At 76.0% G+C, this 44,684-nt stretch carries 42 protein-coding genes, 1 tRNA gene, 2 rRNA genes and 2 pseudogenes; 11 read left to right on the top strand and 36 right to left on the bottom strand.

Translation table 11 applies throughout. From position 1 onward, the window contains the following. The first annotated feature begins 103 nt into the window (after positions 1 to 103). Positions 104 to 1,336, top strand: a complete 1,233-nt coding sequence (locus BLW63_RS23840) for an IS110 family RNA-guided transposase (protein ID WP_091161966.1) — start codon at positions 104 to 106, stop codon at positions 1,334 to 1,336. Positions 1,337 to 1,679: 343 nt separating this feature from the next. Here the strand turns inward: BLW63_RS23840 and BLW63_RS23845 are convergent, their stop codons facing one another. Further along, entirely contained in the window at positions 1,680 to 2,039 is a 360-nt protein-coding gene (locus BLW63_RS23845) for a DUF5615 family PIN-like protein (RefSeq protein WP_091161889.1), read from the bottom strand. Next, complete coding sequence (locus BLW63_RS23850; protein WP_091161968.1) at positions 2,036 to 2,272, bottom strand: DUF433 domain-containing protein; 237 nt, start codon at positions 2,270 to 2,272, stop codon at positions 2,036 to 2,038. Before BLW63_RS23850 ends, BLW63_RS23845 begins: the two co-directional genes overlap by 4 nt. 372 nt (positions 2,273 to 2,644) lie before the next feature. Here BLW63_RS23850 and BLW63_RS29115 point away from each other — a divergent pair, with 372 nt between their 5' ends. From BLW63_RS29115 to BLW63_RS27540, 3 genes are all read left to right on the top strand, one after another. Then, the gene (locus BLW63_RS29115; RefSeq protein WP_091161891.1) at positions 2,645 to 2,953 is read left to right on the top strand and encodes a helix-turn-helix domain-containing protein; all 309 of its coding nucleotides are present in this window, start codon (positions 2,645 to 2,647) and stop codon (positions 2,951 to 2,953) included. A 201-nt stretch (positions 2,954 to 3,154) separates the two neighbouring features. Beyond that, a complete protein-coding gene (locus BLW63_RS27535) occupies positions 3,155 to 3,574 on the top strand; it encodes a hypothetical protein (protein ID WP_211517273.1) in 420 nt (139 codons plus the stop codon). Between the two features lie 5 nt (positions 3,575 to 3,579). After that, positions 3,580 to 4,200: a site-specific integrase gene (locus tag BLW63_RS27540; RefSeq protein ID WP_211517274.1), complete on the top strand. Its 621-nt coding sequence runs from the start codon at positions 3,580 to 3,582 to the stop codon at positions 4,198 to 4,200. A gap of 105 nt (positions 4,201 to 4,305) precedes the next feature. Here the strand turns inward: BLW63_RS27540 and BLW63_RS23865 are convergent. From BLW63_RS23865 to xylA, 7 genes and pseudogenes are all read right to left on the bottom strand, one after another. Next, positions 4,306 to 4,379 (bottom strand) — tRNA-Pro (locus tag BLW63_RS23865). Positions 4,380 to 4,456: 77 nt separating this feature from the next. Continuing rightward, entirely contained in the window at positions 4,457 to 5,380 is a 924-nt protein-coding gene (locus BLW63_RS23870) for an alpha/beta fold hydrolase (protein WP_244522773.1), read from the bottom strand. Positions 5,381 to 5,383: 3 nt separating this feature from the next. Then, positions 5,384 to 6,739, bottom strand: a pseudogene (gene der / locus BLW63_RS23875) (ribosome biogenesis GTPase Der); the annotation flags it as partial. Positions 6,740 to 6,800: 61 nt separating this feature from the next. Then, a complete protein-coding gene (gene cmk, locus BLW63_RS23880) occupies positions 6,801 to 7,490 on the bottom strand; it encodes a (d)CMP kinase (RefSeq protein ID WP_091161895.1) in 690 nt (229 codons plus the stop codon). Next, positions 7,487 to 7,849 (bottom strand): chorismate mutase, encoded by a 363-nt coding sequence (gene aroH, locus BLW63_RS23885; protein WP_091161897.1) that lies wholly within the window; start codon positions 7,847 to 7,849, stop codon positions 7,487 to 7,489. Before aroH ends, cmk begins: the two co-directional genes overlap by 4 nt. A gap of 117 nt (positions 7,850 to 7,966) precedes the next feature. Continuing rightward, on the bottom strand, positions 7,967 to 9,382 hold the full coding sequence (locus tag BLW63_RS23890) for a xylulokinase (protein WP_091161900.1): 1,416 nt from the start codon (positions 9,380 to 9,382) through the stop codon (positions 7,967 to 7,969). Beyond that, a complete protein-coding gene (gene xylA / locus BLW63_RS23895; protein WP_091161901.1) occupies positions 9,382 to 10,572 on the bottom strand; it encodes a xylose isomerase in 1,191 nt (396 codons plus the stop codon). Before xylA ends, BLW63_RS23890 begins: the two co-directional genes overlap by 1 nt. Positions 10,573 to 10,639: 67 nt before the next feature. Between xylA and BLW63_RS23900 the strand changes: the two genes are divergently transcribed. Together BLW63_RS23900 and BLW63_RS23905 are read left to right on the top strand one after the other, a co-directional pair. Beyond that, entirely contained in the window at positions 10,640 to 11,812 is a 1,173-nt protein-coding gene (locus tag BLW63_RS23900; protein WP_091161904.1) for an ROK family protein, read from the top strand. Between the two features lie 113 nt (positions 11,813 to 11,925). Next, a pseudogene (locus BLW63_RS23905) lies at positions 11,926 to 12,835 on the top strand (IS5 family transposase). On the opposite strand, the gene BLW63_RS23910 reads toward BLW63_RS23905, so the two are convergent. From BLW63_RS23910 to BLW63_RS23945, 8 genes are all read right to left on the bottom strand, one after another. Next, complete coding sequence (locus BLW63_RS23910; RefSeq protein WP_170856950.1) at positions 12,832 to 13,674, bottom strand: pseudouridine synthase; 843 nt, start codon at positions 13,672 to 13,674, stop codon at positions 12,832 to 12,834. The pseudogene BLW63_RS23905 and the gene BLW63_RS23910 sit on opposite strands and share 4 nt — an antisense overlap. A 271-nt stretch (positions 13,675 to 13,945) precedes the next feature. Further along, positions 13,946 to 14,761, bottom strand: coding sequence for an SMC-Scp complex subunit ScpB (gene scpB, locus BLW63_RS23915; RefSeq protein ID WP_091161906.1), 816 nt, complete (start codon positions 14,759 to 14,761; stop codon positions 13,946 to 13,948). Between the two features lie 73 nt (positions 14,762 to 14,834). Then, on the bottom strand, positions 14,835 to 15,641 hold the full coding sequence (locus tag BLW63_RS23920; RefSeq protein ID WP_091161909.1) for a segregation and condensation protein A: 807 nt from the start codon (positions 15,639 to 15,641) through the stop codon (positions 14,835 to 14,837). Between the two features lie 126 nt (positions 15,642 to 15,767). Then, on the bottom strand, positions 15,768 to 16,259 hold the full coding sequence (locus tag BLW63_RS23925) for a hypothetical protein (protein ID WP_091161911.1): 492 nt from the start codon (positions 16,257 to 16,259) through the stop codon (positions 15,768 to 15,770). Between the two features lie 73 nt (positions 16,260 to 16,332). Continuing rightward, positions 16,333 to 17,241: a ParA family protein gene (locus tag BLW63_RS23930; RefSeq protein ID WP_091161914.1), complete on the bottom strand. Its 909-nt coding sequence runs from the start codon at positions 17,239 to 17,241 to the stop codon at positions 16,333 to 16,335. 212 nt (positions 17,242 to 17,453) lie between these two features. Further along, positions 17,454 to 18,368: a site-specific tyrosine recombinase XerD gene (locus BLW63_RS23935; protein ID WP_091161916.1), complete on the bottom strand. Its 915-nt coding sequence runs from the start codon at positions 18,366 to 18,368 to the stop codon at positions 17,454 to 17,456. A 29-nt stretch (positions 18,369 to 18,397) separates the two neighbouring features. Further along, positions 18,398 to 19,513, bottom strand: a complete 1,116-nt coding sequence (gene ald / locus BLW63_RS23940) for an alanine dehydrogenase (protein WP_091161919.1) — start codon at positions 19,511 to 19,513, stop codon at positions 18,398 to 18,400. Between the two features lie 180 nt (positions 19,514 to 19,693). Continuing rightward, the gene (locus BLW63_RS23945; RefSeq protein ID WP_091161922.1) at positions 19,694 to 20,113 is read right to left on the bottom strand and encodes a GlcG/HbpS family heme-binding protein; all 420 of its coding nucleotides are present in this window, start codon (positions 20,111 to 20,113) and stop codon (positions 19,694 to 19,696) included. 95 nt (positions 20,114 to 20,208) lie between these two features. Here BLW63_RS23945 and BLW63_RS23950 point away from each other — a divergent pair, with 95 nt between their 5' ends. Both BLW63_RS23950 and BLW63_RS23955 read left to right on the top strand, forming a co-directional pair. Further along, positions 20,209 to 20,841, top strand: a complete 633-nt coding sequence (locus BLW63_RS23950; RefSeq protein ID WP_091161924.1) for a hypothetical protein — start codon at positions 20,209 to 20,211, stop codon at positions 20,839 to 20,841. A 5-nt stretch (positions 20,842 to 20,846) separates the two neighbouring features. Further along, positions 20,847 to 21,536: a hypothetical protein gene (locus BLW63_RS23955; protein ID WP_139263775.1), complete on the top strand. Its 690-nt coding sequence runs from the start codon at positions 20,847 to 20,849 to the stop codon at positions 21,534 to 21,536. 64 nt (positions 21,537 to 21,600) lie between these two features. On the opposite strand, the gene BLW63_RS23960 is transcribed toward BLW63_RS23955, so the two are convergent. The 8 genes from BLW63_RS23960 to steA form a co-directional block, all read right to left on the bottom strand. After that, positions 21,601 to 22,194, bottom strand: a complete 594-nt coding sequence (locus tag BLW63_RS23960; RefSeq protein WP_091161930.1) for an NUDIX domain-containing protein — start codon at positions 22,192 to 22,194, stop codon at positions 21,601 to 21,603. 79 nt (positions 22,195 to 22,273) lie between these two features. After that, the gene (locus BLW63_RS23965) at positions 22,274 to 24,013 is read right to left on the bottom strand and encodes a CTP synthase (protein ID WP_091161932.1); all 1,740 of its coding nucleotides are present in this window, start codon (positions 24,011 to 24,013) and stop codon (positions 22,274 to 22,276) included. Beyond that, positions 23,988 to 26,408, bottom strand: a complete 2,421-nt coding sequence (locus BLW63_RS23970) for a hypothetical protein (RefSeq protein WP_091161934.1) — start codon at positions 26,406 to 26,408, stop codon at positions 23,988 to 23,990. The genes BLW63_RS23965 and BLW63_RS23970 overlap by 26 nt, the downstream gene beginning before the upstream one ends. After that, positions 26,405 to 27,538 (bottom strand): glycosyltransferase family 4 protein, encoded by a 1,134-nt coding sequence (locus tag BLW63_RS23975; RefSeq protein ID WP_091161936.1) that lies wholly within the window; start codon positions 27,536 to 27,538, stop codon positions 26,405 to 26,407. The genes BLW63_RS23970 and BLW63_RS23975 overlap by 4 nt, the downstream gene beginning before the upstream one ends. Beyond that, a complete protein-coding gene (murJ, locus tag BLW63_RS23980; protein WP_091161939.1) occupies positions 27,531 to 29,156 on the bottom strand; it encodes a murein biosynthesis integral membrane protein MurJ in 1,626 nt (541 codons plus the stop codon). The genes BLW63_RS23975 and murJ overlap by 8 nt, the downstream gene beginning before the upstream one ends. 73 nt (positions 29,157 to 29,229) lie before the next feature. After that, entirely contained in the window at positions 29,230 to 30,234 is a 1,005-nt protein-coding gene (locus tag BLW63_RS23985; protein WP_244522774.1) for a hypothetical protein, read from the bottom strand. Then, positions 30,231 to 31,184 (bottom strand): copper transporter, encoded by a 954-nt coding sequence (locus BLW63_RS23990; RefSeq protein ID WP_091161942.1) that lies wholly within the window; start codon positions 31,182 to 31,184, stop codon positions 30,231 to 30,233. Before BLW63_RS23990 ends, BLW63_RS23985 begins: the two co-directional genes overlap by 4 nt. After that, positions 31,181 to 32,368 (bottom strand): putative cytokinetic ring protein SteA, encoded by a 1,188-nt coding sequence (gene steA, locus BLW63_RS23995; protein WP_091161975.1) that lies wholly within the window; start codon positions 32,366 to 32,368, stop codon positions 31,181 to 31,183. Before steA ends, BLW63_RS23990 begins: the two co-directional genes overlap by 4 nt. 164 nt (positions 32,369 to 32,532) lie before the next feature. Here steA and BLW63_RS24000 point away from each other — a divergent pair, with 164 nt between their 5' ends. Further along, positions 32,533 to 33,366 carry a TetR/AcrR family transcriptional regulator gene (locus tag BLW63_RS24000; RefSeq protein WP_091161944.1) on the top strand — a complete coding sequence of 278 codons (834 nt, stop codon included), beginning with the start codon at positions 32,533 to 32,535 and terminating at the stop codon, positions 33,364 to 33,366. Between the two features lie 177 nt (positions 33,367 to 33,543). Here the strand turns inward: BLW63_RS24000 and BLW63_RS24005 are convergent, their stop codons facing one another. From BLW63_RS24005 to BLW63_RS27545, 5 genes are all read right to left on the bottom strand, one after another. Next, entirely contained in the window at positions 33,544 to 34,260 is a 717-nt protein-coding gene (locus BLW63_RS24005; protein WP_091161946.1) for a class I SAM-dependent methyltransferase, read from the bottom strand. 119 nt (positions 34,261 to 34,379) lie between these two features. Continuing rightward, complete coding sequence (recN, locus tag BLW63_RS24010; RefSeq protein ID WP_211517275.1) at positions 34,380 to 36,215, bottom strand: DNA repair protein RecN; 1,836 nt, start codon at positions 36,213 to 36,215, stop codon at positions 34,380 to 34,382. Next, positions 36,190 to 37,236 carry an NAD kinase gene (locus BLW63_RS24015; RefSeq protein WP_091161948.1) on the bottom strand — a complete coding sequence of 349 codons (1,047 nt, stop codon included), beginning with the start codon at positions 37,234 to 37,236 and terminating at the stop codon, positions 36,190 to 36,192. The genes recN and BLW63_RS24015 overlap by 26 nt, the downstream gene beginning before the upstream one ends. A 70-nt stretch (positions 37,237 to 37,306) precedes the next feature. Next, positions 37,307 to 38,167 (bottom strand): TlyA family RNA methyltransferase, encoded by an 861-nt coding sequence (locus BLW63_RS24020; protein WP_244522775.1) that lies wholly within the window; start codon positions 38,165 to 38,167, stop codon positions 37,307 to 37,309. After that, positions 38,167 to 38,322 (bottom strand): hypothetical protein, encoded by a 156-nt coding sequence (locus BLW63_RS27545; RefSeq protein ID WP_211517276.1) that lies wholly within the window; start codon positions 38,320 to 38,322, stop codon positions 38,167 to 38,169. Before BLW63_RS27545 ends, BLW63_RS24020 begins: the two co-directional genes overlap by 1 nt. A gap of 287 nt (positions 38,323 to 38,609) precedes the next feature. Here BLW63_RS27545 and BLW63_RS24030 point away from each other — a divergent pair, with 287 nt between their 5' ends. Then, a complete protein-coding gene (locus BLW63_RS24030; RefSeq protein WP_244522777.1) occupies positions 38,610 to 38,939 on the top strand; it encodes an alkyl sulfatase C-terminal domain-containing protein in 330 nt (109 codons plus the stop codon). Positions 38,940 to 39,172: 233 nt separating this feature from the next. Here the strand turns inward: BLW63_RS24030 and BLW63_RS24035 are convergent, their stop codons facing one another. Then, complete coding sequence (locus tag BLW63_RS24035) at positions 39,173 to 40,249, bottom strand: HAD-IIA family hydrolase (RefSeq protein WP_091161954.1); 1,077 nt, start codon at positions 40,247 to 40,249, stop codon at positions 39,173 to 39,175. Further along, on the bottom strand, positions 40,246 to 40,641 hold the full coding sequence (locus tag BLW63_RS24040; RefSeq protein WP_091161980.1) for a tetratricopeptide repeat protein: 396 nt from the start codon (positions 40,639 to 40,641) through the stop codon (positions 40,246 to 40,248). The genes BLW63_RS24035 and BLW63_RS24040 overlap by 4 nt, the downstream gene beginning before the upstream one ends. 108 nt (positions 40,642 to 40,749) lie before the next feature. Here BLW63_RS24040 and BLW63_RS24045 point away from each other — a divergent pair, with 108 nt between their 5' ends. After that, entirely contained in the window at positions 40,750 to 42,033 is a 1,284-nt protein-coding gene (locus BLW63_RS24045) for a DUF1015 domain-containing protein (RefSeq protein WP_091161957.1), read from the top strand. Between the two features lie 7 nt (positions 42,034 to 42,040). Here BLW63_RS24045 and BLW63_RS24050 read toward each other — a convergent pair whose 3' ends face one another. The 4 genes from BLW63_RS24050 to BLW63_RS24070 all read right to left on the bottom strand — a co-directional run. After that, complete coding sequence (locus BLW63_RS24050; RefSeq protein WP_091161959.1) at positions 42,041 to 42,400, bottom strand: single-stranded DNA-binding protein; 360 nt, start codon at positions 42,398 to 42,400, stop codon at positions 42,041 to 42,043. Between the two features lie 99 nt (positions 42,401 to 42,499). Further along, entirely contained in the window at positions 42,500 to 43,282 is a 783-nt protein-coding gene (locus tag BLW63_RS24055; protein WP_091161961.1) for a tetratricopeptide repeat protein, read from the bottom strand. Positions 43,283 to 44,348: 1,066 nt separating this feature from the next. After that, positions 44,349 to 44,465, bottom strand: a 5S ribosomal RNA gene (gene rrf / locus BLW63_RS24065). A 126-nt stretch (positions 44,466 to 44,591) separates the two neighbouring features. Then, a 23S ribosomal RNA gene (locus tag BLW63_RS24070) occupies positions 44,592 to 44,684 on the bottom strand; the annotation flags it as partial.

Raw genomic sequence — 44,684 nt, forward strand, 5'->3', positions numbered from 1 at the left:
CTCGGGTGCCTCTGATTGCTGCTGCGAGCGCGTGGGTCTGTGTCCTGGCAGAGGACCCTCCGGACGGCGTCCACCGACCGTCGTCAGGGAGGAAGTGGTCGCGGTGGAGGTGCTGTTCGAGCGGGTCGCCGGGCTGGACATTGGCAAGGAGTCGCTGACCGTCTGCATGCGGATCCCGGGCCCCGGCGGTCGCCGGGTGAGTGAGACCCGGACGGTCAAGACCACCACCCGCGCGCTGGGGGTGATGCGGAACTGGCTGGATGAGCACGGGGTGACGATCGCGGCGATGGAGTCGACCTCGACCTACTGGAAGGCGCCGTTCTACTGCCTGGAAGAGGTCATGGAGGTCTGGCTGCTCAACGCCGCGCACATGAAGGCCGTCCCCGGGCGCAAGACCGACGTCAAGGACGCCGAGTGGATCGCCCAGCTGCTCGAGCACGGCCTGCTGCGCCCGTCGTTCGTGCCGCCGCCGGGGATCCGCCGGCTGCGGATGCTCACCCGCTATCGGGAGCAGCTGATGGGCGACCGCACCCGGGAGGCGACCCGGCTGGAGCTGATGCTGGAGGACGCGTCGATCAAGTTGTCCTCGGTGGCCTCCAGCCTGACCACGGTCTCCGCCCGGGCGATGCTGGCCGCTCTGATCGAGGGAGAGCGCGATCCGCGGGCGTTGGCGCAGCTGGCCAAGGGCCGGATGCGGGTCAAGATCCCCGAGCTGACCGAGGCGCTGACCGGGCACTTCGATGCCAACCACGCCCGGCTGGCCCGCGCCATCCTGGACCGACTGGACCGGGTGGAGGCCGCGCTGGCCGAGCTCGATGCGGTACTGGAGGACGCGTTCGCCCCCTGGGACCGGCAGCTGCAGCTGCTGCAGACCATCCCCGGCGTGGGGCCCCGGGTCGCCCAGGTGATCATCGCCGAGACCGGCGCCGACATGTCCCGCTTCCCCTCGGCGGCGCACCTGGCCGCCTGGGCCGGGGTGGCGCCGGGGGTCTATGAGTCGGCCGGTAAGCGCAGCCCGGCCGGCGCCCGGCACGGCAACAAGTGGCTCAACCACATGCTGGTCGAGGCCGCCGGCTCGGTAGCCCGGATGAAGGGCACCAACTACCTCTCCGCCCAGCACGCCCGGCTCACCGCCCGGCGCGGGATGGGCCGCGCCCAGGTCGCGGTCGCCCACTCCATCCTGGTCTCGGCCTACTACATGCTCCGCGACGACGAGCCCTACCGAGAACTGGGAGCGGACTGGCTGGCCCGGCGCAACGACGAGGCGCACACCCGCCGGCTGGTCGCCCAGCTCGAACGCCTCGGCCACACCGTGGTCCTCGACCCCGTCGCCTGACCAACTGCAGAAGAACTGGAGGACGGGCTGCGCCCGCCCCGCGCTGACGCGCGCCTGCAACTCACCTATTCACGGGTCTGTGTCGGCTCGTGATCTTGTCCAGTTGGGTAGCGGAACCGGGGCCGTGAGCGAGGATCGACTACGCAGCCGAGGGTCGACGGTGCGGCGCTGCGGAGACCCGTGGCAGGTTTCAAGTTGCACTGCTGCGGAGGCGACTTGCCGAGGAGTGTCATGACGCCCTGAACGAGGACATGTCCGAAATGCCCCACCGGCTCACGACTCCACGGGGCTCGTGGACGCCGCACCCCGTCCGCGTAGCCCCGAAACGTGCGCAGGTCTGCCGCTATTGGAGATGGCGGATACGCAACAGGCCGCGCTGCGCGACGGTGACCGTGCCGGCGAGCGTGGTCAGGTCGTGACCGGCGACCACCTCCGCGAGCGCAGCGGCCACGGTCGGCGGCGACTGGTCAGACGGGCGCAGCACCAGGATGCCGGCGTGGCTACCCGACGGGTACGCCCGGATGTCGCCCAGTCCGCGATCGAGGGTCATCAACAGTCGTCCGTCAGCGGCTGCAGCGGTCACGACCTGCGGATCCGACGCACCGCCGAGGCCCTCGTCGACGACGGTGTCGACATCGTGTCCGGCGGCGATGAGCACCTGGCGAGCTGAACGAGGGACGTTCTCGTCGAGCTTGACCCTCACTCGGGGCCCAGCGGGACCAGTTCCTCACGGGCCAGCAGCGCCCCGTAGGCGGCAGCGGCCTGCACGCCTTCGGAGGTCAGGGTCGGGCACTCCTCGACGATCTGTTCGGTGCTCATGCCGGCGGCAAGGCAGTCGAGCACCACGCTGACCGGCACGCGGGTGCCGGCGATCACTGCCTGGCCGCTCAGCACGGCCGGATCGGTGGCGATCAACCCCAGCCGGTCGGAACTCACGCGCCTACTGTGCCCGTGCTCGCCAACCCCAGCCCAGCACGCCGAGTCCTCGACCGTGCGGACCTCGTCGAGCCGGACCCTCCATGCCTGCGCTGCGACCGGTGACCGCCCGATCACCTGCGCTCGCATGACACCGCCCGAGCCCCTCGACGTACCGGAGGAAAACCGGAGACACACCAGAGCCCGCCGGGAGGACGAGGGACTCGAAGGACGCCGCCCCTCGGTGATCGAGGACCCGGACTGCAGGAGAACCGGAGAAAAACAGGAACTTCGCCGTGCAGTGTCACCAACCGGCCGGAAATGGCGCCTTCTCCAGGTGGGCTGCCGCGCCGAACGCCGGCGCACGAGGCCGGCCGACGAGGAGGGCGACACATGGGCGACACTCATCGACCTCGGGAGCCGGTGTCCAGCGACTCGTTGCTGCTGACGCCCGAGGAGGCCGCCACAGTGCTCCGCGTCGGCCGCACCACGGTCTATGCCCTCATGAAGGCCGGCGACCTACGCCCGGTGCACATCGGCCGCAGCTGTCGGATCTCCCGCGCCGAGCTCGAGCGCTACGTGCAGCACCTTCAGGCTCCCCCACCGCCTCAACCGACCCGGACGCGCTCCCAACGCAGAGGAACCAGCACGGATCAGGGCAGGCTCTTCGACGTCGTCCACAGCCGGCTGAATCGGCCCTGACCTGTGGATCCACGACGGCCTGCGTCGGCCCGACCCCTGACACTCGTCACTTGGTGACGGCGAGAGGGGCCGGTGGTGAGTCCACGGACGCCGCGGAGCGGGTCCTCGGCGAAGCGTCGCGGCAACAGGGAAGGATCCACGCCGCGACGCCGACCGGACGGGCGCTGGCAGATCAACCTCCGAGTCACCGACGAACTTGGAGTGGCCACCCGTCACACCGTCTACGGCGAAACCCCGCAGGAGGCGCGTGACAAGGCGGCCGCGATCCGGCGGAGGGTGGCGGACGGGCAGCCCGCCCGGGACCGCAGACAGACGGTCGCGGCCTTTGCCCAGCACTGGATCGACACGACGCTGCAGGCCTCCGAGTGCAAGCAGACGACCAAGGTCATGTACGCCGGCGTCGCCCGGACGCACATCCTTCCCAGCCCCATCGGGCGGCTGACCCTGGACAAGGTCCGGCCGTCCCACGTCGAGGGGTGGGTGGTGGAGCTCCGGCACAAGGGGTTGGCCGAGTCGACTGTCCGTTCGGCGTACACGATCTCCGCGCCGTGCTGGACACCGCCGTCCGCGACGGTGCGCTGGCGTCCAATCCGGCAGCAGTCATCCGGCGGCCGAAGGTAACCAGCGTGGAGGCCGCCCACCTGACACCTGCCCAGGTCGCCGACCTCCTGCGTGCGGCTGAGGACACCCGCTACGCCCCACTCTTCGCGCTGCTGGTGCACACCGGCCTGCGCCGGGGTGAGGCGCTGGCTCTCAGGTGGGCGGACGTCGACCTGACGAAGCGCCTGCTCCGGGTGCGGGGCACGCTCGCCCGCGTCCAGGGACGCCTGGTGGTCACCGAGCCGAAGACGGCGAGGTCGAAGCGCTCCGTCCCGCTGTCCGCACCGGCCGAGCGACTGCTCCGCGACGTCCGCGCCACCCAGGACGACGAGCGGCAGCAGGCCGGCTCGGTCTGGCAGGAGACCGGCTTCGTCTTCACCACCGTGACCGGCGAGCCCTCCGACCCCCGAAACGCCCTTCGCGCACTCAAGGTCGCCGCCACGAGGGCCGGTCTCCCCCACGCCGGGCTGCACACCCTCCGGCACTCGGCGGCCAGCGTGCTGCTCACCTCCGGCGTCCCGCTCAAGGTCGTCTCGGAGATCCTCGGCCACTCGTCGATCGCCATCACCGGCGACGTCTACGGGCACGTCGCGCCCGACGTCTCACGCGGCGCGATGGACGTCCTCGGCGCCGCCTTCGGCGAGTAAGAGTGGCCTAACGGTGGTCAAAACGGTGGTCATGCGCCGCAAGACGCAGTCAGGGGCCGTTCCGGATCTCTCCGGACACGGCCCCTGAGCTGCAGTTTCCCACTGTCGGGCTGACAGGATTTGAACCTGCGACCCCTTGACCCCCAGTCAAGTGCGCTACCAAGCTGCGCTACAGCCCGAGCGCCGGGTGGCTCGCACCGCCCGGACGCCTGCGTAGAGCAGGTTACCGCACCGGCCGAGGCAGTCGGACCGGTGGTCAGCCGCCCTGGGTCACCGTGTCCCGGTCGCCGGCCAGCACATCGCGCAGCCGCCCGGCCACCGCGTCGACGTCCGGCGGCGGGCCGTAGCCGGAGTCGAGGAAGCTCCCGTGGTCGCCGGGGAACTCCACGGCCGTCGTCCCGAGCCGGTCGGCGAGGGCGAGACCACCGCGGTGGGCCAGCTGCCCGGCCGAGCCGACACCGACGGCCGCCACGACCCGCGTCGGGACCCGGCGCAGCGCGTCGACGTCGTGCTCGTACGACGTGGAGGTCAGCAGGTTCTGCCCGAGCAGCACGTCGTCCCGAGAGCCGTCGTCCTCGGCCGGCAGACCGAAGGCGGCGGGGTCGGCCGACGGCTGCTCGGTGAACCCGTCGGTCGGCCCCGAGTGCATGACCAGCCGGATGAACTCCGCCATCCCCGCGCCGTGGCCGGCACGCCGGTAGGTCTCGGCCACGTGCCGGCAGGCGGCCAACGCCGGCTCACGGTCGGGCAGCAACTGCACCGCGGGCGGCTCGTGCGCCACCAGGGTGCGCACCTGCTCGGGGTGCCGGGCGACCAAGACCAGCGCGTTGACCGCTCCCCCGCTGCTGGCGAACACGTCCACCGGCCCGGCGCCCAGCGCGTCGACCAGCCGGGACAGGTCGTCGGCGTGCTCCTCCGGCGTGGACTCGGCCGCGCCGTCGGTGCGCCGGCTGCGGTCGGCCCCGCGCGGGTCGTAGGTGACGACGGTGCGCTCGGGGAAGCGCTCGGCCAGCGAGGCGAAGCCCGACGCGCCCATGGGCGAGCCGATGAGCAGCAGCGGCGGCTCCGAGGCCTGCGTGCCGGGCCGGACGTCGTAGGTCAGCACGGCGCCCCGGGTCTCCAGGGTGTGCGTCTGCGGTGCGGTCATGCCGGGGAGACCGGCGTCGGCGGCCGGACTCATCGGTCAGCTCCTCGGCTTCTCGCTCCCCCGACCCTCGCGCACCTTCACCGAGATCTCGATCGGCGTCCCGTGGAACCCGAACCGCTCGCGCAACTTGCGCTCCAGGAACCGCCGGTAGCCGGCCTCGAGGAACCCGGTGGAGAAGACGACGAACCGCGGCGGGCGGACGTCGGCCTGCGTGACGTACTTGATCTTCGGGGCGCGGCCACCGCGGGCCGGCGGCGGCGTCTCCTGCACCAGCGCGCGGACATAGGTGTTCAGCTCCGCCGTCGGCACGCGCGTCTCCCAGGAGGCCAGCGCCTCGCGCAGGTGCTGGGCCAGCTTGTCCACGCCGCGGCCGGTCTTGGCCGAGATGTTCACCCGCGACGCCCACCGCACCCGGGCCAGGTCGCGCTCGATCTCGCGCTCCAGCTGCAGGCGGCGGTCCTCGTCGAGGGTGTCCCACTTGTTGAACGCGATGACCAGCGCGCGACCGGCCTCGATCACCTGGGTGATCACCCGCTGGTCCTGCTCGCTGACCACCTCGTCGGCAGCCACCAGCACGACGGCGACCTCGGCGGCCTGGATGGCGGCTTCGGTCCGCAGGCTGGCGTAGTACTCCATGCCGCTGGCGGTGTTGACCTTGCGGCGCAGCCCCGCGGTGTCGACGAACCGCCACTCCTCGCCGCCCAGGGTGACGATCGAGTCGACCGGGTCGACGGTGGTGCCCGCGACCGAGTCGACGACGGATCGCTCCTCGCGCGCCACGCGGTTGATCAGGCTGGACTTGCCGACGTTGGGCCGGCCGACCAGCGCCACTCGGCGGGGGCCGCCCTCCTCCTCCTGCTCCCGCGGCGCCTCGGGGAGCGCGTCGAGCACCAGGTCGAGCAGGTCGCCGCTGGCCCGGCCGTGCAGCGCGCTCACCGGCTGCGGCTCTCCCAGCCCCAGCGACCACAGCTCGGCGGCATTGGACTCGCTGCGCTCGTCGTCGACCTTGTTGGCCACCAGGATCACCGGCCGGTCGCTGCGGCGCAGGATCCGCGCGGCGGCCAGGTCGGTGTCGGTGGCGCCCACCTGGCTGTCGACGACGAACACGATGACGTCGGAGGTCCGCATCGCGTACTCGGCCTGGCGGGTGATCGAGGCACCCAGCCCGCTGGCCCGGGGATCCCAGCCGCCGGTGTCGACGACGGTGAACCGCTTGCCGTTCCACAGCGCCTCGTAGGCGATGCGGTCGCGGGTGACGCCCGGGGTGTCCTGGACGACGGCGGCGCGGCGGCCCAGGAAGCGGTTGACCAGCGTGGACTTGCCGACGTTGGGCCGGCCGACGATCGCGACGACCGGCAGCGGCCCGGTCTGCTCGCTCATGCGTCCTCCTCGCTGGCACTCGTCGAACGCACGAGCGGCGTTGCTGTGTCCCTGCGTGAGCTCGCGAGCTCGCTCACGTGCCCGCCCCGACGGTGCTGAGGGCCAGCTCGACGACCCGGTCGACGACGCCCTCGCGGTCGAGGTGGGTGCTGTCGACGACGACGGCGTCCTCGGCCGGGCGCAGCGGGCTGTCGGCGCGGCTGCTGTCGTACTCGTCGCGGCGGCGCAGGTCGGCGGCGAGCTCGGCGATCTCCTGGGGCGTGGTCAGCCCGAGCTGGGCCGCCCGCCGCTGGGCGCGGGCCTCGGGGGCCGCGGTCAGGTACACCTTCAGCGTCGCGTCGGGCAGGACGACGGTGCCGATGTCCCGTCCCTCGACGACGACCGCGTCGGCCGCGGAGACCAGCGCGCGCTGCTGGTCGACCAGCCGCCGGCGCACCGAGGGCACCGCCGAGACCGCCGACACCGCACGGGTGACCTCGGCGCCCCGGATGCGCACGGCGACGTCCACGCCGTCGACCTCGACCAGCTCGGTGTCGGCCGCCGTCCCGACCTCGATCCGGGCCGCGGCGACGACGGCGGCCACGGCCTCGGCGTCCTCCGGGTCCACCCCGGCATCCAGGACGGCGACCGTCGCGGCGCGGTACATCGCGCCGGTGTCCAGGTAGGCCGCGCCCAGCCGGGAGGCGACCGCCCGCGCGACGCTCGACTTGCCCGTCCCCGACGGGCCGTCGAGGGCGACCTGGCCGGTGAAGCCCGCGCTCACTGGGCGATGTCCCGTCGCAGCGCCACGGCCCCGCGCAGGTACACGTGCTGCACCTCGTCGCGCGGCCGGTCGGTCTCCACGTGGGCCATCAGCCGCAGCACCCGCGGCAGCGCGTGCGGGACGCCGATCTCGGTGGCACACATCAGCGGCACGTCCCCGAAGCCGAGCTCGCGGGCGGCCAGCGCCGGGAACTCCGAGACCAGGTCGGGGGTGGCGGTGAACAGGATGCTGATGACGTCGTCGTGCTCGAGCTGGTTGCGCTCCATGACCGCGGTGACCAGCTCCCGCGTCGCGTCGAGGACCAGGTCCCGCTCGTCGGCGTCCACCTGTGTCGCGCCGCGGATGGCTCGGACGGCCACTACCACTCTCCTCGATCGGTGCGGGGTCCCGGATCGCCGTGCCCCTCGGTCGAGTCTAGGTACCCCCCGCCGACCTGCCTCCGGCGTCCCGCGCTAGTTGGGGATAACGGACGCGCGTCAGCGCAGCCGCGGCGCGGTGAGGTCACGCACGTCCGCGTAGCGCTCGCGCACGGCCGGCACCGGGTCGGCCTCGTACCGCTCGGTGCCCGGCCGCGGCCACTCGGGCGGCGCCTCGCCCCCGGCCAGCACCCAGGCCGCCTGCCGGGCGGCGCCGTCGGCGACGTACTCCCCCGGCGGCGGCGCAAGCACCGGCACCCCGAGGACGGCGGGGGCGATGCGGCGCACCGCCTCCGACCGCGCCCCACCGCCGGCCAGCAGCACCCGGCGCACCGGGGTGCCGGTCGCGGCGACGGCGTCCAGCCCGTCGGCCAGCCCGCACAGCAGCCCCTCGACCGCCGCGCGGGCCAGGTGCGCCCGGTCCGCGGTCGCCAGCGTCAGGCCGTGCAGCGCGCCGGTGGAGTCCGGGCGGTCCGGCGTCCGCTCGCCCTCCAGGTACGGCACCAGCACGAGGCCGCCGGCGCCGGGCGGGGCCGACAGCGCCAGCCGGGACAGCTCGTCGAGGTCCACCCCGAGCAGCTGGGCGGTGGCGTCGAGCACGCGGGCGGCGTTGAGCGTGGCGATCAGCGGCAGGAAGTTGCCCGTGGCGTCGGCGAACCCGGCGACCGTGCCCGACGGGTCGGCCGCCGGCGTGGTGGAGACGATCGACACCACGCCGGAGGTGCCGATCGAGCAGACGACGTCCCCGGGCTCCGCCGCCAGGCCGAGCGCGGCGGCGGCGTTGTCCCCGGATCCGGGCCCGAGGACGACCCCGCCGGGCGTCGACCCGGCGGCCTCGGCCGGGCCGAGCACCCGCGGGACGACGGCGCCGTGCCCGAGCGCGCGCTCGAGCAGGTCGGGGCGGTACTCCCCCGTCGCCGCCGACCAGTAGCCGGTGCCGCTGGCGTCCCCGCGGTCGGTCACCAGGGCCTCGAGGCCCGGTCCACCGGGCAGACCGGCGCCCGCCAGCCGCCAGGTCAGCCAGTCGTGCGGCAGGCAGACCGCGGCGGTGCGGGCGGCGTTCGCGGGCTCGGCGTCGGCCAGCCAGCGCAGCTTGGTCACCGTGAACGAGGCGACCGGCACCAGCCCGACCGCGTCGGCCCACGCCTGCCCGCCGCCGAGCTCGGCGGTGAGGTCGCGGGCCGCACCGGCCGAGCGGGTGTCATTCCACAGCAGCGCCGGGCGCACCACCGCGCCGTCGTCGTCCAAGCAGACCATGCCGTGCTGCTGGCCGCCGACGGCGACCGCCGCGACGCCGTCCAGCCCGCCGGCCTGCGCCAGCGCCCGGTCCAGCGCGGCCGCCCAGGCGGGCGGGTCGACCTCGGTGCCGTCGGGGTGCGGCGCCCGGCCCTCCCGCACCAGCGCGCCCGAGACGGCGTCGCGGACGACGACCTTGCACGCCTGGGTCGAGGAGTCGACCCCCGCGACCAGCGTCATCAGCGGGCGCCGAGCAGGTGCTCCACCGCCAGCTGCGAGAGGCGCACCTGGCCGCCGGGGCGGGCGCCGGCAGCCTCGGCGTCGAACTCCTCGAACGCCGAGGGGTCGGCCAGCAGGTCGGCGTGCGTCTCGCCGTCGGCCAGCGTCGGCTGCGCCAGCTCCGGCACCTGTGCCGCGGCCAGCGCCTCCTGCACCTCGGGGTCGGCGCGGAAGGCGGCGGCGCGCTCCTTGAGCAGCAGGTAGGTGCGCATGTTGGCCGCCGCCGAGGCCCACACGCCGTCGGCGTCCTCGGTGCGCAGCGGCTTGTAGTCGAAGTGCCGGGGGCCGTCGTAGGCCGGGCCGCCGCCGGGGCCGCCGTGCTCGAGCAGGTCGACGGTGGCGAAGGCGGACAGCAGGTCGCCGTGGCCGAAGACGAGGTCCTGGTCGTACTTGATGCCGTGCTGGCCGTTGAGGTCGATGTGGAAGAGCTTGCCCTGCCACAGCGCCTGCGCGATGCCGTGCGTGAAGTTCAGCCCGGCCATCTGCTCGTGCCCGACCTCGGGGTTCAGGCCCACCAGGTCGGCGTGCTCGAGGGTGGCGATGAAGGCCAGGGCGTGGCCGATGGTGGGCAGGAAGATGTCGCCGCGCGGCTCGTTCGGCTTGGGCTCGAGGGCGAAGCGCAGGCCGTAGCCACGATCCTCCGAGTACCGGGCCAGGGTGTCGATGCCCTCGCGGTAGCGGTCGAGCGCGGCGCGCAGGTCCTTGGCGGAGTCGACCTCGGCGCCCTCGCGGCCGCCCCACAGCACGTAGGTGCGCGCGCCCAGCTCGGCGGCGAGGTCCATGTTGCGCATGACCTTGCGCAGCGCGTACCGGCGGACGCCGCGGTCGTTGGCGGTCAGCGCGCCCTCCTTGAACACCGGGTGGGTGAACAGGTTGGTCGTGGCCATGGGGACGACGAGGCCGGTCTCCTCGAGCGCCGCCTTGAACCGCTCGACGTGCTTGGTGCGCTGGTCGTCGTCGCTGCCGAAGGGGATGAGGTCGTCGTCGTGGAAGGTGACGCCGTGCGCGCCCAGCTCCGCGAGACGGTGCACGCTCTCGACCGGGTCGAGCGCCGGCCGGGTGGCGTCCCCGAACGGGTCGCGGGCCTGCCAGCCCACCGTCCAGAGGCCGAAGGTGAACCGGTCGTCCTTGGTGGGCTGCGGCGCGGTCATGCGATCTCCCTCGATCGGGTTTTGTTCTTCCGTAGAACATAAAGCAGGACGCCACTAGCCTCAAGGGGTGGAGACCGGGGCGCGTCAGTCGACGCTGCGCAGCAGCAACCTGGCCCTCGTGCTGCGCACCGTCTGCGCGGCCGACGGGCCGCTGTCGCGTGCCGACGTCGCCGTCCGCACCGGGACGACACGGGCGACCGCGGCCCGGCTGGTCGACGAGCTGGTCGCCGGCGGTCTGCTCGACGAGGGCGAGCGGCTGGCCCTCCCCCGGCGCGGACGCCCGGCCACCCCGCTGCTGCCCGGCGCGCGGATCGGCGCCCTCGGCCTGCAGGTGGACGCCGGACTGCTCGCCGCCCGCGTGCTCGACCTCCGCGGCCGCGTCGTCGCCGAGCGGGTCGAGGAGGACGACCTGGTCGGCAGCGACCCGGCGCGCACGCTCGGCCGGCTGGGCGTCCTCACCACCGGGCTGCTGGCCGGGGTGCCCGCCGGGCTGCGGCTGGCCGGCGCCGGCCTGGCGCTGCCGGGCCTGGTGGACGGCGACCTGCTGCTGCGCGCGCCCAACCTCGGGTGGTCCGACCTCGCCGCCGTCGATCTGCTCAGCGGCCACCTGCCGGACGACCTGCGCCCCGTGCTGGGCAACGAGGCAGACCTGGCCGCGCGCACGGTGGCCGAGACCGCGCCGGGCCGCCCTGGCCCGCTGCGCGACTTCCTCTACGTCTCGGGGCAGATCGGCATCGGCGGCGCCGCCGTCCTCGGCGGACGGGTGGTGACCGGCAGCGCCGGCTGGGCGGGCGAGGTGGGGCACGTGTGCGTCGACCCCGAGGGGCCCGCCTGCCGCTGCGGCTCGACCGGCTGCCTGGAGCAGTACGCCGGGCGGCACGCGCTGCTGGCCGCCGCCGGGCTACCGCTGGACACCCCACCGGCGGAGGTCGTCGCCCGGGCCGGGGACGCCGACGTGCGGTCGGCCCTCGACGCCGCGGCCCGTGCGCTGGGCGTGGCGCTGGCCGGCGTCGTCAACGTGCTCGACCTGCCGGCCGTCGTCCTCGGGGGGCACCTGGCCGCGCTGGCCGAGCCGCTGCGCCCCCGGCTCGAGGAGCTCCTGGGCCGGCGGGTGCTGTCGGCACGGTGGCGCCGGCCGGTGGTCGCGGCGGTGACCGGGCCGCCGGCCGCGGGCGCGACTGGTGCGGCGCTGCGGGCACTGGCCGACGTGCTGGCCGACCCGGTGCGCCGGCTCCCCTAGGCCGTGTTTGAGAAGTCGCTCGGCGCGCCGGACAGGCGTGTTGGTGCCGGGAAGTAGGCGAGGCCTCCGGTAGAGGGATCAACGACCAAGAAGACCCTCACCACGGAGACCTCGTGGACGGCACCCTACCGGCCGGTGCCCGCCATGACCTGACCGACGAGCAGTGGCTGATCCTGGCGGCACTGCTCCCGGGCAGGCCACGGACGGGCCGCCCACGCCGCTGGACGTTGCGGCAGCTGATCGACGGCATCCGGTTCCGCACCCGCACCGGGTGTCCGTGGCGGGACGTGCCCGAGCGCTACGGCACCTGGCAGTGCGTCTACGGGCTGTTCCGCGCCTGGCAGCTGGCCGGGCGCTGGGCCGGCATCGAGACCGCGCTGCAGGCGGTGGCCGATGAGGTCGGGTTGATCGACTGGACGGTGTCGGTGGACTCCACCGTCAACCGGGCCCATCAGCACGCCGCCGGCGCCCGCCGCCATCCCGAACAGCAGACCGAACCTCCGGTCGGCGAACCGGCCGACCACGCATTGGGCCGGTCCCGCGGCGGGCTGACGACCAAGGTGCACCTGGCCGTCGAGGCCGGCCGCAAGCCGCTGGCCACGCTCCTCACGCCCGGCCAGGCCGCCGACAGCCCGCAGTTCACCGTGGTGCTCGGCCGCATCCGGGTGCCGTGACGATCCGGGCCGGGACGGCCCCGGACCCGGCCGGACCGGGTGCGGCCGATCGGCCTATTCCAGTCGCGGCAACCGCGCCTACCTGCGCCGACGCGGCGTTCCGGCGACCATTCCGAACAAGGTCGACCAGTTGGCCCACCGCCGCGCGAAGGGCTCGGCCGGCGGTCGGCCGCCGGCGTTCGACCGGGCCCGCTACCGGCAGCGGCACGCCGTGGAGTGCGGCATCAACCGGCACAAGCAGAACCGCGCCTTCGCCACCCGGTACGACAAGCTCGCCGTCCGCTACGACGCCACCGTCGAGATCACCAACATCAACATCTATCTCCGCGACTTATCAAACAGGGCCTAGAGACCCACGGCCTCCTCGAGCGCGCCGACCTCGGCCCGGGTGAGCCGGCGGATCGACCCGCTGCGCATCCGCTCGAGCTTGACCGGGCCGACGGCGGTGCGGGTCAGCCGGGACACCGGCAGCCCGACGGCGGCCAGCAGCCGCCGCACGATGTGCTTGCGGCCCTCGTGCAGCACCACCTCGACGACCGACTGGCCGGCGTGGGTGTCGACGACCTTGAAGGAGTCGACCTTCACCGGCCCGTCCTCGAGCTCCACCCCGGCGCGCAGCCGGCGGGCCGTGTCCCGCGGGATCGAGCCGGACACCTGCGCCAGGTAGGTCTTCTTCACCTCGTAGGAGGGGTGGGCCAGGCGGTGGGCCAGCTCGCCGTCGTTGGTGACCAGCAGCAGGCCCTCGGTGTCCTGGTCCAGCCGGCCGACGTGCACCAGGCCGGGCGCCAGGTCGCCGACCATGTCGCCGACGGTCGGGCGGTTGCGGTCGTCGCTCATCGCGGTGATGACCCCCGCGGGCTTGTTGAGCGCGTAGGTGACCCGGTCGTCGCGCAGCTCGATCCGGACCCCGTCGACGGCGATCTTGTCCCGCTCCGGGTCGACCCGCATGCCCTGGACGGCGACGGTCCTGCCGTTCACGCTGATCCGGCCCTGGTCGACCATGTTCTCCACGACGCGGCGGGAGCCGACCCCGGCGCGGGCGAGCACCTTCTGCAGCCGCTCCCCCTCCGCGGCGGCGTCACCGCGGGCGCGGCCGCGGTCGCCGGGGTGGACCGGGGCGAGCTCCATGTCCTCCGACCAGCCGTCGACGGGGCCGGGGGTGTGGTCGTCGTGCGGGGCGGTGTCCATCGCCGTCCAGTCTCCCACCCGGCGTCGCACGGCCTCCCGCCGCCGCTCTGCCGGCCCGCCGGCCCAATCCCGCCCGCACGCCCGGCGATCCGCCGGCGGAGCCGCGTACCGGTCCCCCGACCCAGCGGATGGCGGCCGACGTCTCCCCGCAGGTCCTCCGAGTCACGGCGGTCCGAGCGTGCTGGGCCGCACTCCGGCGCGGTTCCTGCTGCTCCCACGCCGTTGCACTAGCGCTGGGACGCGGGGAACGGCGCGAGAGTGCCGTCATCTCTCAGGCGTCGGGGTGCTCGTCCAGCACGGCCGACGTCTCGGGCAGCAGCGGGCCCAGCTCCGGCAGCTCGTCGAGGCTCTCCAGCCCCAGCCGCTCGAGGAACAGCGGGGTGGTCGCGTACAGCCCGCCGCCGCTGTCGGGGTCGGTGCCGACCTCGGAGACCAGGCCGCGGGAGACGAGCGTGCGCATCACGCCGTCCACCCCGACGCCGCGGATCGCCGACACCCGGGCGCGGGTCACCGGCTGCCGGTAGGCGATGACGGCGAGGGTCTCCAGCGCCGCCTGGGTGAGCCGGCTGCGCTGCCCGTCGACGAGGTGGCGCTCGACGACCCCGGCGTACTGCTCCCGCGTGTAGAGCCGCCAGCCCTCCCCCACCCGGCGCAGCGTGATGCCCGAGCCGCGGCGGTCGTAGTCCTCGGCGAGCTCGGCGAGCAGGGTCCGCACCCGCGACGCGGGGCAGCGCAACGCCTCCGCGAGCGTGACCTCGTCGGCCGGGGTGTCGACGACGAACAGCAGCGCCTCGAGCCCGCCCCGCAGCGCGGCCGGGTCGAGGTCGGGCTCCGGTTCCGGCTCGGGTGCCGGTTCCGGCTCGCGCGGCGGGACGGCGGCGACGGGCGGAGCCAGCGGCTCGGGCTCCTCGACCGGGGCGGGCTCGGCTCCCGGCGCCGGCCGCTCGGCGACCCGGGCGGCCAGCTCCGCGGCGACGGCGTCCCAGGTGGCGGGATCGGGGCCGTCGCGCTGCTCGGCCTCCTCGCGGGGAACGGCCAGCTCCGCGGCCAGCGCCTCCCACGAGATCGGCGGCCGCTCGTCCGTCACGCGCCCTCCTCGCTGGCGCTCGTCGGCCACGTGCCGGGCCGTGCTGCCCCCCGGCGGAACCTCGCGAGCTCGGTCACGCGTACCCCCCGTCGACGAGCGGCTCGGGCCCGGCATCGGCACCGCCCACCCAGCGCACGTGCAGCTCTCCCAGCGGGGTCAGCTGGTCGAAGACCACCCGCTGCTGGCGGTAGAGCTCCAGCAGCGCGAGGAACCGGGCCACCACCTCGAGGGTGTGGTCGCAGTCGGCGGTCAGCGCCCGGAAGCTCGCCGTCCCGGCGCCGGCGAGCCGGTCACGCAACAGCACGAGCTGCTCGGACACACTCACCGGCGGCGCGTGCAGGTGCGCCACGCCGACCGTGGGCGGCAGCGTCGGCGTGAGCGCCTTCGTCGCCAGGGCCGCGAACTGCTCGGGGGTGACACCGAGGAGGACCTCGGGCAGCAGGTCGGCGAAGCGGGGCTCGGGCGCGGCGTCGCGGGGGTGCCGGCGGACGGCGTCGGCCTCGCGGTCCCGCAGGAAGGCGGCCGCCTGCTTGTAGGCGCGGTACTGCAGCAGCCGGGCGAAGAGCAGGTCGCGGGCCTCGAGCAGCTCGAGGTCCTCGTCGTCCTCCACCTCGGCGGCCGGCAGCAGCCGAGCGGCCTTGAGGTCGAGCAGGGTGGCGGCGACGACGAGGAACTCGCTGGCCTGGTCGAGGTCGAGCTCGTCGCCGAGCGCGTCCAGGTGCGCGATGAACTCGTCGGTCACCTGAGACAGCGCGATCTCGGTGACGTCGAGCTCGTGCTTGCCGATCAGCTGCAGCAGCAGGTCGAACGGGCCCTCGAAGTTGGTCAGCCGGACGGTGAACCGCCCATTGCCGACCGCCGAGGCCTCCGTCGTCGTCACACCGTCAGCTTACGAGCGGTCACCGACGGTTCCGGGCTCGCGCACGCGCCTGTCTGTCGTCGGCGTGTGGCGGCCCGACACGCCGGCTGCGACGACCACCTGCCGATGATCACCGTGACGGGGCGGTCACGTCCCCGTGAGCCGCGAGACGAGCACCGAGTCCTCGCCGCGCTCGGCCAGGTCGGCCAGCAGCACGCTGATCGCCTCGCGGACGATGCGCCCCCGGTCCGCGGCCACCCCGTGCTGGCCGCGCAACGTCAGGCGCGCGCTCTCGAGCGCGAGCAGCTCCTCGGCGGAGATGTAGACGGTGATCTTCTCGTCGTGCCTGACGCGCTCGCTGCGCTGCGCCCGGCCGCGGGTCGGCCGCACCGGCGTGACGGCCGGGGCGGGAGCGGGCTGGCGGAAGGCGGCCAGCGGGTCGGCGTCGTCCGCACCACCGGGCACCAGCGTCAGCGGCGCGACCGGCTCGCCCCCGTCCCGTCGGGCGGGCCCGCCGCGCAGCGCCGGCGAGCTCACCGTGGCGCTGATGCTGGGCAGCTCGGTGACCTCCGGCGCCGGGGCGGCGTCGGTGCGGCGGAACAGCTCCGCCGCACCAGGCAGAACGGGACGACGCGTCACGCTGCCACCTCGCTGGCGCTCGGCGGGAGCGCGACGCAGCGTGCTCTGCTCATCGGTGAGCTCGCGAGCTCGCTCACAGCGCCAGGACCTCCTTGGCCAGGTCGCGGTAGGCCGACGCGCCCGAGGACGTCGGCGCCCACGTGGTGATCGGCTGACCGGCGACCGTGGTCTCCGGGAAGCGCACGGTCCGCTGGATGACGGTCCGGAAGACGGTGTCGCCGAAGGCCTCGACGACCCGGCTGAACACCTCGCGGCAGTGCACGGTGCGCGCGTCATACATCGTGGCGAGGATCCCGGAGATCTCCAGCTCGGGGTTGAGCCGCTCCTTGACCTTCTCGATGGTGTCGACCAGCAGGGCCACGCCGCGCAGCGAGAAGAACTCGCACTCCAGCGGGATGACCACGCCCTGCGCGGCGGTCAGCGCGTTGACCGTCAGCAGGCCCAGCGAGGGCTGGCAGTCGATGAGGATGTAGTCGTACTCGTCGCGGACGTCGGCGAGCACGCGCATCAGGGTCTGCTCCCGCGCCACCTCGCTGACCAGCTGCACCTCGGCGGCCGACAGGTCGATGTTGCTGGGCACCAGGTCCAGACCGGGGATGTCGGTGGACACCCGCACGTCCTTGAGCGAGGTGCGCCGCTCCATGAGGGCGTTGTAGATGGTCCGGTCGAGGTTCTGCGCCGGGACGCCGAGCCCGACCGACAGCGCCCCCTGCGGGTCGAGGTCGATGAGCAGCACCTTGCGGCCGTACTCCACCAGCGCGGCACCCAGGTTGATGGTCGACGTGGTCTTGCCGACGCCGCCCTTCTGGTTGCACATCGCGATGATCCGCGCGGGGCCGTGCTGCGTGAGCGGCTTGGGGTCGGGCAGCCGGCGCATGCGCGCGCGGGCTGGGTCCAGCCGCGAGGCGGCCGCACCCATCTCGGGCTCGGGGTCGGTCGGGAGCGCGAAGGCCTGACCGGCCGCGTCCCCTCGGATCGCCATCGCTGTCGTGTCCTCCACCTCGTGCCCGTCCGGCTCGCACCGGGAGCGGTCAGCCGTTCTGCCGCGCGGGATGCACCGACGGTAGGGAGATGGACACGCTTCACCCAGGAGGCACGCCGCATGTCGTGTCGACTTGGCGACCCGTGCCAACACAGCCGTCACATTCAGCCGAGACCGTTGGCAGGAGCCGCCGATAAGTGGCCTGGCAGCTGTCAGGTGACCGCACGCGGGTGGCTGCTGGCGTACACCTCGCGCAGCCGGTCGACGGTGACGAGCGTGTAGACCTGCGTGGTGGTCACCGAGGCGTGGCCGAGCAGTTCCTGGACAACGCGGACGTCGGCGCCGCCGTCGAGCAGGTGGGTGGCGTAGGAGTGCCGCAGCGTGTGCGGGGACACCTCCGCCGTCAGCCGCGCCCGCTCGGCCGCCGTCCGCAGGATCGCCCAGGCGCTCTGCCGCGACAGCGGGCCGCCGCGCGCGTTGAGGAACAGCGCGCCGCCGCGCACCCCGGCGCGGCCGGCCGCGACCAGCGCCGGGCGGGCGCGCACCAGGTAGTCCTCCACCGCCCGCAGCGCGTAGGACCCGACCGGCACGATCCGCTGCTTGCCGCCCTTGCCGGCCAGCCGGACCACCGACTGGCCGCGGTCGAGGTCGTCGACGGCCAGCCCGACCGCCTCGGAGATGCGCGCTCCCGTGCCGTAGAGCAGCTCCAGCAGCGTCCGGTCCCGCAGCCCGCGGGGCCCCTCCAGCGCGCCGGCGGCCTCGATCAGCGCGACCACCGATTCGACGGGGATGGCCTTGGGCAGCCGCCGCGCCGGCGACGGCGGCCGCACCTCGTGGGCCACGTCGTCGGGCACCAGCCCGTCGAGCAGCGCGAACCGGTGCAGCCCCCGGACGGCGACCACCGCCCGCGCCGCCGACGGAGCCGACAGGGGCGGGTGGTCGTCGTCCCCCTGCCGCAGCGCGGCGAGGAACCCGGCGACGTCGGACTCGGCCACCTCGCCGAGCCCGCGCACGCCCGCGGCGTCGAGGAACTCGGTGTAGCGGCGCAGGTCGCGGCGGTAGGCCGAGATGGTGTTGGCCGACAGGCCGCGCTCGACGGTGAGGTGGTCGAGGTAGCCGGTGACCACCCGCTCGACCGCGGACGTGGTGGACGTCGTCAGTGGAGCACCTCCTCGAGGGGGACGGGCGTCATCCCGTGGGCCGCGGCGACCTCGGGCAGCACCACCTGCCCGGCGACGACATTGACGCCGTGCGCCAGCGCCGGGTCCGAGCCGACGGCGGCCGCGGTGCCCTCGTTGGCCAGCGCCATGACGTAGGGCAGCGTCACGTTGGTCAGCGCGTGCGTCGAGGTGTTCGGCACCGCGCCGGGCATGTTGGCCACGCAGTAGAAGACCGACTCGTGCACCCGGAACGTCGGGTCGTCGTGGGTGGTGGGCCGGGTGTCCTCGAAGCAGCCGCCCTGGTCGACGGCGATGTCGACGAGCACCGAGCCGGGCTTCATCTGCGCGACCAGCTCGTTGCTGACCAGCGTCGGGGCCTTCGCGCCGGGCACCAGCACCGCGCCGATGACCAGGTCGGCGTCCAGCACGGCGCGCTCGACCTCGTAGGCGTTGGAGGCCACCGTCTGCAGGTGGCCCTGGTAGATCCGGTCGGCGGCACGCAGCTTGTCGACGTCCCTGTCCAGGACGACGACCTCGGCCTGCATGCCCAGGGCGATCGCGGCGGCGTTCATGCCCGACACCCCGGCGCCGATGACGACCACCTTGGCCGCGTAGACACCGGGCGCACCGCCGAGCAGCACACCGCGGCCACCGTGCGCGCGCTCCAGGCTGTGCGCGCCGACCTGCGGCGCCATCCGCCCGGCGACCTCGGACATCGGGGCGAGCAGCGGCAGCGCGCCGCCGGCGGTCTGCACGGTCTCGTAGGCGATCGCGGTGGTGCCGGAGGTCGTGAGGGCGTCGGTGCACTCCTTGGACGCCGCCAGGTGCAGGTAGGTGAACAGCGTCTGCCCCGCCCGCAGCCGGGCGTACTCCTCGGCGACCGGCTCCTTGACCTTGAGCAGCAGGTCGGCGTCGGCCCACACGTCGTCGGCGTCGGCCACGATCCGCGCGCCGGCCGCGGTGTAGTCGGCGTCCGGGATGGACGACCCCTCCCCAGAGCCCCGCTCGACGAGCACCGCGTGCCCGGCCCGCACCAGCTCGGTCACCCCCGCAGGGGTGAGCGCCACCCGGTACTCCCGGTTCTTGACCTCTCGGGGAACCCCGACCCGCATCGTCCGCTCTCCTGGTCCCGGCGGGTCGTCCCGAGGGTGACGGGCGCCCCACCGCGTCGTGGGCCGCCCGGTCGGGGCGTGCCTCGCGCGGAGTCTAGGAGAAGGACCCCCGTGCTCCCCGCCACTCGCGGGCTCGCGGCGGGCCCCTGCACGGCGCCGGGGCCGCGGTGGGGGTCCCGCTCAGTTCGCGGTGGTGGCGAACCCGCAGGCGGTGACCGCGGCGCTGCAGACGTCCTCGTCCTGCTGGCCGGTGCCGCCGCTGGCGCCGAGCGCCCCGGCCAGCTGCCCGTCGGCGTAGACCGGGACGGCACCGGGCTGCGGCGTGAAGCGGCCCCCGGTCATGGTCGCCAGCGCGGTGGAGAAGTTCGGCAGGCTGTCCATCTTCGACTTCTGCCCCGCGCTGGGCATGCCGTAGGCGGCAGCGGTCCACGCCTTGCCCTGGGCGACGTCGGTGGAGATCCACGGCGCGCCGTCGCTGCGCAGCGCGGCCACCAGGTGGCCCGCGGCGTCCATCACCGCGAAGGACATCGGCACGCCGACCCGGGCGCACTCCTCCCGGGCGGCGGAGAGGAGGGCCAGGGCCTGGTCGGAGGTCAGCACGGGGCCAGCCTGCCAGGGCCCCGGGCGCTCCGCCTGCGGGCGGGGCCCGCGGAGCGGAAGGTGGTCGGGTCGCCCGTCCGGACCGAGGAGTGCCCATGCCCCTCTACGCCCCGTCGCCCGCGCTGCGCGGCCGCCAGCTGGCCGCCGACCTGGGTCTGGGAGCCTGGTTGGTGCTGTGGGTGCTGGTCGCCCGGACGGTGCACGGCGCGGTCCTCGCCCTGGCCGAGCCGGGCCGGGCCGTCGAGGACCTCGGCGCGTCGGTCGCCGGCAGCATGTCCTCGGCCGCGACGGCGGCGCAGGACGTGCCGGTCGTCGGCGATGACCTGGCCGCGCCGTTCGAAGCCCTCGGCTCGGCCGGCGGGTCGGTCGGCGGCGCGGGGCAGGCCGCGCAGGACGCCGTCGGCACCCTGGCCACGGTGCTCGCCGTCGTCCTCGTCGTCCTGCCGGTGGGGTGGCTCCTGCTGCGCTGGCTGCCGTGGCGGGTGCAGTGGGTGCGGGCGGCCGGTGCCGCCCGGCGGCTGGCGGCCGCCGACCCGGCCGTCCTCGCCGCCCGGGCGCTGGCCACCGCGCCACTCGGCCGGCTGGCCGACCTGCCGCCGGGCACGGCCGACGCGTGGCGCGCCGGCGACCCGGCCGCGACCCACGCGCTGGCCGCCGTCGAGCTCGACCGCCTCGGGCTGCCGGCGGACACCCTCGCGGGGGGTGGGCGCCCGTTGGGGTTGAGGTGACCCCTGTGACTGCCGATGACCGGGAGGACACCGGGAGGTACTGCGTGGCACGGCGGGCACGACGACGGGGACGCGGGACCGGCACGGTCGCCGCGGTGGCGGCGGTCGGGCTGATCGCGCTCAGCGGGCCGGCCACCGAGGTCGCCGCGACGGTGACCGCCTCCCGGACGGCGCTGCCCGCGGCCCCGGCCGTCGCCGCGGCGCTCCCGGGCCCGGTGAGGGTCGTCGCCCCGCCCCCGGCCGCGCCGGCCGCCGTCCCGCCGGTCAGCGCAGTGGCCGTTCCGCGCCCGCAGCCGATCGAGGTCCGGGTGCGGCCCGGCGTCCCCCACGGCGTCATGCCCGACACCGACCCGCCGCCCTCGTCGTGCGGCGGCTACGCCAACCCGCGGCAGATCCTCCCCGGCGTGGTGCCCGGCGTCGCTTCGGCCACGGTGAGCTGGCAGGCCGACGGGCACACCGACGTCCAGCGCTACCGGGTGCAGGCGGTCAGCCAGCGGCTGGTGCCCGGCCTGCAGCCCGAGCCGCCGTCGCTCATCGCGCCCCAGCCGGCCGACTGCGTGCCGGTCAGCGTGACCTTCGGCGGGCTGACCTCCGGCGTCCCCTACGTGTTCTGGCTCGAGGAGGAGGTGCCCGACACGTTCGGCGTGCTGCGCTGGGTGCAGGTGGGCACCTCGTCCGCCGTCGTCATCTCCTGAGAACGGCGGCCCCCTCGCCGGGTCCGGCCGCGAGCTCGCGAGGGGCGGGGGGCAAGGGGGTCCGTCACTCCGCGGGGCGCAGCTCCGGCGCGGCCGCGCGGACCTGCGCGGCGGCCAGCACGCCGATCACCGCCGAGGAGTTGCGGATCCCGCCCGCGAGGACCCGCTGCACCGCCTCGTCGAGCGGCACCCGCTCCACGGTCATGTCGAGCTCCTCGTGCTCGACGACGAAGCCCTCGGGCCGGTCGACCGGCGAGAGCCCTTCGGCGAGGAACAGCAGGATCTCCTCGTCGCAGAACCCGGGCGTCGAGTAGCTGTTGACCAGCAGCGACCAGCGCTCGGCGGCCAGTCCCGCCTCCTCCGCGAGCTCCCGCTTCGCGGTGGCCAGCGGCGCCTCGCCGTCGGCGTCGCGCAGACCGGCGGGCAGCTCCCACAGGTAGCCGCGCACCGGGTGGCGGTACTGGCGGACCATCACGATCCGCCCCTCGTCGTCCACCGCGGCGACGCACACCGCGCCGATGTGCCGGACGATCTCCCGCACGCTGTCCCCGCCGCCGGGCATGGCGACGGTCTCCTTGACGAGGGTGATGATCCGGCCCTCGTGCACGGTCTCGCTGGCGAGGACCGCGTACTCCCCCGGCCGGGCGGGCTCGGCCATCAGTCCTCCTCGCTGGCGCTCGTCGTCCTGATGGCCGTCGACGCTCTGTTCTCCGGTGACCTCCCGAGCTCGGTCACCCTCAGATCCCGACCTTCTCGGCCTCGTCCACCGGAACGGGCAGCCGCGCGGACTCCGAGAAGTCGATCGCCGCCCGCACGAACGCGGCGAACAGCGGGTGCGGCCGGGTGGGCCGGCTCTTGAGCTCGGGGTGGGCCTGGGTGCCGACGAAGAACGGGTGCACCTCGCGCGGCAGCTCGGCGAACTCGACCAGCAGGCCGTCGGGCGACGTGCCCGAGAAGACCAGCCCGGCCTCGCCGATCCGGTCGCGGTAGGCGTTGGCCACCTCGTAGCGGTGCCGGTGCCGCTCGGTGATCTCCGTGGCGCCGTAGGCCTGGGCGACGACCGAGCCCTTCTGCAGGGTGGCCGGGTAGCTGCCCAGCCGCATGGTGCCGCCCATGTCGCCGCGGCCGGCGACGACGTCGACCTGGCTGGCCATGGTCGCGATGACCGCGTCGGGGGTGTCCGCGTCGAACTCGGCGGAGTTGGCCCCGGGCAGCCCGGCGAGGTTGCGCGCGGCCTCGATGACCATGCACTGCAGGCCCAGGCACAGGCCCAGCAGCGGGAGGCCGTTGACCCGCGCGTGGCGGATCGCCCCGAGCTTGCCGTCGATCCCGCGCACGCCGAACCCGCCGGGGACGCAGACGCCGTCGACGCCGGCGAGGGCCCGCTCGGCGCCCTCGGGGGTCTGGCAGTCGTCGGAGGGCACCCAGCGGATCTGCACCCGGCTCTTGTGCGCGAACCCGCCGGCGCGCAGCGCCTCGGTCACCGACAGGTAGGCGTCGGGCAGGTCGATGTACTTGCCGACCAGCGCGATGGTCACCGTCTGCCTGGGCGCGTGGACCCGGTCGAGCAGGTCGCCCCACACGGTCCAGTCGACGTCCCGGAACGGCAGCCCCAGCCGGCGGACGACGTAGGCGTCGAGGCCCTCGCGGTGCAGCACCTTGGGGATGTCGTAGATCGACGGCGCGTCGGGGCAGGAGATGACGCCCTCGGCATCGACGTCGCACATCAGGCTGATCTTGCGCTTGAGGCCGGTGCCGATCTCCCGGTCCGAGCGGCAGACCACCGCGTCGGGCTGGATGCCGATGTTGCGCAGCGCGGCGACCGAGTGCTGCGTCGGCTTGGTCTTCAGCTCACCCGACGGCGCGATGTAGGGCACCAGCGAGATGTGCAGGAAGAAGCAGTTCCCCCGGCCGATCTCGTGGCGCACCTGGCGGGCGGCCTCGAGGAAGGGCAGCGACTCGATGTCGCCGACGGTGCCGCCGACCTCGGTGATGACGACGTCCACCCGCTCGGGGCCCTCGGCCGCGGCCATGATCCGCGACTTGATCTCGTTGGTGATGTGCGGGATGACCTGCACGGTGTCCCCGAGGTACTCGCCGCGCCGCTCCTTGGCGATCACGTCCGAGTAGACCTGGCCGGTGGTCACGTTCGACCGGCCGGTGAGGTCGGTGTCGAGGAACCGCTCGTAGTGCCCGATGTCCAGGTCGGTCTCGGCGCCGTCCTCGGTGACGAACACCTCGCCGTGCTGGAACGGGTTCATCGTCCCGGGGTCGACGTTGAGGTAGGGGTCCAGCTTCTGCATGGTGACCCGGAGGCCACGGCTGGACAGCAGGGCGCCCAGGGAGCTGGCCGTCAGGCCCTTGCCGAGCGAGGAGACAACTCCGCCGGTGACGAAGACGAACTTCGTCGGCTGCGAGTTGTGGAGGAGACCCCTTGCCCCGTTGTCGTAGTCACGCGTGCCATGCGGTCGATCCACGGGAGACCACCGTAACACGATCGGCCGCCTCCCCCGCCGGGCCCGCGGCCGTGCCGTCGGCCACCCCGCCGCCGGGCCGCGGGCCCGCGGCCAGCCACACCAGCAGCGGCAGCAGCAGGGACGCCGCCGTCGCCGGCAGCGCCACGCCGGAGTCGTTGGCCGCCGCCCCCAGGGCGAGGCTGAGCGCGACGGCCAGCAGCCCGGCCCGCAGCACCGCGCGGTCGCCGGGCGACAGCAGGTCGCGGCGGCCGCGCAGCAGCCCGGGCCCGCGCAGCGGCCCCGGCAGCCGTCGCCGCAGCCACCCGCCCCGCCGTCCCCCCGCCGGGCGCACCAGCCAGACGACGGCGACCAGCGCGACCGGCAGCAGCCACGCCAGCGGGCTGCCGAACAGGATGCCGAGGTTGGCCTCCGCCTTGCGGCTGATCACCGTCCACGCCTCCCCGGTGAGCAGCTGCTCGACGAAGCGGCCCAGGTGGCTGCGCTCGGCGGCCGGCCGCAGCCAGTCGAGGAAGGCCAGCGAGCCGACCGCCGCCACGGCCAGCGCCAGCACCGCCGCCATCCGGGCGACCGTCACGCGGGTGCCGGTCAGCAGCATGGCCAGCAGCAGGAAGCCGGGCAGCGCGGCGAGCACCCCGCCGAAGTCGCGGCCCAGCGCCGGCGCCCCGACCACCAGCACGGTGAGCGCCCCGGCGCCGAGCACGACGGCCGCGGTCACCACCCGCGCGCGGCCCGCGGGGACCCGGCGGGCGGCGGCCGTGGCGAGCGCGGCGGTGAGCAGCAGGGCGCTGACCGCGAGCAGCCCGAAGCCGAGGTTGCCGTAGCCGGTGAAGCGGCCGGCCACGATCGGGTCGTAGCCGAGCAGCCCGTTGAGCTCGAGGGTCGAGCCGGTCAGCACGTCGCCGACCAGGGTGCCCAGCGTGACGGCCAGGACGACGACCGGCGGCCCCAGCCGGGAGTGGCGCCACGGGCCCAGCGCGGCGACGGCGAGCACCGCCAGCGCGGCGAGCAGGACGCTCCCGGCCAGGGCCAGGCGGGGTGCGGCGGCCCGTTCCCACGGCAGCAGCCCGGCGAGGTAGCTGGCCACCGGCACGGCCGCGGCGCCCAGGGCGACCGGTCGCAGCGCGCCGCGCAGCCGGTCCCCGGCCGGTCGCGGCGCCCGGTCGCGGCGCCGGCCGCCGGCCACCAGCAGGCCCAGGCCGACGACAGCCGCGTCGAGCAGCACGAGGGCCCAGAAGAAGGCATCCGTGCTGCGGTGGTGCACCGAGGCGGCGGTGTTGGCCCGCTCGAGCACGCCGACCGCCTCGGCCAGCGGCGGGCGCTCGCCGCCGGGCTGCAGCGGCTGCCCGTTCATCGACGCCGGCCGGTCCAGGCCCAGCGCGGCGAGGACGGTGGGGGCGGTGTCGATCAGCTGCACGAACGGCGCGCGGCCGGTGCTCGCCGAGGTCAGCCACCGGTCCCCGGAGAAGCCGGCGCCCGAGGCGATGCCCACGTGCAGCTGCGCCCGGCCGTCGTTGACCTCGGAGATGCCCTGCACCAGCAGCAGCGTCTCCCCCGGCGCCGCCCGCACCGCCTCGACCAGCCGGCCGAGCGCGGCGTCGACGGCGGCCAGCGCGGCGGCACGCGGCCGCGGCTCGGTGCCGGTGTCGCTGCCCTCGAGCGCGGGCTCCCCGGCGTCCACCAGGTCGTCGAGGCCCACGAGCACCAGCGGACAGCCGGTCAGCAGCTCGCCGGGGTCGGCGGGCAGCTGCTCGCGCTGCCCGACGGTCACCCCGGGCGCGCCGACGGCCAGCGCCGGCGCCCGGCCCACGACGGTGGCACAGCCGACCGCCTCGCCCAGCGCCGCCGGCCGGGCGCCGAAGCGGGCCGTGGCGGGGTCGGCGGCGACCGCGGCGACGGCGGCCTGCGGATCGGCCAGGCCGGCCCCGGCCAGCCGCTCCTGCAGGCCGCAGTGCGACAGCGCGGGGCTGGCCGGCGGCACCGGCACCGGCTGGGTCTGCTCCTGGGGCGGGGCCGCGGTGTCCGCCCCACCCTCCCCGGTCGGCGCCCCGCTGGGCAGCGGCACGGTCGGCAGCGGCACGGTCGGCAGCGGCACGGGCGGGATCGACTCGTCGGGGGCCGGGAAGCGCGCGCGGTTGCCCGCGCCGAGCGTCGCCCAGCCGTCGAGCACGCAGCTGGTGGCGCGCGCGGCGCGCACCGACACCGCGCCGATCGGCGAGCCCTCAGCCAGCGCCCACAGCGCCGGCGTCGCCTGCGGGTCGACGTCGTCCCACACCAGGCCGGGGACGCCGACGACGACCACCCGGTCGGCGGTCGCGTCGTCGGCGGCGCCCGCGGTCCCCGTCCCCACCGCCAGCACGGCGAGGACCGCGAGCAGCAGCGCCGCGGGCCGGCTCATCGCGGTGCGCCGAGCAGCTCGCGGTAGAGGGCGACGAGCTGCCGGGCGGTCGCGGCCTCGTCCGGCCAGGTCGCCGCCTGCCGGGTGCCGGCCTCGGCGAGCGAGCGGGCGCGCGCCGGGTCCGCGAGCAGCCCGGTGACCGCCTCGGCCAGCGCCGCGGCGTCGCCGACCGGCACCAGGGCCGCGCCGTCGCCGAGCAGCTCGGGCAGCCCGCCGGTGCGGGTGGCGACCAGCGGCGTGCCGGCGCGCAGCGCCTCCTGCGCGGTGAGCGAGCGGGCCTCCCAGCGCGACGGCAGGACGGCGAGATCGGCGGCGGCCAGCAGGTCGGCGACGTCGCCGCGCCGGCCGAGCAGCGCCACCGGCAGCCGCTCGGCGGCGATCCGGGCGGCCAGCTCGTCCTGCAACGGGCCGTCGCCCGCGATGGCCACGAGCGGCGGCTGGGCCAGTCCCCCACCGGCCCCGGCGGCCCAGCGGGCGGCGGCGTCGAGCAGCACGTCGTAGCCCTTCTGCGGGTGCAGTCGACCCACGGCGACCACCAGGGCCCGACCATCGGCCACCCCGAGCTCGGCGCGGACCTCGGCCGCCGGCCGGGCCGGGGCCGGCAGCGGCGGGGCGGAGACGGGCGCGACCCGGACGTCGCGCGCACCCTGCCGCCAGGCGTTCTCGGCGAGGTCGCCGGAGGCGGCCAGCACGACGTCCGCGGCGCGGACCGTGGCGCGCTCGACCAGCCGCAGCACCCGGCGCAGCGCGCCGCCGAGCTCGGGGAGGGCGTTGTGCAGGGTGAGCACCAGCGGCCGGCCGCGCCGCCGCGCCGCCGCGGCGACCAGGCCGGCGCGCAGGCCGTGGGCGTGCACCAGGTCGGCGCCGGCGGCGGCCCGGCGCAGCGCAGCGACGGCGCGGGCGTCGGCTCCGGGTGAGAGACCCGTGGAGATCCCCACCGGCGCGAAGCCTGCTCCCGCGGCGGTGAAGCCGAACAGTCGCTCGGTCGCCGCCGGCCCGCACACCCGCACGTCGGCGCCGGCCGCGGCGAGGCCGGGCAGCACCGCGCGCACGTGCGTGCCGACCCCGCCGGTGCTGGTGGCCAGGACCTCGGCCACCCGGCGGCCCTGCAGCGGGAGCCGCTCAGCCACCGTGCACCTCCTGGCGATCGCTCCGACGCAGCGCGCGTGCAGCCACTGCGAGCGGTCGCCGCGCGGTCCCCATCATGACCGCCGCGGCGACGGCCAGGGCGGCCGCCGCGGCCAGCACCCCGGCGCCGACGGTCGCGAGCAGGCGGCCCTCCGGCACCGGGTCGGCGCCCAGCGCGCCGGCGACGGCCAGCCCCGCGGCCGCGGCGAGGGCGGCGGCGACCGCGGCAGGCAACCCGGTACGGGCGACCCCGGCGAGGCCGGCCGGGCCGACCACCCGGGCGACGACGACGAGCAGCGCCAGCCCGGCCGCCGTGACCCCGGCGCTGTGGCCGGCGGCGAGGGCGACGCCGCGGTCGGCCGCCGGCAGCACGCCCGCGAGGACGACGTCCGCCGCGACCGCGAGCAGCCAGCCGCCGAGCACGCAGGCCGTGGGCGCCCGCCACAGACCGCGGGCGTAGAGCGCGCGGGAGAGCACCGCCACCACCCCGTAGCCGGGCAGCCCCGGGGCGAAGGCGACGACCGTGTCCCGCAGCGCGCCGACGACAGCGGCCGGCTCACCGGCGAGGAAGACCCCCGCCATCGGGCCCGCGACCGCCACGAGCACCGCGGCGGCGACCGTCGAGGTGACGAGGACGAGGGCGGTCACCGGCGCCAGCGCCCGCCGGAAGCCGGCCTCGTCGCCGGTCTCCGCGCGCTCGGCCAGTCCCGGGTAGGCCGAGGTGGCCAGCGGCACCGCCAGCGCGGCCCACGGCACGAGGAACACCGTCAGCCCGGCGGCGTAGACGACCTGGGTGCCGTCGGGCGCGCCGGCGTTGGCCAGCCGGATCGCCACCGCGGCCAGCAGCTGCTGCCCGGCGAGGGTGAGCACGCCGGCCACCGCCAGCCGGCGGACCCGCGGCGCGGCGCCGACCGGGAAGCGCAGCGACGGTCGCAGGCCCAGGCGCAGCCGCCGCACCGGCAGCAGCAGCGACAGCGACAGCGCCGCCACGCCGAGCGTCGTCCCGACCGACAGCACCAGCTCGGCGGGCGTGCCCAGCCCCTCCGCCGTCCGGCTGCCGCCGATCGCGGCGAAGGTCAGGTAGGCCCCGGCGACCACGACGCTCGACAGGAGCGGCGCCAGCGCGGGCGCGGCGAACCGGCGGTGCGCCTGCAGCACGCCGGTCAGCACGATGCCGAGGCCGTACAGCACGACCTGCGGGGCGAAGACGACGAGGAAGCGGGCGGCGAGGTCGACCTGCACCGGGTCGCCGGAGCCCAGCAGCAGCCGGGCGACCGGCTCGGCGCACAGCGCCAGCAGCACGGCCAGCGGGGTGAGCACCAGCAGGCTCCAGCCCAGCAGCGCCGAGGCGGTGCGCCGGACCTGCTCGCGGTCGCCGGTGGTGATGCCGCCGGCGAGCATCGGGACGACGAGGCTCGCCAGCGCACCGCCGGCGACCACCTCGAAGACGATGTTCGGGACGTTGTTCGCGGCCAGGTAGGTGTCGCCGGTGCTGCCGGCGCCGACGGCGTTGGTGAACACCAGCGTGCGGCCGAAGCCGGCGAGCCGGGCCAGCACGGTGAGGACGGCGATCAGCGCGGCGGCGCCGGCGACCCCGCGGACGGCCTGCGCCCGCGTCATGCGCCCTCCTTGCTATCGCTCGTCGTCCGCATGACGGGCGTCGCTCCGTCCATCGGTGAGCTCGCGGGCCCGCTCACGCACGACGGCGGCCGAGCCGGTCCAGCTCCCGCAGGACGGGGGTCGCCTCGATGACCCGCGTGAAGCTGACCCGCTCGCTGGCCAGCGTGAGCCCGGCGACCAGCGCGAGCGCGCCGGCGCGCGCCGGCCGGCCCGGCACCGCGGCCAGCCGCAGCCCGAGCAGCGCGCCGACGGCGTTGGCGCCGCAGTCGCCGATCATCACCCGTTCCCCCAGATCGGCCGGCAGCACGGCCAGGTCCGCGCCGAGCGGTCCGGCGACCAGGGCGCCCGACGGCCCGCCCAGCCCGGCGGCGGCCGCGAGGGCGGCGGCCTTCGCCGCGCGGCCCGGGCGCAGGTCGAGCAGGTTGACCAGGTTGGCGGTGCCGGCGACCAGCCCGGTGGTGAGGACGGCGTCGGCGAGCGTGGTGAGGCGATGGAGCGGCCCCGCTGCGGGTGGGAGGAGCCCGTCGTCCCTCTGGAGGACCCCCTTGCCGCCCGCCACTCGCAGGCTCGCGGCGGGACCCGGCAAGGGGGCCGTCAGAACGCGGGGGCGGTGCCCCGGACGGGGCCGGTGGGCGGCAGCGGGGTCGTCGTACAGCAGGGCCGCGGCCGCGGCGGCCGCGCCGATGCCGGCGACCTTCACCGCGCCGGCCGACACCCGCCCGGCGCGCAGCGCCCGCAGGTGCCCGGCCAGCCCCTTGTCCCGCGCCTGCTCGGCCCGGGCACCGGCGAGGTCGTCGTAGCCGCCGACCAGCCCGGACACGCCCCCGACCAGCGCGGCGGCCACGCGGGTGCCGGCCGGGGCGCCGACCACCGCGGACGCCGTCGCGGCCACCGCCAGCGCCGGCCCGCCGAGCAGGGTCACCGGGCGGCCGGCGTAGTTGGTGCGCCGCCAGGATGCGCCGGCCGGGCGGGCGTCGAGCGCCGCCGCGGCCGCGAGGCCGAGCCGGGCCGCGGCCGCGCCGCCGAGGGCCAGCAGCGCCCGGCGCCGCGCGCCTCCGCCGGACCGCCGGCCGGTCACGGCGCCGCGGCAGGGACCGGTGGCACCGGCTGGGTGTCCTCACCCACGCCGTAGGCCCCCGACGTGCCCGCGCCCTCCCGGCCGAGGGCGAGCACCGTGCTGATCCGTCCCGGCGCCGTGTCCACGTTGTCGACGGTCGAGACGGCCGCGGAGTCCTCCGGGTCGGCCCGGATCACGCCGACCAGCCCGGGATCGCCGGCCGACGCGGCATCCCCGGCGACGACGGCGCCCGAGCCGGCGGCGTCGAGGGCCAGCGCGAGGTCGACGAGGGTGTCGGTGCGCTGCGCGCCGTCCTCCTCGGCCGGCGCGCCGGCGGTGAGCAGCACGGCGAAGTCGGCCGGGGTGACCGAGGCCGACTCCACGTCCAGCACGTCCAGCGCGCGCAGGCCCGCGAGGACGGAGGACAGCGCGGCGGTGTCGGGCACCGTGGCGCCCGGCGCGGCCGGGCGCATGAGCACCTGGCCCAGCAGCGAGCCGACCAGCTGGCCGGTGTCGTCGGTCTCGGGCAGCGTGACGCCGGTCGGCAGCCCCGGCCCGGTGACGTAGCTCTGCACCTCCGCGGCGACGGCCGGGTCGGTGTAGCCCGGCTGCAGCCGGATCGTGCCGGTCACCGTGCCGCCGGCCTCACCGACGAGGGTGGTGAGCTCCTCGACGGTCTCGACGGCGACGTCCTCGCTGATGGCGACCAGCACCACACTGCGCCCGGCCAGGCTGCCGGCGACCAGGGCGGGGGCGACGGCCTGCCCGAACGCGTCGCCGGTGTCCACCTGGGCCTGCAGCTCCTGGGTCTGGGTCTCCAGCTCCCGCTTGTCCTCGGCCAGCGCGGCCACCTCGCCCTCGAGGTCCTCGAGGATCGGCGCGTTGAGCGCCGTGGTGCCGATGACGATGCCCAGCGCGACGGCCAGGAAGACCGCGATCAGCGAGACCAGGTGGTAGCGGAAGTCGATCACGAGAAGAGGTTCTCCAACCAGAACACGAAGCTGTTCCACTGGTCGACCAGCAGGTCGAGGTAGACGCGGCCGGCCGCGGAGACGGCCAGGGCCGACCCGATGGCCACGAAGGCGGCCAGCACCAGCACGACCAGCGTCAGGGTCGAGATCCGGCTGCGGTAGAGCCGGCTCACGCCCTTGGCGTCGACCAGCTTGCCGCCCAGCCGCAGCCGGGTGAGGAAGGTGGAGGCCATGCCGCCGCGGCCCTTGTCGAGGAACTCCACCAGCGTGGCGTGGGTGCCGACGGCGACGATGAGCTTGGCGCCCTTCTCGTCGGCCAGCAGCATCGCGATGTCCTCGCTGGTGGCGGCCGCGGGGAAGGTGATCGCGTCCACGCCGAGGTCCTGCACGCGGGCCAGGCCCGGGGCGCGGCCGTCGGCGTAGGCGTGGACGACGACCTCGGCGCCGCTCTTGAGGACGTCGTCGCTCACCGAGTCCATGTCGCCGATGATCATGTCCGGCCGGTAGCCGGCCTCGACCAGGGCGTCCGCGCCGCCGTCGACGCCGACGAGCACCGGCCGGTAGTCCCGGATGTAGGACCGCAGCGCCTGCAGGTCCTCCTTGTAGTCGTAGCCGCGGACGACGACCAGCACGTGCCGGCCCTCGATCTGCGTGGTCACGTCGGGCACGCCGACGCCGTCGAGCAGCAGCGCGCGCTCGCGCTTCATGTACTCCATCGTGTTGGTGGCGAAGGCCTCCAACTGGACCGAGAGCCCGGCCCGCGCCTCGGCCATCGCGTCGGCGACGGTCTCGGGGGTCTGCTCGGTGCCCTCGGCGAGGACGGTGCCGTCCTCCAGCAGCAGCTGGTTGCCGTCGACGCGGACGGGCGTCCCCTCCCTGACCGCCGACAGCACGTCCTTGCCGACGCCGTCGACCAGGGGGATGCCGGCGCCGACGAGGATCTCGGGGCCCAGGTTCGGGTAGCGGCCGGAGGTGCTGGGCGCGGCGTTGACGACCGCGGCCACCCTGCACGCGACCAGGGAGTCGGCGCTGACCCGGTCGATGTCGACGTGGTCGATGACCGCGACGTCGCCGGGGCGCAGCCGCTTGGTCAGGTTCTTGGTGCGGCGGTCCAGCCGCACGGTGCCGGTGACTCCCGGGGCCGCTTCCGGCGCCCGGCCACGGCGGAGAGAGCCGATGCGCATGGCCTGCACTCTCCCACGGAGGCCTGTGGCCGCCGCCCTCCGACGCGCATCGGCGATCCTCCGCTCACGCAGAGTGTGCGACACCACGGGGCCGGCGACACGCCGGACACGCGGGTCCACCAGTCCCGCCGGAGCGTCCAGTAGTGCTGTCTAGCGTTGGGCGGGTGACTCCAGGGGCGCAGGCGATCGGCCGCACGGACTCCGGCGACGAGATCCGACCGGAGTCGCCCGAGGCGGTCGTCCGCGAGCTGCCCGCCCCGGAGGACGCCGAGGAGGAGGCCCCCGCGCTGCCCGGTGCGGCCGCTCCCCCCGCGGCCGCCGAGCCCGAGCCGCCCGCCCGCGGCCGGCGCGGCCGGCGGGCGCTGCGCGGCCCCGGTCTGCGCGATCGGCGTCGCCAGCAGACCCGCGCCACGATCATCGAGGCCGCCGCCGAGCTGTTCGCCGAGCGCGGGTTCGACGCGGTCAGCGTCGTGGAGATCGCGCAGCGGGCCGGCGTGGTCGAGAAGACGGTGTTCAACCACTTCCCGGTCAAGGAGGGGCTGGTCTTCGAGGCCGACCCCCCGATGCGCGCGGCGCTGCTCGAGGCGGTGCGCCGCCGGCCGGCCGGCGAGTCGGTCAGCGCCGCGGCCGGCACCTTCGTCGTCCGGGCGATGAGCGGGCTCGGCGCGCCCGAGGCCGCGGCCGGCGTGGCCGAGATGGCGCGGGTGATCCGCGGCAGCCGCACGCTGCAGGTCCGCGAGCGGGAGATCCTCGGCGAGCTGACCACCGCGCTGGCGGAGCTCATCGCCGAGGAGACGCAGGCCGAGCCCGGTGAGCTCGCGCCGTGGCTGGCCGCCCACGCGGTGCTCAGCCTCTACGCGGCACTGCTCGAGCTGGCCCGGGACCGCGTGCTCACCGGTGTCTCGGGCCCGGCGCTGTCCGCGGAGCTGCGCGCGCGCGGCGAGCGGGGTCTCGCGCTGCTGCAGTTCGGGCTCGCCGGCTACGCCAAGCGGAGGTGACGGTGACGTCGCGGTCCTCCGCACTGCACCGCGATGACACTGCGGTCCTCGGGACCGCACCGCGGCCAGGTGCCGTCCCTCGGCTGAGCTCAGCCCACCTGGCCGTCGTCGCGGGACCCTCCGGGCCCCACTCGTCGGACCGCCCCGCAGGGCGGCTCACCTCATGGCCGCCGGTGGTCAGGCTGGGAGCTGCAGGGCCCGCAGCAGCTGGCCGGCGCGGTCGCCGGGGATGTCCGGGTCCTGCGTGAAGAGCGCGACGGCGACCATGTACTCGTCCTCCCCCGCCCAGCCGCGGCCCTCGGCGACCAGCCGGCGGACGTGGTCGCGCACCCTGGGCTCGCTGCTGTACTCGCCGTAGTCCAGGCCCATGGCGAGGAAGTTCACGACGCGGTACCCGAGGTCCTCCGCCGTCCGGACCGTCGTCTCCGGGTCGGCGTAGCTCGGCACCGCGGTGACCACGTTGCGGTAGCCGGCCTTGAGCAGCTGCAGCACCAGGTCGTTGCCGTACACCCCGCCCCACAGCTCCGGCATGAGGATGTCGCGGTCCGGCGCCGGGATGTAGGGCGGGTTGGCGATCACCGTGGCCACTGGCGGCGGGGCCGCGGAGTCGGCGCCGTCGAAGAAGTCGCCGAGCTCGACGGTGTACCGGTCGGCGACTCCGCGGGCGGCGATGTTCTCCCGCGCCCGCTCGACCGACGAGGCGCTGATGTCGAAGCTGCGCACCCGGAGCTCCGGCAGCCCGGCCACCACGTCGGCGATGGCGGTGGCGTCGCCGGTGCCGAGCTCGACGACGCCCTCGCGCGCCCAGCCCAGCTGCCCGCGGTACTGCTGCAGCAGCATGCAGACGCTGAACCCGTAGTGCGCGGACTCGTCGGCGGAGGAGAAGCAGCTCACCGGGCGGCACCGGTCAGCGGACGGGGGGTGGGGGGCAGCGCGGCTGCGGCAGTGCGACGTCGGTGGGGCACGATCCGGCCCTACCCCACGCGTTCCGCCGTCACTCCTGTCCGCCCCCGCTACGCCGCCGTCCGGGCGGTCGCCGCCACGGCCAGCAGCTCCCGCGCGTGCGCCTGCCCGGTGTCGCTGTCGGCCAGGCCGGAGAGCATCCGGGCCAGCTCGCGCACCCGCTCCTCGCCGTCGACGGCCCGGATGTCGGTGGCGGTCACGCCCGCGCCGGTGTCCGGGGACTTGTCCACGACCAGGTGGGTGTCGGCGAACGCGGCGACCTGCGCCAGGTGGGTGACGACGACGACCTGGTGGCGGCGGGCCAGCCGCGCCAGACGCCGGCCGATCTCCCCGGCAGCCTGCCCGCCGACCCCGGCGTCTACCTCGTCGAACACCATCACCGGCACCGGGTCGGCGCCGGCGAAGACCACCTCGATGGCGAGCATCACCCGCGACAGCTCACCGCCGGAGGCGCCCTTGTGCACCGGCCGCGGCGGGGCGCCGGGGTGCGCGGCCATGAGCAGCGCCACCTCGTCGACGCCCTCGGGGCCCGGGGCGTCGGCGTCGCTGTCGATGGAGAACGAGACGCGCGCGCTCTTCATCGCCAACCCGGCCAGCTCGCGGCCCACCTCGGCCGCGAAGCCGTCGGCCGCCGCCCGCCGGCCGGCCGACACCTGCGCGCCGAGGTCGTCGACCTCGGCCCGGGCGGCGTCGCGGGCGGCCTCCAGCGCCTCGAGCGCCTCGTCGGAGACGTCGAGCTCGTCGAGGCGGCGGCGGGCGTCCTCGGCCCAGCCCAGGACGCCGGCCACGCCCTCACCGACGTCGGCGTACTTGCGGACCAGGGCGGTGATCGCCGCGCGGCGGTCCATCACCTCGGCCAGCCGGGCGGGATCGGCGTCGAGGTCGGCGACGTAGCCGGCCAGCTGCCCGGCGACGTCGGAGACGACCGCGACCGCGTCGTTCAGGTCCTGGGCCAGCATCACCAGCGTCGGGTCGTCGGAGGCCGCCAGCGCCCGCTCGGCGATGGCCAGCGCGGCGCTGGCGTCCTGCGGCAGGTCGTCGCCGAGGTCACCGGTGACGTCGCCGACCAGCGCGGTGCGGGCCTCGTCGGCGGCGGCGCGCAGCGCGTCGGCGTCGCTGAGCCGCCGCGCCTGGGCGTCGAGCTCGTCGTCCTCCCCCGGCTGCGGGCCCACGGCCTCGATCTCCGCCAGCCCGTGCCGGAGGACGTCGGCGGCCTGCGCCAGCTCCCGGGCCTGGCTGCGGCGGCGCTCGAGGTCGCCGGCCAGCTGCCGCCACCGGCCGTACGCCTCGCGGTAGCGGTCCAGCAGCTCCAGGTGGGCGGTGCCGGCGTAGCGGTCCAGGGCCCGGCGCTGCTCGGCCGGGCGGGACAGCCGCAGCTGGTCGCTCTGTCCGTGCACCGCGAGCAACCCCTCGGCGAGCTCCGCGACGACGCCGACCGGGACGCTCCGGCCGCCGAGGTGGGCACGCGAGCGCCCTTCGGCGCTCACGGTGCGGGCCAGGATCAGCGTGCCGTCGTCGTCGGGGTCGGCGCCGGCGTCGGCCGCCCGCTCCCACACCGGTGAGTCGGCTGGCAGGGCCAGCCGCCCCTCGACACCGGCCCGGCCGCTGGCGCGCACCCGCCCGGGGTCGGCCCGGCCGCCGAAGAGCAGCGTCAGCCCGGTGACCACCATCGTCTTGCCCGCGCCGGTCTCCCCGGTGACCACGGTCAGGCCGTCGCCGAACTCGAGGGTGACGTCGTCGATGGCGCCGAGGCCGCGGATGCGCAGCTCGGTCAGCCGGCCCCGCGTCGTCCCGCCGTCGGCCGGCTCCGCAGCGGCGACCGGCGCGGCCGGCTGCGCCGTGCGGGCCGGCCGCCGGGTCTCACGCGTCGTCGTCCGTGCCGCCACCGCGGTCGCCCTCCCCTCCGTCCCCGCGGACCCAGCCGCGGGCCAGCACGTTGCGGTCCTGGCTCGTCTCGTGGCTCATCTCGTGCCCCGGGTCGTGCCGGCGCGCGTCCCGGAACCCGCGCACCGGGAGGCCGAACTTGGCCACCAGCCGGTCGCCGAACGTGGTGGCGTGCACCCGGGCGATGCGCACCGGCCGGGCGGCCCGGCGGACATCGACCCGGCCACCCTCCGGCACCTCCAGCGCGCGCCGCCCGTCGGCGGACACACGGGCGCGGTTGCCGTCGGTCGGGATGGCCACGGTGAGCACCGAGTCCGGTGAGGTGACCAGCGGCCGGGCGAACAGCGCGTGCGCGTTCGACGGCACGACCAGCATCGCCTCCACGTCGGGCCACACGACCGGCCCGCCGGCGGAGAACGCGTAGGCCGTGGAGCCGGTGGGCGTGGCGAACAGCACGCCGTCGCAGCCGAAGCTGGTGAGCGGGCGGCCGTCGATGGCGACGACGAGGTCGAGCACCCGCGAGCGCTCGGACTTCTCCACCGACGCCTCGTTCAACGCCCAGGTGCCGCCGACGACGGCGCCGGTGGCGTCGAGGACGTCGACCTCGATCGCCAGCCGTTTCTCCACCGAGTACTCGCAGCGCTCGATCGCGGTCAGGGTCTCCTCGACCGCCTCGGGCTCGGTCTCGGCGAGGAAGCCGACCCGGCCGAGGTTCACCCCCATGAGCGCGGCGTTGCTGTACCGGGCGAGCTCGGCGGCGCGCAGGAAGGTGCCGTCCCCGCCGAAGACCATGACGATCTCCGCGCCGCGGGCGGCCTCGGCATCGGCGGGCACCACCTGGGCGCCCTCGATGCCCAGCTCCGCCGCCTCGTCCTCGAGCAGCCGCACGGTGATGCCGCCCTTGGCCAGGCGGGCGGCGGAGCTGCGGGCGAGCTCGACGATGTCCTGGCGGCCGGTGTGCACGGTGAGCAGCACGTGCCGGCTCCCGCTGGGCGCCCACACGGTGGGGCTGACCTCTGTCACGCTTCCTCCTCGCCGGCGCCCGGTCGCGTGCCGGACAGTGCCGCGTCCCTGGGTGACCTCGAAGGCTCGCTCACTGGTCCTCCTCGGGTGTGCCGGCCGCGGTGCCCGCGGGCCGACGGGTCGTGGTTACCCGTTCCGATGGGCCCTCCGCCACGGCGCGGCGCACGTCGTCCTCCCGCGGCGGCCCGGCGTCCCGGCGCAACCAGAGGAAGAACTCGACGTTGCCGGCCGGCCCCGGCAGCGGGCTGGCGACGACGCCGGCCGTCCCCCAGCCCAGCTCGGCGGCGGCCCGCGCCACCGTCAGGACGGCGTCCTGCCGGTGCGCCGGGTCGCGCACCACGCCGCCGGCGCCGAGCCGCTCGCGGCCGACCTCGAACTGCGGCTTGACCATGGGCAGCAGGTCGGCCGCGGCGGTGGCGCACGCGGTGAGGGCAGGCAGCACCAGGCGCAGCGAGATGAACGACAGGTCGGCGACGACGAGGTCCACCGGGCCGTCGACCTGCTCGGGCGTGAGCGTGCGGACGTTGGTGCGCTCGAGCACCCGCACCCGCTCGTCGGTCCGCAGCGACCAGGCCAGCTCCCCGTAGCCGACGTCGACCGCGACGACCTCCCGGGCCCCCCGGCGGAGCAGCACCTCGGTGAAGCCGCCGGTGGACGCGCCGGCGTCCAGCGCCCGGCGGCCGGCAACCGGGACGGGGAAGGCCTCGAGGGCGCCCACCAGCTTGTGCGCGCCGCGGGACACCCAGCTCGGCTCGTCGGGATCGGTGCGGACGACGACGGGCGTGTCGGCGCCGACGCCGGTGGCGGGCTTGGAGGCCGCCCGCCCCGAGACGGCGACCCGCCCCTCGGCGATGAGCGCCACGGCGTGCTCCCGGGAGCGGGCCAGGCCCCGCCGCACGAGCTCCGCGTCGAGCCGGCTGCGGCGGACCATCAGAGCTGGTCGATCGTGCCGAGCTCGCGCTGCAGCCGGGCGTGCTCGGCCTCGAAGACGGCGACGTGCTCGGCCACCGGCCGGTGGGCGAGGTCGGCGAGGGGCGCGCCCCCGTCCGCGGCCGAGGTGCCCGCCGGCGGGGCCCCGGCCGGCACCGCCCCGGTCGGGACCGGCGCCGGACCACCCCCCGGGCCGGGCCGGGGAGGCCCCGGGACCGGTCGCGGTGGGGTCGGGTCGGTCATCGGTGGCCTCTCGGGTGGACGGGCGCGGCGCGGGCGGGCGCCGGCGGGACCTCGGGGACCGGCGTCCGGGGTGCGACCCCGTGCTGTTCCCCCGGCCCGCGAGGGTACCGGCCGGGGGCGACGCGCACGGGTCGCCGGCGGGCGCTAGCGTTCGGCCGCCCGGTCCCCGAACCCGATGGAGGCGTGCCCGCGTGGCGACGATGAAGGAGTGCATGACCGCCCTCGAGGGCATCCTCGGCGACCTCGCGGCCAAGCCGGCGGCCCAGGGCCTCGACCGCAGCCTGTCCTGCCGGCTGACCGACCTGGGGCAGGTCGTCCGTGGCCGGCTGGCCCGCGGCTCGGTGCGTGAGCTGCGAACCGAGTCCGACGGCGAGTCGCTGGAGAAGGCCGACATCCGGCTCACCATGACCAGTGACGACCTCGTCTCCCTGACCGACGGCCGGCTGTCGTTCGGCCCGGCCTGGGCGTCGGGGCGGGTCAAGCTGGAGGCCGGTCTTCGCGACATGCTCCGGCTGCGTTCCCTCCTCTGAGGGAGGAGCCTCCTGCCCCCGCAGTGAGAGGACCCCGTCCTCCTCCCCCCCGTGGAAGGACCCCCTGCCCCCACCACTCGCCCGCTCGCGGCGGGACCCTGCAGGGGGCCAGCGGTGCCCTGGGCGGGGCCGGCGGCGGGACCCTGCACGTGGGCCGTCAGAGCTCGCGGGATGCCCTGGACGGGGCCGGCAGCGGGCGTCGGCAGGAGGGCCGTGCGGCTCCCCGGGCCACCTCAGGACGCCAGACCCCAGTGCCGCAGCGCGTCGGCTGCGGCCTCGTCCTCGGCGGTCACCTCCGCCGGCGCGACGGCCTCGGGGTGCCGGGTCCAGTGCGCGACGCACAGTGCGCGGAGCCCGTCGAGCCCGTCGGCGCTCCCGGGTCCCTCGGCACTGTCGCGCCTCAGCCGGAGGACGCCGTCCGCCGACCGGGCCGTCCAACCGGCGCAGCGCCACCTCCCGTCGCCGGCGGCGACGACCGCGGGATGGGCGGTGAGCAGACCCGCGGCATCGGGCGCGAGCAGGTCGGGCCGTCGGTCCGGGCCGGCGGCGAGCAGGGTCGCCGGGTCGGTGACGCCGCTGAGGACCAGCAGCGTCGCCGCACCGGCCCGGCGCCCGCCCTCGACGTCGGTGTCGAGCCGGTCGCCCACCACCACGGGGCGGTGGGCGGCCGTGCGGCGGACGCACTCGGCGTGCATGGTCGGGTCCGGCTTGCCGGTCACCAGCGGACGCCGGCCGGTCACGGCGCTCACCACGCCCACCAGCGCACCGTTGCCGGGCAGCAGGCCGCGCGGCGACGGGATGGTGGCGTCGGCGTTCGTGGCCACGTGCTGGGCCCCGTTGCGGACCGCCACCACGGCCTCGGCGAGCTGGGTCCACCCCACGTCGCGGCCGTAGCCCTGCACCACCGCGAGCGGCTCCTCCTCGGCGCCCGCCACCAGGGTGAGGCCCGCGGCCTCCAGTGCGGCGGCCACGCCCGGTCCGCCGACCGGCAGCACGCGCGCCCCGGCGCCGAGCCGCTGCGCCACGACCGTCGCCGCCGCCTGGGAGCTCGTGATCACCTCGGCGGGGCTCGCCGGGACGCCGAGGACGGTGAGGTGCCCGGCGACCTCCTCCGGCGTGCGGGAGGCGTTGTTGGTGACGAAGCCCAGCCGCATCCCCGCCGCCCGCACCGCGGCCAGCGCCTCGGGCACGCCGGGCACCGCCTCGGGACCGACGTAGACCACGCCGTCGAGGTCGAGCAGCGCGACGTCGTACTCCTGGTGCGGCGGCCGGACCTTGCCGACGGCCAGCGGGGTCGGTGTGCCGCTCACGGGGTCTCCCCGCCGCGGCGTGCCCGTACGCCGCGCAGCGCCCGGGAGTAGTGGCCGAGGTCGGGCCGCATCGCCACGGCGAGGGCCAGGTGCTCGGCCGCCAGGTCCAGGTCACCCGCCCGGCTGGCCGCCAGGCCCAGGCCGAACTGCGCGTAGTCGTCGGCCGGGTTGCGGACGGTCAGCTCGCGGAAGGTGCCCACCGCGTCGGTGTAGCGGCCGGCGTCGTACTGGGCGCGTGCCAGGGCCTCGAGCAGGCTGCGCGAATCCGGCTCGGCCTCGGCGGCGCGCGCCAGGATCGTCGCCGCCGCCGCCGGGTCCCGGTTGGCCAGCAGTTGCAGCCCCCGCTGGTACCAGTCGTACACGTCGCCGTCGGGCACCCCCGCGTCGGACACCATCGCTCCCTCGCTCCGGGTGTCGCCAGCCGGTGCCGGGGTCGCCGGCCCTCCCCCGCAGCCGGACCCTCGCACCCACCGGAGCGCACCGCTCCTACGATTCCTGTCGTGCTCTCGTCGTCGGCGGACCCCGCGTACCCGGCAGCTGCGACGGGACTCGAGGTCCGACCCTTCCGCGCCCTCGTCTACCGACGACGAGACCCCGGCCACCTCGCCCGGGTGAGCTCGCCAGCCTACGACCTGGTGACCCCGGAGGGCCGGGACCGCCTGGCCGCCGCCGACCCGCACAACATCGTGCGCCTGATCCTGCCCCGCGTCGCGTCCGGACCCGACGGCGCCGACGCGCTGCACCGCGCGGTAGCCGAGGCCGCCGGGACGCTGCGCGACTGGGAGCGCACCGGCGTGCTCGAGCGCGACGCCGGTCCGGCGCTGTGGGTCTACACGCTGCGCCCCTCCGACGGCGCTCCCGAGACGGTCGGCTGGCTGGCCGCGGTGGGGGTGCCCGCAGCCGGCTCCCGCGCCGTCCTGCCGCACGAGGACACCTTCCCCGGCGCCGTGGAGGGCCGCCGTGCCTTGCTCGCGGCCACCGCGACGGACCTGGAGCCCATCGTGCTCGCGCACGATCCGCACCCCGGCCTCCCGGCGCTGACCGCCGCTGCCCAGGACGGCGCACCGACCCTCGAGGTGACCGACGCCGACGGTGTCCGGCACGCCCTGTGGCGGGTCACCGACCCGGTGCTGACCGGCCCGGTCACCGCCGCGCTCGCCGAGACCGGCGCGGTCATCGCCGACGGTCACCACCGCTTCGCCGCGGCGCGAGCGCACGGGGCGCGCGCCGTCCTCGCCCTGGTCACCCCCATGGGCCCCGGCGGGCTGCAGGTGCAGCCCATCCACCGGCTGGTGCCCGACCTGGTCCTCGACGAGGCGCTCGCCGCGGCCTCGGCCGGGTTCCGGGTCACCGAGCTGCCGCAGGGCTCGGAGGCCGTCGCCGAGGTCGTCCGGCGGTGGATCGCCGACCCGCTCGAGTCGGGCCTGCTCGTGAGTGACGGAGCCCGCCTGGTGCGGCTGGGCTCCCCCACGGGGAAGGTGCTCGACGCCGTCCCGCGGGAGGCGCCCGGAGCGTGGCGCGGCCTGGACGTCGTGCTCGCCCACCACGGCCTGGTGCAGCGGCTGTGGAGCCGGGACAGCGACGACGGCGTGGTCATCGCTCACGGTGTCGAGGAGGCGCTGGACGGCGCGCGGCGCCGTTCCGGCGTGGCCCTGCTGCTGCGCGCCCCCTCGCCCGCCGACGTGGCCGCCGTCGCCCGGGCGAACGCGAGGATGCCCCGGAAGTCGACGCTGTTCGTGCCCAAGCCGCGGACCGGACTGGTGCTGCGGCCGCACGACGACTGACCGCCGGTCAGGCAGTGCGGGCGTCGGGGCTCGCCGACCGCGGCACCTTGCGCCCGCGGCGGCAGTTAACCTCCGTCACCGACGCCGTACCACCGCCGGCGGTGCGCCAGAACCGCCGCTGCAGCGCACCCTCGACCTCGACGACGTCGCCCGCCCGCCACGCCGTGACGCGCCGCTGAAGCGCGCGGTCGTAGGTGATGCACGGCAGCGTGTCCGTCGACTGCCCCCTGACCCGCGGCTCGGGCCGGCGCACCACCAGCCGGAAGCTGACCAGCGTGTCGCCGCTGGGCAGCGTCCTCACCTCGGCGGGGGCCGACAGCCTCCCGCGGAGCACCACGTCGTTCCGGTCGATCACAGCCACGCTCATGACGGCAGCCTCGCCGGGCGTCCCCGGCCCGACCAGGCGCGCCGCCGGTCTGTGGACCGGCGGCGCCGGTGTGGACGACGGGAGCGCGCCTGTCGGTGGTCAGTGCTCGGCGTCGTCCTCGGATCCGTCGGTCTCGCCCAGCAGCTCGGCGACCTCGGCCTCGACGTCGTCGTGGAAGTCGTGGTCGCCGGTCACCGCCCCGCCGGCCTCGTCCGTGCCCTCGACGTCCTCGTCGGCCGCCTCGGGAACCCCGGCTGCCGGCACCACCGCTGCGGGCTCCTCGTCCGCGGCCGGCACCGCGTCGGGCACAGGCAGCTCCTCCTCGGCGAACTCGACGTCCTCCTCCGGCGTGTACACCGCCACCGCGGCACGCCAGTGCTCGGCGCCCGCGTCATCGCCGGCCGCCTCGAGGAGGTCGGCGTAGGCGGCCGCGAGCCGCAGCGCCGAGGGGTCGGTCAGGTCCACGGCGTCCGGCCGCGGAGAGCCGCCGAGGGCACCCTCCAGGACCAGCCGGGCCGCGGAGAGCTCACCGAGGTCCTGTCGGGCCCCGGCCTCGACGAGGCGCAGCTCGACGGTCTCCTCCGCGTCGGGTCCCTCGCCCAGCGCGTCCCGGACCAGCCGCAGGGCGACCTCCGGGCGGCCCACGGCGCGCTCGCAGTCGGCGAGCACCGCCCGGTAGCCGGGGTCCCCGCTCATCCGGCGGTAGGCGCGCAGCTCGCGGGCGGCCTCGGCGTAGTCGCCGGCGTGGTACGCGGCCACGCCCACGGCCTCCCGCACGACGGCGATGCGCGACGCCCGGTCGCGCGCGGCCCGCGCGTGCGCCAGGGCCTCCTGGGGCTGGTCGTCGATGAGCGTGCCGGCGACGACCAGGTGGCTGGCCACCCGCTGCGCGTTGCGCGGGTCCAGCCCCCGCAGTGCCGCCCTGACGGACTGGTCCAGGTCGCGGGGGTCGGCCCACTCGGGGACCTCCGGGCCCGTGGGCGCCGGCGGCGTACGGTCCCCGCTCCGGGACGGTCGCGGACCCCGGTCCGGACCTCCGCGACGGTCGTCGGCGGGACGCCGGTCGCGCCAGTCGCTGCGCTGTCCACCCGGACGACCCCCGCGGGGCTGCCCCCCATCGCGCGGGCCACCAGGATGCTGCGGGCGTCCCTCCCACCGGTCCGCGCCGGGTCCGTCGGGCCGTGTCGCGCGCGGCCGGTCGCGCCCTGCGGTGCGAGCACCCTGGTCGCGGTCTCCGGGCGGACGGCGATCCTGCCAGTCGCCACGTGCCGGACGATCCCGCTCCGGACGGCGGTCCTGCCAGTCGCCGCGCGCCGGGCGACCCCGCTCCGGACGCCGGTCGTGCCAGTCGCTACGCGCCGGGCGACCCCGCTCCGGACGCCGGTCGGGGCGGACCGGTCGGTCGTCCCGGCCCCGCTCGCCCTCCGCTCGTCGGTCGCGCCAGTCCCCGCGCCCGCCGGCCGGCCGGCCTGCCTGCGGGCGCCGGTCCTGCCACTCGCGTCGTGGCCCGCCGGTCGCGGCACCGCCCTCCCGCTGCGGACGGCGGTCATGCCAGTCCGACCGCCCGGGGCGCTCCGGCACGGCCCCCTCGTCCTGGGCCCGACGCTGCGGTCGCTCCCCCTGGGGACGACGCTCCTCCCACCTGCCACGGTCGTCCTCGGACCGGCCACCGGTGGGTCGCCGGGCCTGCCAGGACCCCTGACCGCCGCGACCGGCCGTTCCACCGCGCGGACCGGCGCCCCGACCCTGCGGGCGGCCCTGGCCGGAGCCGCCCCGACCCCCCCGGGGTCCCTGTCCGCCGGTACCGCCGGCGCCTCGTCGCGGTGAAGTCATGTGTGGATGCGTACCTCAGGAGTGGGTGCAGCACGCGTCGTGCTGCAGAGAGCATGCGGAAACGCCAGAACGGGGGTCAGAGCACGTGGCTCCGACCCCCGTTCTGGGAGGTGTTGTCCGGCGGCGTCCTACTCTCCCACCCCGTCTCCGGGGCAGTACCATCGGCGCTGAGAGGCTTAGCTTCCGGGTTCGGAATGGATCCGGGCGTTTCCCTCTCGCCATGGCCGCCGTAACACAGGTGAACGGGAACCGACCCCGGTGGGGGTTGGTGCGTTCAGAACCGCACAGTGGACGCGTGGTATCGATCAGTTGGTCGCCGGCTACCCGCCCGCCCGGGGGTGGGGGGTGGTGTAGTCGTGTGGTCAAGCCCTCGGCCGGTTAGTACCGGTCAGCTGCGCACCTCGCGGTGCTTCCACTTCCGGCCTATCAACCCGCTGGTCTGAGCGGGGGC

The organism is Geodermatophilus africanus (assembly GCF_900107105.1).
GTDB classification, from domain to species: domain Bacteria; phylum Actinomycetota; class Actinomycetes; order Mycobacteriales; family Geodermatophilaceae; genus Geodermatophilus; species Geodermatophilus africanus.

Bases quoted from the DNA above. Each gene is read 5' to 3' on its own strand.
- xylA (WP_091161901.1), bottom strand. From the start codon at position 10,572: ATGACCGCGCCGCAGCCCACCAAGGACGACCGGTTCACCTTCGGCCTC.
- BLW63_RS29115 (WP_091161891.1), top strand. From the start codon at position 2,645: ATGGGCGACACTCATCGACCTCGGGAGCCGGTGTCCAGCGACTCGTTG.
- BLW63_RS23870 (WP_244522773.1), bottom strand. From the start codon at position 5,380: ATGAGTCCGGCCGCCGACGCCGGTCTCCCCGGCATGACCGCACCGCAG.
- BLW63_RS23970 (WP_091161934.1), bottom strand. From the start codon at position 26,408: ATGAGCCGGCCCGCGGCGCTGCTGCTCGCGGTCCTCGCCGTGCTGGCG.
- BLW63_RS24020 (WP_244522775.1), bottom strand. From the start codon at position 38,167: ATGGTCCGCCGCAGCCGGCTCGACGCGGAGCTCGTGCGGCGGGGCCTG.
- BLW63_RS23960 (WP_091161930.1), bottom strand. From the start codon at position 22,194: ATGGCCGAGCCCGCCCGGCCGGGGGAGTACGCGGTCCTCGCCAGCGAG.
- murJ (WP_091161939.1), bottom strand. From the start codon at position 29,156: ATGACGCGGGCGCAGGCCGTCCGCGGGGTCGCCGGCGCCGCCGCGCTG.
- steA (WP_091161975.1), bottom strand. From the start codon at position 32,368: ATGCGCATCGGCTCTCTCCGCCGTGGCCGGGCGCCGGAAGCGGCCCCG.
- BLW63_RS23930 (WP_091161914.1), bottom strand. From the start codon at position 17,241: ATGGCGATCCGAGGGGACGCGGCCGGTCAGGCCTTCGCGCTCCCGACC.
- BLW63_RS23890 (WP_091161900.1), bottom strand. From the start codon at position 9,382: ATGACGCTGGTCGCGGGGGTCGACTCCTCGACCCAGGCGTGCAAGGTC.
- BLW63_RS23950 (WP_091161924.1), top strand. From the start codon at position 20,209: ATGCCCCTCTACGCCCCGTCGCCCGCGCTGCGCGGCCGCCAGCTGGCC.
- BLW63_RS24030 (WP_244522777.1), top strand. From the start codon at position 38,610: ATGAAGGAGTGCATGACCGCCCTCGAGGGCATCCTCGGCGACCTCGCG.
- ald (WP_091161919.1), bottom strand. From the start codon at position 19,513: ATGCGGGTCGGGGTTCCCCGAGAGGTCAAGAACCGGGAGTACCGGGTG.
- BLW63_RS24050 (WP_091161959.1), bottom strand. From the start codon at position 42,400: ATGAGCGTGGCTGTGATCGACCGGAACGACGTGGTGCTCCGCGGGAGG.
- BLW63_RS23910 (WP_170856950.1), bottom strand. From the start codon at position 13,674: ATGGACACCGCCCCGCACGACGACCACACCCCCGGCCCCGTCGACGGC.